The following is a 50,297-nucleotide window of genomic DNA, read 5'->3' on the forward strand; positions in this document are numbered from 1 at the left end:
CTGCTATTGAGAATGATCTCGGATCTATACCTGTTAGGTTTACTTATCCTAATATTGAAGAGTCCTTGAATGGTGACAACTATAAAGCAGCGGTATCTAGCCAGGGTGCGGACGCATTAACAACTCCAGTTTGGTGGGATAATTAATTTTAAAATATAAAAGATGAAAAATATAAAATATTTAACGCTAATTCTTTCTGTTGCTTTTGTGTTACAATCTTGCAACCAGGATCTACCAGAAAACGAAGCTATTTTTATAGAGTCTGTTGGTGGTCTTGTCAATAATGCCACACCTACTATTGCCTATGTTGTAGGTAACGATGGTACATATATCGCAAGTGGCTCTATTTATCAGGGAACAGTAAGTGTCCCTAGCATGGATGTAGTTGTTAGTTTCAGGTCATCAGCTACCGGCGCCGTTAGTAATGAGGCCTTATTGACCACCCTTACAATCCCGCAGGAAAGTTTTGCAACTGTTCCGTTTGAATACTCATTTAAATACGAAGACTTAATTGCAGGTCTTTCTATTGATGGAACTCCCCTTCCTGCCAGTGATTCAGGGTTAAACATTGGAGACTCCTTTACTTTAACGTATCGTCCTTCATTGTCAACCGGGCAAACAGTACAAAGTGCAGCTGCTTCAACAGTGTCTGTTGGCACCCGCTTTGCCGGGACCTACAATATTATTGACCAACTTTATTACAGAATAGGTGTAAATAGGGATGATGTGGGATGGCCAGATCAATTTACAATCCTATCTATAGATGCCACTACGTATCAGATAGTAGATTACTTTGGACCATTTGATGGTAATATATGGTATTTTCAAATAGACGAGAACGATGTAATTAGTTATCCACCGGAAACACCAGAAGGAGATGCACAAACAGGCAATGGACAACCTTTGACTACCTGCCAGTTAAATCCGGGAGATTTGACCAATGTACCCTGCGACCCAAGCTTAACAAATTATGTAGTGCGTGATGACGTTAACGGGGCAGACATTTTATACATGACATACGGCTACTTTACCGCCGGTTCCGGACCGAGAGAATTTTATCAGGTTTTACAAAAAGTTGTTGACTAATCACTAAAAATACCGTAATGAAAAATATATATTTAAAGAACATTTTAGGATTGACGATTGCACTGCTTACCCTGGCAAGCTGCAACGAAGATGATTTACAGAATGCAAGTACCATGGTTCCAACGGAACCAACGGGAAGTGTTTCTCTTGGTTTCAGCAATCCAACTACAATAATTGAAGGGGACGAAACATTTGATTTTACAGTAAGTTTGAGTGAAACTCAAATAGTAGATGTAAAAGTTTTTCTGAGTCAGACAGGTGGTACTGCTACCGAGGGAGAAGATTTTACCATGCCGGGAAGTATCCTTATCCCTGCTAACACATTATCTGCCACGGGCACTATTACCATTTTATCAGATGAGCTTGCTGAAGGCCCGGAAACTGCTATTATAACTATTGGGTCCGGAAATCAAACAGCTAATGCCTCGTTTACCTCAACTACGGTCACTTTTAATATCTTAAATTTGGCAAGTGGAGATTTAGCAACCGGCCTGTCCTGGGAAGCTTCGGAACCTGTTTTTGATGAGTCGGGGAATGAAATCGACCCGACAGACCTTGCAGATTTGCGCTTTTTACTTACAGATGTACCTTATACGACCATTATTGATGGTGCTGATGGAGGCGCATTTGAAACTTTAGTAATAACTGAAGATACACCTGATGGCGAATATTATCTTGTAGCTGATTTCTTTGCTGCAGCTGATTTCTCACGCGATTTGGACCTGACTGTAACTTTAGCTCAGGCTGGTGTTTCCGAAGAGGAAACTTATTTTTTTCCTGCGGCCTTGAATACAGATTTGACATGTGCAGCTAGTAATGTTATTCTAGTTAAGCTTACCAAAACAGGTAGTACATATGATGTAGAGTACGTAGGGGAAAGTAGTGCTTTTACTCAGGATATTTCTGGCACCTATGACGTAGTGAGCAACGGTGTAGCACAAGACTCAGGCCCAGTAAACAACCCCCTGGTAAACTTTGCATCTACGGCAACTATTACCGACAACGGTGATGGCACCTTTACCCTTTCTGATGGGTGGGCTGGTGTTTATATCGACTGGTATTCCATTTACGGCAATACCGAACCTGAACCACAAGTTTTGACGGTCGACGTATGTGCAGGTATATCAGCGAGTTGGACAGATATTTTTGGCGGTGGACAAACGTTGACAGGAACTGTCAATACAGATGGAACTCTTACCATAAGAATTGACAATGTTTATGGCGATTTTGTTGATGCGGTTTACACCCCTCAATAGGAAAAAGTTATTAATAGTTAAAACCACCTGCTATCTTGCGGGTGGTTTTTTATTTTAACTTTGTGCCATGCAAAAATCTTCGCGTATTTACGGTATAAGAACCGTTATTGAAGCTATTAATTCTAATAGCCCCATAGATAAAATATTTATACAAAGAGGCCTGGGGGGTAATCTCTATAAAGAATTGGAATCCTTGATAAGGGAAAATGGAATTAGCTTTTCATATGTTCCGATAGAGAAATTGAACAGACTTTCCAAAAATAACCACCAGGGAGTAATTGCTAATATTTCGCCAATTGAATTTTACAACTTTGAAACCCTGGTTGAAGAGGTACTGCAAAAGAAAGAATCTCCTTTGTTTCTCCTTTTGGACCAACTGTCTGATGTAAGAAACTTTGGCGCAATAATACGTACGGCCGAATGTACCGGTGTTGATGGGATTGTCATTCAAAAAAAAGGAGCGGCACCGGTAACAGAAGACACTATAAAAACTTCGGCGGGAGCTGCTTTTAAGGTTCCAATAGCTAAAATAGGTCATCTAAAAGATGCGGTTTTTTATTTACAGGCGTCAGGAATACAGGTAATTGCTGCTACTGAAAAAACGGAACACAGTATTTACGACATAAATTTTAAAATTCCTTCTGCCATTATTATGGGATCAGAAGATTCCGGAATATCCCCTTCAATTCTTAAAACTGTAGATCATAAGGCAAAACTGCCTCTTATGGGTGAAATTGCCTCTCTGAATGTATCCGTGGCCTGCGGTGTTTTTTTATATGAAGCAGTACGCCAAAGAGTAATTTAATTTACTTTTGATTGCCTTTAGTTTTATTTTCCCTGAAATGGTAGGTTATTTTAAAGGGTTTTTCTTCTGATTCTAAAACCTCATCTTTACTTTCAATAAAATTTCCGTGTTCATCAAATTGTTTTAAAAATTCATCTTCCTCTTCATTGTAATTTTCTAATTCCCAGGCATACTTTTTAACAAGGGGAATTTTAGCCTTTAATAACAGGGCCAGGAGTAAACCGGTAATAAATCCCGACAAATGACCCTCCCAGGAAATATCCTCCTGCAGAGGAAATATAAACCATAATAAACTGCCGTAAATAAATACTACCACTAATGAAAGTGCCACAAGCCTGTAATGTTTGGTAAAGATCCCTTTGAAAAAAATAAAACTGGCCAACACATAAATTAGGCCACTAGCTCCAATATGATAGGATGGTCTGCCAATAATCCATGTTAACAAACCGGAAAGTAGTACTCCCCACAGCAATACTTTTGAGGAGATACTTCTATAAAAATAGACCAAAGAAGCAGTTAGAATTGCTAAGGGTATTGTATTATTGTAGAGGTGTTCTATTGAACCATGCAAAAACGGACTAAAAAGTACGCCTCTTAATCCCTTTAAACTACGTGGAAATATGCCGTACTGATTTAAATTGATCTGAAATCGAATCTCCACCCAAAAAACAGTCCAAATTAATAATACTGCTATCATAGGTACCAGAAGCACTTTATTCGAAAATTTAAAATAGGTTTCCTCCGACATAAGATTAAATTACGTTTTATTTCTTCAAATTATTGGCCATAAATGCAAAACATGATAAATTGTCAGGGCAATCTTTTTGTTTATAGAAGCACCATCTTTATTATAAATTTAGTTAACGTACAAGGTTAAAACGTATTTATTACATTTATCATATGAATGAACCACTTGCAGAACGGGTACGCCCAAAAACTCTTGAGGAATATATAAGTCAGCAGCATTTAGTTGGTGCAGATGGTTCTTTAACAACCCAGATAAAAAAAGGAAATATTCCTTCATTAATTCTTTGGGGACCGCCGGGAACCGGGAAAACCACCTTAGCACATATTATTGCAAATGAAAGCGAACGACCCTTTTATACATTAAGCGCCATAAACAGTGGGGTTAAAGATATCCGGGAAGTAATAGATAAAGCAAAACAAAGTGGTGGTTTATTTACTTCTAAAAATCCAATCTTATTTATTGATGAGATCCATCGATTTAGTAAATCACAGCAGGATTCTTTATTAGGGGCCGTGGAAAAAGGCCTGGTGACACTCATTGGGGCAACTACGGAAAATCCGAGTTTTGAAGTTATACCGGCACTTTTGTCGCGTTGTCAGGTCTACATACTTAATTCATTTGGGAAAAAGGACCTGGAAGTTTTATTACAAAGGGCTATAGCTGAAGATATAATGTTGAAGTCGAAAAATATTAAGCTCGAAGAAACTGAAGCACTTTTGCGGCTTTCCGGGGGAGATGGCAGAAAACTGCTTAATATATTCGAATTGGTAGTCTCCTCTGAAGATAAAAAGGATATTGTTATCACAGATAAACTGGTAATGCATAAGGTCCAGAAAAACACTGTATTATATGATAAAACAGGGGAACAACACTACGATATAGTTTCTGCTTTTATAAAATCTATCCGCGGCAGTGACCCGAATGGTGCCGTCTATTGGCTTGCCAGAATGATTGAAGGTGGAGAAGATGTAAAGTTTATAGCAAGACGTTTATTAATATCCGCCTCTGAAGACATTGGTATGGCCAACCCTACCGCCTTGGTTTTTGCAAATTCAACTTTTCAGGCGGTTAATACAATTGGATATCCCGAGGCCAGAATTCTGCTTAGCCAGTGTGCTGTTTATCTGGCTACTTCACCAAAGAGTAACACGAGTTATATGGCCATTAAAAAGGCTCAGGAATCTGTTAGGGATACGGGAGATTTATCTGTTCCCTTACCATTAAGGAACGCTCCTACCAAGTTAATGAAGGAACTGGGATATGGTGAAAACTATAAATATGCTCATGACTATAAGGATAATTTTAAAGAGCAGGAATTCCTGCCCGACGAATTAAAGGGAACTGCCTTTTATGTGCCTGGTGATAATAAAAGAGAGATAGCGCTCAAAGAATTTCTCAAAAAACGATGGAAGGATAAATATTAGAATTTAATAGTCAGTTCTTCAATTTGTAATTTGTCTGCCTCATAATATTCAAAATACCATTGGGAACCACGTTTATACACAATACCATTTCCTTGTTCATTTATACCAATATAAACCTCCGGGTTGGATGTTTTGTATATTTTTAAACGAATTTTTGGTGAACTATCCACTAACTGATAACCATTGGAAATTTGTTGTGCATACAATACATGTTTCTCTGAAGTTTCGGTAATGGTACTCATTGCCTCTGCTTCGACTGCCTTAGGTTCAACCGTCATTGTTGTAGCATTTTCTGCCACTACTGCCTGCCCTGTATTCTCTTGGGAAGGAATTGGTGTTTGTGTCGCCGTATCTGGTACTAATGTACTTTTTTCGTCTGCCCCGGGATTTGTAGCATTAGCTGTGACACTTTTGCCAGGTACAGGATTATAGCTATAGTCCAGTGCATCAATCGATGTAAAGGCCATCTCAATGGCTTCTTTATAACTCAATGCGAAATCCTTTTCTTTGCTGCTTCCCTGCAGGCTTGTAAAGATCTTTTTGGAATTGCAATCCTCGAGACTAATAGTAGCTTTGGTAATAAACATACCGGATTTATGATTTAATCGCACCAGGAGGCCCAGACATCTGTTTGAATTAAGTTCAGGATCACGATCATCTTCATAATAAGTCTGGAATCCTTTTTTTGTAAAAAGGTGTTTTATAAGAGTACTGGTTTTGTATTGATTCGGATACTTAAAACCCTCAAAACTTTTTGGAACAATTATGTATTTATAATCATTTAATTGGGCTTGTAGCCCATATGAAAAGGCAAAAACTAAAAACAGGCAGTAAAAAATATTCTTCATTTTAATTAAATCTCAATTTACCTCCCAAGATATGATATTTAATCCTAATTGAAAAGAAGCGTAGTTGCCGTCGGCGATATTACCATAGGCCAATAAATTATCTCCCATAATATATAGGTTCACAGGTCCGGCCTGGACGCTTATGCCCAAACCTATATTGGAAGCGGTGAATTTATCAACGGTATAAGTCGCTTTTAGTGCAAGGGCTTTGGCAAATCTTCTTTGATAAAATGCGGTTACCGCAAACTGCGGACCCCGTGGCCTGTTTATAGCATACAATTGCCCTCCTACACTGTTCAGATAATATAAAGATCTGTCACTACTATCAGTTTGATTTTCACAATCGCAAACTTCAGTTGGTTCTCCTTGTTTGCCAAAATTATAGCGAATGGACGAATAGAATTTTATCGGCCTTAAAGTGACATAGTTTTTACTGTTTTCTTCAAAAGGAACTAACTCTTCAATTTCATTCACCAGATCTTCCCAAAAATCGGCATTAGGATCGCCAAGTGCTTCCGGCAAAATAATTTCTACCCCCTCAATTGAGGCACTCCCCTCAAGCGTGTAATTAGTTACATCAGAAATGTGATATAATAATCCGATATCTAAAAGACTTCCGGTGATTACGGTTTGTTTATTGAGATTATAAGTAACTCCGAAGTCAAAACCAAGCCCTGGATCACCACCAAAAAGTCCTCTTTTTGTAAGTAGACTTGCTATGCCTCCACCATTATCATTGGCATCTAAAAGAGCTTCCAGGCCCGAAGTTCTTAATCGCATATCCGAAACCAGGGTATTCCTCAACAAATTATTCTGCCCTGCTGTGGTCTCGAAATAACCACTATTATTTGTTGAATTAATATCTACAATACCAGAATACAATTTGATCCGGGCACCCAAAGTGAGATTGTTTTTTATTTGTCTATTAATTCCGAAATGCAAGACATTTATCAATTGTCCACTGGCATTAAGATCATTTAGATCAAATCTTTGTCCCAATCTGTCCGCATTACCTTCATAAGCTAAAATTGCAAGGTCTTTTGGCCAATAATTCAGGGCGTAGCCTTCAACATACATTCCAAATGAGAAGAAATTCGCCGGGTCCTTTTGTCCACGGAATCCACCATTTAATATATCAACCTGAAAGATTCCATTTACTTCATCACGTTTGCTCAATGAATACAATGCACGATCCCTTACTTTCTGATTAATATCAAGCCCATCGGCAGCAAAAATATCATTCACTGTAAGTCCGCTGGTTGCTCCCTGCACATATATACCAGATATTAATGGGACTCCTGCATACCAATTATAAATGGTATTCATCCCCGGGTTAACCATTAAAGCCTGTGGAATCTCAATGAAATCATATAACACCTCTTTATTCTGGGCGTGGATAGTCATGTACCCCACAATGAGGGTAATAAAAAGGACCAGGCTTCTTATCATTTTAGCTGAATCCTGAATTTAGCGCTCGATCTTAAGAAAACTGTTGGGTTAGGTAAAGCAGATACACTGGTATTATCACCTAAATTTATGGCACTTACCCTAATGGCAGAGGTGTTTCTAATAATATCCAGGCTCCTTCCGGCCGGTCCATAAGCAATTTCGCGTTGTAATATTGCAGTTGGGGCGGCATTAACGGTAAAATTTTCAGAATCCAATGAATTTCCCGTATCATCTAAAAATTCAAAAGTGATATCAAGAGGTTTACTTGTTGTATTTTCCACTTCATACGTTACAACACCATCTAAGACATTATCAGCAAAAAACTCTTCGCTAAAGGCATCAAAATTAAATGTTTGAGAGTAAAAATTTATCCCGCTTACCTGATTAATGATTCGCTCAGGGGTCTCAACATATAGAATACTGGCTTCTGTGGTAGGAGTAACCTCAAGATCATCCAATTGATCAAAATCCTGTTTTTCCGCACAGGAACCTAATATTCCAACACAGAAAATAATGGTAAATAGATATTTTGGGATATACTTCATTGCTATATACCAGTTTTAAAATGGTTAATTATTTATTGAAACCACCTAAATAGGTATTGCCTCCTATGTTATTCTCCCCTATATAACTCTATAAATAGTTTTTTATTTCACGTAAATTATGAATCGTAACGCAATGTTCATGTTTCGGATCATTGTGGGCATTAAAATGTAAAGTATGAAGTCCTACAGCCTTGGCCCCTAGTATGTCCGCCTCAATATTATCACCAACCATTAATGACTTATCCGCTGCAGTATTAGCTTTTTTTAGTGCGAGTTCAAAAATTTCCGGATTGGGTTTTTTTACTCCAGCCATTTCAGAATTAATAACCTGGTCAAAATAGCCAAATATATTTGAGTTTACCAATTTTTTAGTCTGTACTTCTTCAAATCCGTTTGTAATGATATGCAGTTTATATTTTGGTTTTAAATAATCCAGAATTTCAATTGTATGTGGCAAAAGGTTATTGTATGAGGCAAGATTAGTAATATATTCCGCCGATAAAATATCTATAACTTCGTCTTTAATGTCGTATTGAATAGCATCAAAAGTTGTTTTTAGCCTTTGAAAACGCAATTCCGGTTTCTTAATTTTATCTTCGCGATATAATTTCCAAAATGCGAGATTCGCCGGCACGTAGACTTCCAAGAATTTGGAGAGATTAACGTTTATTTCAACTTCAGTAAATATTTTTTGGAATGTCAGGGCAGAATTCCTTTCAAAATCCCAAAGTGTATGGTCCAAATCAAAAAATATATCTGAAATACTTTGGCTATACATGATACTTCTCAATAACTTTATTGTATAAATTTAACCAGTTAATCGCCTGATCTCCACCCAATAATTCGTTAGAAAAAATAGTAATAAAGTGTCCGTTAACCTTTTTTACCTGATCATAATAAATACGGATCTTGTCAAGTGCTTCATCTTCGGAATTGGAATTGAGTAAAGCATAGTCATGAACAGCGAAGGGGTGAATTTTTATTGGTTGTTTTTCTTCCATTGTAATATCATAGAAATAAAAAGGCGTACATGTACCTGCTCTAAAGCCCATTTCATGAGTATATCCCATAGTGTAATCATCAGTAAATTCTGCTTCTACAAGGTTTCTGTAAGTATGAGGAATATCTACCCTGTTATATCTCATCCTTGAATAATTTATTGGCCTGTGTACCACATTGGATAACCTCTTTTTTTCTTCTTTTAATAATTCAATATCCTTAAATGAACTATATGAAGCTGCCAGAGATACCAAGCTATAGTCCGCCACAGATTTAATCAGGTATTTAAAATTATTATTTTCGGGTGATACATTTTTATCATATGTTGAATAATTGGCGAACTGAAAAAAGAATATACTCTTTATTTGATATTTCTTCTGAATCTCTATTAAGCTGGCGTAGTTATTATAAGGATCTTTTTTGATCTTTAGCCATACAGAAGTGCGCTGTACTACACGCTTCAACTTAAAAGTGCCTAAGTCATACAACAAGCCTGCTAAGCCCCTCATAGGCCCTCTATGTGCAAAACAGTGTGAAGAAGTAACATCAATAATAGAAGTATGTTGATACTTGCGTTTTTTACTAACTACATTAGGAAAACGTTCTTTAAGCTTATCAAGAAATTTGTATGCCCAAATATCCACAACAGGTAATTGCATAAAGTTAAAAGTAGAAGCAATACTTTCTAATGGCGGAAACCTGCCATGTGTGTCTTTTAGGTATGGTAAGTACTCTTCATATCTCGTTAAAAGATAAAAGCTTGCCGAAAAAATATCATAGGGAATAGCACTAGGTTCATTTGTCCTGAAAAAACAAGGGGTTCCCTCCCAGTCTTCAACAGCTATTTGTAAATCATTTATCCCATGTACAAATAACAGTTCATTGCTTCTGACAAAAAACTCATTCTGCAAAGGTTGTTTGCTGTAAGTGATCCTGGGTCCGGTATGTTTGATAAAATCCTCAACCTTTGTAGTGAAAATGATATCTATCCCAAGTATCCTTGTGAGAACTTGTTTCATGGTGTAACTGAAACGTGGAGTAATTTTATGGGTATATATCAAAAGCATATTTATATCAAATTATTATCGGCAAAGCTATAGTATTTGTTTTGGGTAATAATTACGTGATCTAGTACCCTGATATCCATGGCTTCGGAAGCTTTCTGAAGTTTATTTGTGATTTTTTTATCGGCCTCACTAGGTTTAAGTGCCCCTGACGGATGATTATGGGCTAATATTAATGACACAGCCCCTAATTCCAGTGCTTGTTTCATTACTAAACGAACGTCGACCAAGGTGCCGGTTATACCTCCCTTACTTAATTGAGCCTTATGTATAACCTTATTTGAGTTATTCAGGTAAACAATCCAAAACTCCTCGTGAGGAAGGTCTGCAACCAAGGGTTGCAGAAGATCAAAAACCGCCTGACTACCGGAGATCTGCACCTTCACCATCGCCTTCTCATTTTGCCTCCTTCTTCCTATCTCTAAAGCCGCTGCAATAGATACGGCCTTCGCCTCGCCAATACCTTTAAATTTCATTAATTGTTTTATGGATACCTTACCCAATTCGTTTAGGTTATTATTGGTGGAGGCCAAAATTCTTTTGGAAAGAGCTACTGCCGTTTCATTTTTGGTCCCTGAACCAATCAATATAGCTAGTAGCTCGGCATTTGAAAGTACTGAACGACCTTTATGCAATAGTTTTTCCCTTGGTTTGTCATCGTCAGACCAATTCTTAATGGAAAAAGAAGAAGGTTTTTGTTGCATGGCCTAAAGATAATCAACAAAAAAAAATATTGTAAATTTCATTCGTAAAATCCAACCTAATATATCATGAAATCAATTTTTGATGAATCTACATATAAAGAAGTTGAAGAACGATTTAAAAAACTAAGTCGGGATTCAGAAGGTTTATGGGGTAAAATGAGCGTTGGCCAAATGCTATGGCATTGTCAGATTTTCGTTAAAGACGCGATAAAGAATAAAAAACATACTAAACGGGGAAATCCAATTATTAGCTGGTTCTTTAAAAAATCCATGTACAGTGATAAGCTCTGGCGAAAAAACTTACCGACCACACCTTTTGCTAAGGCTAAAGAAGAAAAGGAATTTGAGGTTGAACATAAAAAGTTACTGGAACTAATTAAAGAGCTATATAGCTTGCGAGATAGAAAGGACTGGAATGCACATCCATTTTTTGGTGATTTTACCCCAGAGCAATGGGGTAAACTGGAATACAAGCATTTAGATCACCATCTCAGGCAATTTGGGGTCTGACAGGCGTGCTTAAAGTAGGGTAATAATTGATTAAACAGCCTTAGTTAATTTCAATCATGTTTACGATCTCCTTCAAATCCAGGCCACCATAGTTTCCGGAACTCATGAATAATATGATACTATTAGTAACATCCTGTTCAAAAAGAAATTCTTTAAAGGAATCACTATTGGTAAAAATGTTAATGTCTTGCTGTTGAAATGCCTGCCCTATCTGATCTTTTGTTATTTCGGCCAAACCCTTTATTTTAACTGATTCAGGAATATAAAATACCGCAGATACATCTGCTTCTTTTAAAGACCCTCTATATTCCTTTAAAAATTCGGCATTTAGACTGCTATAGGTATGTAGTTCCAGACAAGCAATCAATTTTCGATCCGGGAATTGTTCTTTTACCGCCTTTGTGGTTGCTGCGACTTTACTTGGCGAATGAGCATAATCTTTGAAGATTATCGTATTATCCCTTTCACCAATCTTTTCCAGGCGTTTTGAAGCGCCTTTAAATGAAGTAATTGCCTCATAAAAGTCTTCCTCATCAATCCCCATATTTTGACAAATCCACTTTGCGCCCGCCAGGTTATTCAAATTATGATGTCCGAAGATCTCCAAAGGCATTGGGCCTTCCCCGGTATTTAAAAAAGTCTTCCCGTGTTCAACAAAAAAATCCGGAGTAGAATAAGGAAGTTTCCGTATTGAATTTGCTGAAGCTTCAACGATACTTTTTACATTTACATCCTCCTCATTATACGTAATACTCCCTCCTTTGATTATGCTATCGACAAAAATCCGAAATTGCTCCAGATAATTTTCAAAAGTGGGAAAAACGTTGACATGATCCCAGGCTATTCCACTTAACAAGGCAATATTGGGTCTGTACAGGTGAAACTTTGGCCGCCTGTCTATAGGAGAGGAAAGATACTCATCTCCTTCTAAAACTATAAAATCGTTTTCCTCAGTAAGATGTACCATCCGGTCAAATCCCTCCAATTGAGCACCAACCATATAATCTACCTGCCTTCCATGATAATTCATTACATGAAGAATCATTGATGTAATGGTAGTCTTACCATGACTTCCTCCAATAACAACACGAGTTTTGTGTTTAGATTGTTCGTAGAGGAATTCTGGATAAGAATAGATTTTTAGACCAAGCAGTTTGGCTTTTATCAATTCAGGATTATCGGCCTTGGCATGCATACCAAGGATAACAGCATCTAAAGAAGTATCTATCTTATCCTGAAACCAACCAAACTGTGAAGGGAGGATACCTTGTTTTGCCAATCTGCTTTTAGAGGGTTCAAATATTACATCATCACTCCCGCTAACAACATATCCTTTCTGATGCAGGGCCAGAGCCAGATTATGCATGGCACTACCTCCAATTGCAATAAAATGTAAGCGCATTTACAATAAAATTAGATGCTAAAGATAGGAATTGAAAAGAGCATCTCAAACCTTCTTTAAGCATGTTATTATTTTTATCTTCGTAACGGAACAAAAGCAGATCAACAAGCCAGTTATCGAAAATATTTGTTCTGGATAATTATGACTATAAAACTCTCAGAAGTTACTTCTCAGGAAATTATGCCTGGTTATCATGGGAAAATGATACATACAGAAAATATGACTCTGGCCTATTGGGAGGTAGAAGAGGGTGCCACAGTCCCGGAGCATTCTCATAAAAATGAACAAATAATGCAGGTTTTAGAAGGCACTTTTGAGTTTACTGTCAATGGACTTACCAAACTCTATAAACCGGATGATCTTGTAGTTATTCCGCCCTTTGCCCCGCACAGCGGCAAGGCCTTAACGCCATGTAAGTTAATGGATATTTTTAGCCCGGTTAGGGAAGAATATATAGGCGTTTAAAAACATTCGATTTAAAGATTTTCAAAAAATAGTTTTATGCAGATTTCATTAAAAGGCAAAAGAGCTTTAATTGGTGGCAGCAGCCGTGGCATTGGTAAAGCAATTGCTCAGCAGTTGGCGGTAAGTGGTGCCAGTGTTACGCTTATGGCCCGAAGTGAAGATCAATTAAAATCTATGGTAACGGAGCTGACGTATAATGAAGGACCACCTCATAACTATCTGGTCGTAGATTTTACGGATTTTGATAGTTATCAAAAAAAAATCACCAAATATTTTGAAACTCATAAGGTGGACATCCTGGTAAATAATACGCAGGGACCCTCTTCCGGCAGTGCTTTAGAAAAGGACGTTTCTGATTATCAGGAGGCTTTTGACCTGCTGTTTAAATCTGTTGTATACACTACCCAACTGGCCCTAAACCACATGATGCAAAATAAATGGGGGCGTATAATTAACGTGGCCTCTATATCTGTAAAGGAACCACTGGGTTATTTGGTACTTTCAAATACTATCCGGGCCGCAGTGGTTACATGGGCAAAATCGTTAGCCAATGAGGTTGCTTCTGATAAAATTACGGTAAACAATATTTTAACTGGATATTTTGACACGGAGCGGATCACAGATTTGAATAAAAAGAAATCGGAACAAATGGGTATCCCCGTAGATAAAGTCCGCAAGGCCATGGAAGATCAGGTACCTATGAAACGCATAGGGAATCCTCAAGAATATGGATATTTGGTTGCTTTTCTTGCCTCTGATAAAGCCTCGTATATAACCGGAACCAATATTCCCATAGATGGCGGTTTATTAAAATCACTTTAACAAAACGGATTTAATCATTTAATACGGGCCAAAATTTATCTATTTAGAGCAAGAATTTTTTGTTTTTCTTCCTGTGCCCTTTTAAAACCAGTCCGTTTTTCAAGGGCCTTATTTATCCAAAATAAAGAATTTTGTATGTTCCCTTTTTTCCGGTACAAAAGTGCCATTCGATAATAAGCCCATTCCAGCGGCACACCATCTTTAATAGAATACTTCTCAATATATCTGGTCATATATTCTATTCCCCTATCTAATTGAATACCATAATCGCTGTATACCTTACCCAGCTGATAATTTAAATGATTTCTTGCAAATTCCGTATGGTCCTTCACCAATGCCAATGCCGCTAAATAATTTGTTTTAGCCTTAAGCGGTTCGTCGTCATATTCATATACATAGCCTAAGGCCAAATAGCTGTCAATAGGTGAAATCTTCTTCAGTTCTTTAGCCAATTCATAAGCCTTATTATAGCTTCCGCCAACTATTCCCGGCAATGAAACATAAAGATCTATCAGAGCCCAGTGTGCTCCCGGATGATAAGGGTCAAGAGCCAGGGTTTTATTAAAACTCGATTTTATGCGCCCTAAAAGAGTGAGTCCAACCAAAGGATTACTGTTTTGGGCTTTTTTTGCTAAAACTCCACCATAATTAAAAAAGTAGGAAGGGTTATCTTCATCTAAGATGGTAAGCTTTTTATAAATCTCAATAGCTTTGTCCCATTCTTCTTGATATGCATAAGTTTCACCCAACTTGTCCAATAAAACAGGATTAGAATACAGGTTCGGTTGTTGTAATAATAATTCACTGGCATGCTTGTAATTCCCGGCACCCATTGAATATGCTATATCAGCAGAAACTAATTGTGCTTTCAAGCAAACAGAATCCAGTAAAATTAAAAGTAAAACGAAGTATCTCACACTTAATCTTTTTTCTCATCTATTAAGTCGTAAACGAATTTGATTCCTTAAAAATTATAGGAGATTGAAATTCTTAGACAACTCTTTTGCCCCTGTTGTAGTTTTCTCCAAGCCTTGTACAATCCGGGCACGAAGTAAAATTTCGCGAAAGTTCGAAAATTATATTTAGCTTTAAGACATAACAAAAAAACCAATTATTATGAATTCAAAAGTCTTTATGGTCCTAAGAATACTTCTTGGGCTGTTTGTCCTGGTATTTGGACTCAACAAATTTTTTCATTTTATTCCGATGGAAGCACCAGCGGGTGACGCCGGAGCCTATTTTGGAGCACTAATGAGCTCTAAAACACTCACATTGGTAGCCATTATTGAGGTTGTTGCAGGCATAGCTTTAATTTTCAACAAATATGGAGCTTTGATGGCATTAATTTTAATGAGTGTATCTGTTAATGCTGTTTTATTCCATGCAACTCTGGACCCTGAAAATATTATGGGTGCACTGGTATTGATAATATTAAATGTAGCTGTACTTTTTGGTTATAAGGATAAATATGCTCCATTGCTACAACCATAGAATGTTGTAGTGTACTAGCAAGACGGAAGTTTTTCAAAATGAAAGACTTCCGTTTTTTATATACTCATACGGTCCTTAAAAATATAGGATTGACTGCCTGAATATTTTATTTCAGGGCCATTTATTTGTTCAGGTAAGTTTGGACTATTTATTTTTGCCCTTCTTTATGACAGGTGGATACTTTGAAAATACTTTGGCTACAATTTCATAAAGCTTCTTTTCTCTGGTTCTCGGCGAGCTATTTTCACTTAAATTACTTAGACTTATGGCTTGCCAGAACAAGGCATCCTTTTGGCTGTCTACCAGATCAAAAATTAATTCCCGTTCCAGATTAGAACCACCCACGGGAACTCCAATAGAAACACCTCCTCCTACATTGCCACTTGTGCCACCTATTCCTACACCCACCGTGCTGTTATTTGGAGTTACAAAAGATTTGCTTTGAATATTGATATAAAAATCCGGTTCTTCAGATAATAAAATTCCGCGCATTTGCATAGTTGAATCAATTGCGTTATAAAGGCGTTTGGAATCCAAATCACTCAGTCCGGTTTGCATTTCAGGATAATAATTGTAAGTGCTGTAATTGCTAAAATCTACATTTTTGTCAAAATCGTAGTTTACCCTTACTGTACTGCAGGAAATTACGGATACAAGAACCAATAAGATTATTATATTTCTCATAAACGATTTTATATAAAAATAAATAAAAAATCCAGCGATGCTGAAAATTGTATTATTTAATCGTTCAATAACAGCCAAAGCTTATCTTTTAGGTCGTTAAGACCTAATTCTGATACAGAAGAGATAAATATATAAGGGGTTTGCTTTAGATCCTTATCCAATTCAATTTTCATTTCCCCAATCAGCTCATCATCCAGCATATCGGACTTGGAGATGGCTACTAATCTATTTTTATCCAGAAGTTCAGGATTATACTTTTTTAGTTCATTTAACAGAATTTCATACTCTCTGCTAATGTCATTGCTATCTGCAGGTATTAAAAATAGTAAAATGGAATTTCGTTCAATATGTCTTAGAAAATAATGCCCTAATCCTTTGCCTTCTGCAGCCCCCTCTATTATACCAGGAATATCTGCCATTACGAAACTCCTATAATCGCGGTATTTTACAATTCCCAGGTTTGGTTTAAGTGTAGTAAATTCATAATCTGCTATTTTAGGTTTTGCAGATGTTAATACTGATAGTAATGTAGATTTTCCGGCATTTGGAAATCCAACCAATCCCACATCTGCCAAAACTTTAAGTTCCAGCGTCAATTGTTTTTCCTGCCCTGGAATCCCGGGTTGCGCATACCTGGGGGTTTGGTTCGTAGCTGTCTTAAAGTGCCAATTACCACGCCCGCCTTTACCTCCTTCAGCGGCAATTATCTCTTCTCCGTGTGCTGTAATCTCAAATAGCAATTCATTGGTCTCCGAATCGCGCGCAATTGTTCCCAGGGGTACGTCTAAAAATACATCCGCTCCATCGGCACCCGTACTTCTGTTTTTACTTCCATGCTCGCCGTGTCCGGCCTTAAAATGTCTTTTAAATTTGTACCCAAGAAGTGTCCAAAGGTTTTCATTACCGCGAATGATGATATGACCTCCTCTACCACCATCACCTCCGTCAGGCCCGCCTTTTGTTATAAATTTTTCCCTGTGCAAATGCATGGAACCTTTGCCCCCATTACCAGAGCTAACATACATCTTTACATAGTCCACAAAATTCCCTTCGGTCATCGCTCAATATTCGTTTTAAAAAAATGGTAGTAGTATAATCTGGTCTATGTTCGTATTCAGATCACCCTTCGACCTGTATCTCCTGAATTACGGCGCCAAGGCGCTCCGTAATCTCTTCTATAGCTCCAATACCATTAACGCTATAGAATTTATCCTGAGCTACATAGTACTCTTTAAGAGGAGCTGTTTTTTGATTGTATTCTTCAAAGCGATTTCTGATCTTATCCTCGTCCTGATCATCAGTTCTGCCGCTAATTTTACCTCTTTCCAATAAACGTTGTATAAGCTCTTCATCATTGGCATCTAAGGCAATAGTTGCGTCAATTTGCATTTCCTTTGAATCCATTAAATTATCCAGTGCTTTTGCCTGGGCCACGGTTCTGGGAAAACCGTCAAAAATAAATCCGTTGGCTTCAGGATGTTTTTCAACTTCATCCCTTAGCATCTTAATGGTTACCTCATCAGGAACCAATTCGCCTTTATCCATATAGGTTTGTGCTAATTTCCCAAGTTCGGTATTGTTCTTAATATTATATCTAAAAACATCTCCGGTAGAAATATGCAATAGATTATATTGATCCTTTAAAAAAGCAGCTTGTGTTCCCTTACCTGCTCCTGGTTTTCCAAAAAGTACAAGATTAATCATATGGTTTTGGTTTAGTTGGTATACATCTCTAAAATTTCTTCCCTGTTCTTTATAATCCAACCCATAACCCACGATAAACTTATTTGGAATTTCTATTCCAATGTAGTCAATGGGATATTCCCCGTTGTAAATTTCGTGTTTATAAAACAGGCTTGCTATTTTAAACTCCTTGACATTCGTCTCTGCAAATAAATGGACCAATTCCTGTAAGGTCCTCCCGGTATCAATAATATCTTCTATAATAACCACGCTTCTCCCTTCCAAATTTTCGGGAAGATCTAATAGTGTTTCAACAATCCCGGTAGATATCAGGCCCCTGTATGAAGCTAATTTTACAAATGAAACCTCACATGGATAGGGATAACATTTCAATAAATCGGAAATAAACATAAAGGCCCCGTTAAGAACCCCAACAAATATGGGTACCTCATCTTTATAGTCCTTAGCAATTTCATCGGCAATTCTCTTAATTGCAAGTTGTATTTCTTCTTCCTTCAGAAATGGCTTAAACAATTTGTCGTGCAACTTTATCAATGGTATCGGTTTTATAGGATGGCAAAGATAGTATTTTGCTTTCGCTTTTTTAGGCTTAGGACGACAGATTCTAACATTTAGATGTATTTTTGTAGCCAGTCAAAATAATCTTATTCACCTGAGAAAGTATAAGTTCATGAATTTCTTTTCTTCTGATTTTAAACTAGGCATTCTTGGAGGAGGTCAGTTGGGTAAAATGCTCCTGTACGAAACCAGGAAGTTTGACATTTATACCAAAGTGATGGATCCTTCGTCCGAGGCTCCGTGCAAAATTGCCTGTAACGAATTCGTCCAGGGCAGCTTGATGGATTTTGATGAAGTATACAATTTTGGAAAGGAAGTAGATTTACTTACTATCGAAATTGAAAATGTAAATATAGATGCTCTTGAAAAATTAGAGGGAATAGGCAAAAAGATTTATCCCTCTGCAAGGGTTCTTCGAACTATTCAGAATAAGGCTAAACAGAAGTTATTCTATATTGACAATCAAATTCCTACAGCTCCATTTTCCAGATTTGCATATACGAGTGAAATAAAGGATAGTGTTGCTCATGGAGGTATTGCTTTTCCTTTTGTATGGAAAAGTGCCCAATTTGGATATGACGGGCAAGGGGTAAAAATTGTACGTTCCCTGAATGATCTTGAAAACCTTCCTAATGTAGAGTGTATTACTGAGGATCTTATTCCTTTTAAAAATGAATTGGCCGTTATAGTATCGAGAAATGTTCAGGGTGAAGTAATCGATTATCCGGTAGTGGAAATGGAATTTCATTCGGAAGCCAATCAGGTTGAATATGTCTTATGCCCTGCCAGAATTGAGAATAAAGTTGCTATTAAAGCAAGGAAGATTGCTTTAAAATTGTCTGAAAAATTACAGCATGTAGGCCTGCTGGCAGTTGAAATGTTTCAAACATCAGAGGATGAGATTTTGGTCAATGAGGTAGCACCCAGACCCCATAACAGTGGTCATTACAGTATAGAGGCCAGTTATACAAATCAATTTGAACAACACTTAAGAGCCATCCTTGGATTTCCTCTTGGGTCTTCAGATAGTAAATTGGCAGGGGTGATGGTTAATTTGGTTGGTGAAGAAAACTATACCGGCGAAGTCGTTTATAAAAATATTGAAGAAATTTTTAAACTAAGTGGCGTTACACCTCATATTTATGGTAAAAAGGAAACACGACCATTCAGGAAAATGGGTCATGTAACTATTGTACATGACGATATAGATGAGGCCCGTACTATAGCCGAAAAAGTAAAGAAAACTATAAAAGTAATAAGCAAATAACAAAAAATATGAGCAAAGTAGCAGTAATTATGGGTAGCTTAAGTGACCTCCCCGTTATGCAGGAAGCAGTTGATATTTTAAAGGGATTTGATATTGAAGTAGAAGTTGATATTGTATCTGCCCACAGAACCCCGGATAAATTATATGAATTTAGCAAACAAGCTCATAAAAATGGATTTTCGGTTATTATAGCAGGGGCCGGTGGCGCAGCCCACTTACCTGGAATGGTAGCTTCACTTTCTCCTCTGCCGGTAATAGGTGTGCCGGTTAAAAGCAGTAACTCTATTGATGGATGGGATTCGGTTTTGTCTATTTTACAGATGCCCGGAGGTGTTCCGGTAGCCACCGTTGCTCTTAACGGCGCAAAAAATGCAGGTATACTTGCAGCGCAAATCATAGGTAGCAGTGATAAGTGTGTAATGGATAAAATTCTTTTATACAAAGAAGGACTAAAGGACAAAGTAGTTAAGGGCGCTCAGGAACTGAATAAACCTAAATAGGAAATTTAAACATTGTTATCCTCTGCAGATTAATTCCTCTTCATAAATAAAGTAATAAACATCGGTCTATATATGAATCCTTTATTATCGCCATTTGATACCGCGCCCTTTTCGAGCATTAAAAATGAACATTTTATGCCGGCCTTTCTGCAAGCAATGGAGAATGCTCGTAAAGAAATTGATGACATAACCAATTCCGAAGAAGAACCCACTTTTGAGAATACTATTGAGGCTTTAGAATTTTCGGGACAACATTTGGATCGTATTGCCAGTTTATTTTTTAATTTGAATTCTGCAGAAACCAATGATACCATCCAGAAGATTGCCCAGGAAGTATCGCCATTGCTGTCGGAGTTTAGTAATGATATTACCCTAAATGAAAAATTATTCAGAAGAGTAAAAAAGGTTTTTGATAATAAAGACAAATACCAACTTACCGCAGAACAAGACACCTTACTCGATAAAAAGTATAAAAATTTTAGCAGAAATGGTGCTAACCTTAATAAAGAACAAAAAAAACGCCTGAGGGAGATTGATGCAACACTTGCAACACTAAAATTAAAATTTGGTGAAAACCTGTTAAAGGAGACAAATAAATATGAAATGCACCTCACAAACGAAGACGACCTTGACGGACTTCCACAAAGTGCAAAAGATGCAGCAGCGCAAGTAGCTAAAAGTAAAGGTAAAACAGGATGGCTTATAACTCTGGATTATCCAAGTTATATTCCATTTATGAAATATGCACGCAACAGAGAACTTAGAAAAGAGCTGTCAATGGCATTCGGGAGCAAAGGGTTCCATAATGATGAACTAGACAATCAGGCTAATGTTCTCCAAATTGCCAATCTTCGACATGAAAGAGCTAATTTATTAGGCTATAAAAGCCATGCGAATTTCATTTTAGAAGAACGAATGGCCGAAACTCCGGAAAAAGTATATGACTTTTTAAAGGAATTGTTGATAAAGGCAAAGCCTGCAGCTAAGCGGGAATTTAAAGAACTATCAGAGTTTGCCAAAGAACTGGATGGAATTGAACAACTAGAGTCATGGGACGGATCTTTTTACTCTGAAAAATTAAAGCAAAAACGCTTTAGCCTTGACGATGAAAAGCTTAAACCATACTTTAAGCTGGAAAATGTTATTGAAGGGGTATTTATGATAACCGAAAGACTATACGGATTGTCATTTAAAGAAGTATTTGATGTAGACAAGTATCATCCGGAAGTTAAGACTTATAGAATTTATGATAGTAATAATAAAATTGTTTCCTTATTCTATGCCGATTTTCATCCAAGGGAAGGGAAGCGTGCCGGTGCCTGGATGACTTCATTTAAGCCCCAGTTCATAATGAACGACAAGAATGAAAGACCTCAGATTTCTAACGTTTGCAATTTTACTAAACCTACAGAAAATAAACCATCCCTGTTAACTTTTAATGAAGTTACTACGCTCTTTCATGAATTTGGGCATGCTCTGCACGGTATTTTTGCAAATACCACATATCCAAGCTTATCCGGCACTTCTGTCTATTGGGATTTTGTAGAATTACCCAGCCAGATATTGGAAAACTGGTGTTATGAAAAAGAAGCTCTGGAAGTATTTGCAAGGCATTATGAGACAGAAGAACCTATACCCATGTCATTAGTTGAAAGTATAAAGGAATCTGCAACATTTCAAGAGGGGATGGCCACGATGCGTCAACTGAGTTTTGGTTTCCTGGATATGTCCTGGCATGCATCTGATCCCTCTGTTATTTCAGATGTGAAAAAACACGAAGTTAAAGCTTTCAAAGATACATTACTTTACCCAAATAACCCGGAGACGTGCATGAGTGTATCATTCGCCCACATTTTTCAGGGTGGTTATTCCGCTGGCTATTACAGTTACAAATGGGCTGAAGTATTAGATGCCGACGCCTTTGATTATTTTAAGGAAAAAGGAATTTTTAACAAAGAAATAGCTGAAAAATTTAAAGATCATATTCTTTCCAAAGGAGGAACTGAAAAACCAATGGTCCTTTATAAGCGCTTTAGGGGCAGGGAGCCTAAAATTGAAGCTCTTTTAGAGCGTGCTGGATTAATGAAAAAGACAGCTTAGTTTAATTTTTTTACTTCCAGCGCATCATAACCCCCCAACAGGTCTATAACATTTTTATAACCAGACGAGGTGAGTAACTCAGTCGCACTTGCACTGCGTCCTCCTTTTTTGCAGTAGACATAAATAGTTTTTTCTTTATCTACTTTCTTGAATTGATCAATAAAACCCTCATCATACCAATTAATATTGACTGCATTGTCAAGGTGACCCTCAGCATACTCCTCAGGGGTGCGAACATCGATAAGTACTGCATTTTCCAGATCCTGAGGTTTCAATTCCGTAATTGACATGGATTTAGTTTGAGTACAGCTTATTTGAGTAAATAATAAAAGAATGAGATAACCGATATTTTTCATAATAGAGGGTATTAAGATTAAAATTAATATTTTCACTAAAATTAATTTATTTTTGGTTTCGACAAGTATCAATATGACGGAAAATCAATTAAATCCTGCTTCATGGGTCGACCAATACGCCGACTATCTATTTAACTATGCCGTGGCGCGCGTAAGTGATGCGGAGATTGCTAAAGATTTGGTACAGGAAACTTTCCTGGCCGGTTTAAAATCGGCTAAAAATTATCAGGGAGCTGCAACGGAACGCACCTGGCTCATTGCTATTTTAAAACGAAAAGTCATAGATTATTACAGAAAAATTAATTCAAAGAAAGGGAAGGCTGAAGTACGAATTAATTATAGTAGCCAAAGTGATTCCGCAGGAGATTGGCTGGAAGAAAATGTAGCGGATCCATTTAGCACACTTGAAAATGACCAAATAGAAAATGCAGAATTGGGGCAAGCTATTCAGGAATGTATTTCTAAGCTACCAAAAAAGCAATCTGCGGTATTTGTTATGAAAACTATACGAGGATTAAGTACGGAAGATATATGTAATGAACTTGGAATTAATCCGTCTAACCTCTGGGTAATGGTGCACAGAGCGAGAACGAACCTTATGGGTTGTCTCAATGAAAATTGGTTTAAGTTATGATTAATTGCGAGAAAGCAAGTACAATTTGCAATAAAAAGCAATACAAAGAAGCAACACTTTTTGAACAAATTCAATTAGGTTTTCACCTTTTGTATTGTAAAGCCTGCGCTGCATTTTCTAAGAAGAACAAAAAACTAACTATACTTTGTGAAAGGGCATATTTGCATAACCTTTCAGAGCTGGAAAAGGAAAAAATGAAAGAAAAGATAGAACATAATATCTAAATATAACTTTCCAGGAATATTAGGATTCCAAGCCAGCAAATTGGAATACTTTCTACAAAAAATGAGGCAAAATACTTTGATTGATTTCTGTGCGTCACCAGCAGCATAATTATTAAAATAGAAAAGAGTATTGTTTTTCCAATAATTTCTAACCGACTTAAATCGTCCTTGAGAAAAGTTATTAAAAAAAATATAAGAGACAAGAGTAGTCCAAGATTTTTGGTTTGAGATACTCCGATGCGCTGTGGTATTGTCTTAAGATTCAATTCATCATAATCAAGATCCCTAATCTCAAATGGAATCAACAATATAAGAATCAGAATTAACCGTTGGAGTATTAAAAGGCTAATGTCCCATGAAAATGAAATGGCCGAAGCTACTACAGGAATTATGACAGTAGTTCCAGTCCATACAAGTGCCACCAACATTACTTTTAAGATGCCTGAATTCCTTAAATTCTTATGCTTTGGAGAAACCGGCAATGCATACAACCCTATTAGCACGGCCAATACAAAACAAATGAACCATACCTCATAACTCAGAAAAAAGAAATGATATTTTGGCATCAACCCCGTATTTAACAAAATTATAACTCGGTATGGTTCCAAAAAAAACGAAAAGAATCAGATGCTGATCGGGTAAAATGTTTAAGTGCAGATTGGTGATCAATAATAGGCTAATCACAGCAAATGCCACATGAATGCTGGTATCTAAATAAAAATTAAAAATACGGCTCAACCACCCCATTAAACAAAAATAGCCAAACTGTTCATAACGCATCTTTTTCGTTAAAAACTTTAGGCTACTGCACATAGAAATAGATTATTTTACAAGAATTAATCCCTAATTTTGTTCACTATTATTTTAGCTTTAAAATCGGGAATTATGACCACAGACCTGTTTGCTTCAAGACATATAGGTATACGAAAAGAAGATCTGCCTAAAATGCTTAAAACCATTAACGCAGAAAGTATAGACCAGCTTATATATGAAACTATTCCCAGTGAAATAAGGCTTAAAAAACCTTTAGATCTTAGCAGGGAAATGAGCGAACATGAATTCCTGTCGCACATAAATTCACTTTCATTAAAAAACCAGGTATACAAAACTTATATCGGACTGGGATATAACGAATGTATTACTCCATCTGTCATTAAAAGGAACATTCTTGAAAACCCGGGATGGTATACAGCTTACACGCCATATCAGGCAGAAATTGCACAAGGAAGATTGGAAGCCTTATTAAACTTCCAAACCATGATTTGCGATCTTACTGGGATGGAGCTATCCAATGCTTCGCTTTTAGACGAAAGTACTGCAGCTGCCGAAGCGATGACCATGCTTTTTGACGTCAGAAACAGGGAACAAAAGAATAATGAAGCCGTTAAATTTTTTGTTTCCAATGAAGTAATGCCACAGACCCTATCGCTATTGCAAACCAGATCAAAACCCCTTGGAATTGAATTGATAACCGGAGATCATGAAGCATTCGAGTTTGGTGAAGGTTTTTACGGTGCTCTTTTGCAATACCCCGGTAAATATGGTCAGGTAAATGATTATAAAAGTTTTGTTCGAAAAGCCAGGGATAAAGAGATAAAAGTAGCTGTAGCTGCAGATATACTTAGTTTGGTTTTATTAACCCCGCCTGGTGAAATTGGAGTAGATGTAGTTGTTGGAACCACACAAAGATTTGGAATTCCTTTGGGCTATGGGGGCCCGCATGCTGCTTTTTTTGCCACGAGGGAGGCTTTTAAAAGAAATATTCCCGGAAGAATAATAGGGGTTACGAAAGATACAGATGGTAATCAGGCGTTGCGTATGGCTTTACAAACCAGAGAACAGCATATTAAAAGAGATAAAGCAACATCTAACATTTGTACAGCACAGGTTTTACTTGCAGTGATGGCAGGGGCTTATGCAGTTTATCATGGGCCACAAGGATTAAGGTATATAGCGGGTAAAGTTCACTATAATGCAAAGGTATTAGGTCAGTTGCTTGAAAAACAAGGATTTGAACAATTGAACACTGCTTTTTTCGACACTATTAAGGTGCGGATTCCGGATAGCAAATCCTTAATAACAAAAGCTGAAAAAATTGGTATAAATTTCAATTATATTGATAATAATACCGTTTCTATATCGGTAAATGAGGCAACAAGCAAAGACGATATTAAACAAATTTTGAATTGCTTTAGTGAATTGACTGAATCCAAAGAAATTTATTCTATAGATGAAAAAACAAAGGATGTTATTCCGCATTCGTTAATACGCAATACACCCTTCCTCGAATATGAGGTCTTTAATTCATATCATTCGGAGACGGAATTGATGCGTTATCTTAAAAAATTAGAGCGCAAAGATCTGGCATTAAATCATTCTATGATTTCACTGGGTTCTTGTACTATGAAATTGAATGCTGCAAGTCAAATGTTGCCTTTGAGTATGCCTGCCTGGGGAAACATTCATCCATTTGTGCCCGTTGAACAGGCGGAGGGTTATCAAATAATGCTACGGGAATTAGAAAGAGATTTAACTGAGATAACAGGTTTTGCCGGTACTTCTCTGCAACCCAATTCCGGTGCACAAGGTGAGTACGCCGGATTAATGACCATAAGAGCATATCATGAATCCAGAGGTGAGGATCATCGAAATATTTGTATTATTCCTGCATCCGCACATGGTACTAATCCGGCTTCGGCTGTAATGGCCGGAATGAAGGTTGTTGTAACCAAAACAGATGATCGGGGAAATATAGATATACTGGACCTACAGGAGAAAGTAGAAATGCATTCAGAAAATTTGGCGGCATTGATGATTACATACCCTTCAACACATGGAGTTTTTGAATCCTCCATTAAAAATATAACACAACTTATTCACGATCATGGGGGGCAGGTTTATATGGATGGTGCTAATATGAATGCACAGGTAGGATTAACAAATCCGGCAACCATTGGGGCTGATGTTTGCCATCTTAACCTTCATAAAACATTTGCTATCCCACATGGAGGTGGCGGACCTGGAGTAGGGCCTATTTGTGTTGCGGCGCAATTGGTTCCTTTCCTCCCTGGCAATCCGGTAATAAAAACTGGTGGTGAAAAAGCAATTACGGCAATTTCAGGGGCTCCCTGGGGCAGTTCTTTGGTTTGTTTAATTTCTTACGGCTATATTAAGATGCTGGGAAAAGCCGGCTTAACCGAATCCACAAAAATTGCTATTCTTAATGCTAACTATATTAAGAATAGGTTGAGCGGTAAATTTGATGTTCTTTACACCGGGGAACAAGGGCGTGCAGCGCATGAAATGATCCTGGACTGCAGACCATTTAAACAAAACGGAATAGAGGTTACTGATATCGCCAAACGATTGATGGACTATGGTTTTCATGCTCCAACAGTATCTTTTCCTGTAGCAGGGACCCTTATGATAGAGCCTACAGAAAGTGAAAACCTTGATGAATTAGATCGATTTTGTGATGCTATGATATCAATCCGAAAAGAAATTGATCATTCTTCATCAGAGGATACAAATAATATATTAAAAAATGCCCCCCATACTTTGCATATGGTGACTAATGATTCTTGGGACTTCCCGTATTCAAGGCAAGAGGCTGCATTCCCATTGCCATACGTCTTCGAAAATAAATTTTGGCCCAGTATTAGAAGGGTTGATGAAGCCTATGGAGATCGTAATTTAATATGTACCTGTGCTCCGATTGAAGCATATATCGAAGCATAGTATATAACCTATATACAGTGATATGAAAGGTTTCTTTGAAGCTTAAGAATTAAATTTATGCTGTTTGATTCTTCTGAACATCGTAATTGACTACTATGCCAGCATAGTACGATAGATTTTTTTATTATTTTGCTAAAAACTATGTCAACTCCCTAAAATATGAGTATTGGAATTAGCGGCACAGGGTGTTTTATTCCGTCGATCACTACTCAAAATAAAGATTTTGAGCACCACAATTTTCTTACGAGTGAAGGAACTCCCTTTGCCCATACGAACGAGATTATCATCGAAAAGTTTAAGGCAATAACGGGTATTGCGGAAAGGCGCTATGCCAAAAAAGAACAAAATACTTCAGATATAGGATTCTTTGCAGCCCGGAATGCTATTGAAAATGCCGGAATTGATGCTGAAGAATTGGATTATATCATTTTTGCGCACAATTTTGGAGACGTAGGCCATGGGCAATCCCAGAGCGATACCGTACCCAGTTTAGCAACAAGAGTAAAGCATCTCCTCAAAATTAAAAATCCCAATTGTGTTGCATATGATATGTTGTTTGGATGTCCGGGTTGGATTGAAGGAGTAATTCAGGCAAATGCTTTTATTAAAAGTGGTATAGCAAAAAAATGTCTGGTAATTGGGGCTGAAACACTTTCCAGGGTAATTGATCAGCACGATCGGGATTCCATGATTTATTCAGATGGTGCCGGAGCTTGTATAATTGAAGATTCTGACAATTCCGGTGAGATTCTTGCACATACCTCAGCTACATATACCGATGAAGAAGCATTTTATTTATTTTTCGGCGAATCATTTAATAAGTCCTGTACCAACAAAACTCAATATATTAAAATGTACGGGCGTAAAATTTATGAATTTGCGCTAAATCATGTTCCAAATGCCATGAGGATTTGTTTGGAAAAAAGTGGAATACCAATTGAAAATGTAAAAAAAATATTTATTCATCAGGCAAATCAAAAGATGGACGAGGCTATTGTAAAACGATTATACAAATCTTATAATGTGGAAATCCCTGAAGGAATAATGCCAATGAATATTCGTGAAATGGGAAATAGTTCCGTAGCAACGGTTCCCACCTTATTTCATATGGTTAAAACCGGAAAAATAGAAAATCAGCAAATAGAAAAAGGAGATGTTGTTATCTTTGCCAGTGTTGGCGCAGGTATGAACATCAACGCCATAGTCTATAGATGCTGAAAATATGTATGAAAAAACTTTTCCGGGTAAAAGGTATAAAAATACACTTGCCTTTCTTCAAAAGCATATAACTACTCAGGAAACTATTTTAGATTTGGGAATTACCAACCCATTCTCTGAAATCATGAAGCAACATGGCTTTAAGGTTGAAAATACTGCCGGCGAAGACCTTGATTTAGATTTTAACTTTATACAGAATTCGAATGCCGATGTCGTCACTGCATTTGAAATCTTTGAACACCTGCTGGCACCTTACAATATTTTGAGAGAGATAAAGGCTGATAAAATTGTTACCAGTGTTCCATTGCGACTTTGGTTTGCTTCAGCGTACAGGAGTAAAACTGACCCCTGGGACAGGCATTATCATGAATTTGAGTCCTGGCAATTTAATTGGTTGCTTGAAAAAGCTGGTTGGGAGATAAAAGATACATTTAGCTGGGCTAATCCTGTTAAGAAATTTGGTCTTAGACCTTTATTGCGAACTTTTACTCCCCGTTATTACATTGTTTATGCCGAACGAAAAAGGATTCCCGAAAGCACTAGATTTATTGCACCGGAATAATTATAACTTACTATAGTGAATTATTATATTGTAATCTGTGCACATAATGAAGAATCATACATAGCAGCCACGCTAAATGCTGTTCTATCACAAACCATGCAAGCGAAGAAAGTTTTGGTTGTGAATGACAATTCCACAGATAAAACCGAAACTATTATAGATGAATTTGTCTTAGGAAACAACCATATTTTAAAAGTTAACAGATCTTCATCTACCCTTCATATGCCCGGGGCTAAAGTTGTGGAAGCATTTAATGAAGGGTTTAAACTGTTAGACAACCAATACGATTTTATTGTCAAACTGGATGCCGATATTATACTCCCGGAAAACTACTTTGAAAAAATATCAGAACTAATTAATTCAGATCCCAGGGCCGGCATTTTAGGTGGGTTTGCTTATGAACAAGATACCAAAGGGCAGTGGAAATTAAATCACCCTATGAATAAAGATCATGTTCGTGGTGCTTTTAAAAGTTATACCAAAGAGTGTTTTAATGCTATAGGTGGATTAAAAAATTCCATAGGCTGGGATACCATAGATGAGCTATTGGCTCAGTATCATGATTTTAAGGTTATTACGGATAATTCATTAAAAATAAAGCATTTACGACCTCTGGGGGCATCCTATAACAAACAGGCCCGTTATCTGCAGGGTGAGGCCATGTATCGGATGCGCTATGGTTATTTGATTAGTTTTATTGCCTCAATTAAAATTGCATTTAAAAGAAAAAAAACGAGTTTATTTACAGACACTTTAAAAGGCTATGCAATCGCCAAAAAAAAGAATCTTCCCTTTCTGGTTTCTCAAAAAGAAGGCGAATTTATTCGCAAACTCAGACGGAAAAATATTCTTAATAAATTATTCTAATATCTGAGTGATAGGGCTGCCGGTAGCTCCGTTAGGAAATGCAATCCCTAATAAAATGGCTATGGTAGGTGCAATATCGGGGATTTCTGTTCTAAGAGCTGTTGAGCCCGGTTTTATACCTTTTCCATAAAAAATAAGTGGTGTATGGGTATCATAAATCTGAGCAGATCCGTGTGTGGATCCCGTTTTGCTATAATCAATAATTCCAGGTTTCGGCACCATTAATATATCACCAGAGCGTTTCATGTTATATCCGTTTTGAATAATGTATGGAATTCCGGTCGTGTACTCATTATTTTGCATTTGATATGCGGTGTACACCTTTTCAAAGGGTTTGTAAGACAGCAATTCACTTGCCAAAGCCTCCTGGACTTCCTTTAGTTTTAGATCTAAATTTTGAATAATCTTATGGTCAAGAAAAAGCTGGTTGTTAGAATAATTTTTAATTAAATCTGCGGAACCATACTTATACTTAATAAATTCTCCTAGTTCTGATTGTATTTCAGTTCGATTAATATATCCGGCTGGTATTTTTTGATCTTTCAAATAGGCAGGAACATTAATTGCTCCATGATCTGCAGTAAGAAAAACGGTATATTCTCCAGCTCCCACTTTGGTATCGAGATACTTTAATATTCGTTCCAAATCACGATCCAAACGTATGTATGTATCCTGTATTTCCTTCGAATTTACACCAAACCAATGTCCAACATAATCTGTACTTGAAAAACTAATAGCTAAAAAGTCTGTTATACTGTCCGTACCCAGCTCCTCCTCTTTCATTGCTTCTATAGCAAAATCAGTAGTAATACTATTTCCAAAAGGTGTAACCTTTAGCAAATCATATTTACTATTCTTATCCCATAAACCTGGAAGATCATGCGGAAAAACAGGAATGCTTTCGCCTGTGTACAGCGCTTCATAGGTATTATTATCGGGTCCGCTTTCGTCATAAGAATTAATATCCTCAATAGTGTTCCAGGGCTTCTTGTATTTCTCAACAGCATTAGAAGAATTAAAATCTACGACCCATGCAGGCAAATTCTCCATATAATAGTTACTGCTGATCCATTTGCCTTCACCTCCACCGAGGAACCAATAAGCGGCATTTGCCGAATGACCTCCTGGAAGAACAGCACCCCTATCTTTCAAAGCAATGGCTACAACTTTACCCTTCATTTGTGTGTGTAATCGCAATTGATCGGTAATTGTGGTAACCGTCATTCTATGAGGTGACATCTTTCCTGCATCTGAAATCGCTCCAACTGTGGCCACAGAATCATCGGATGCACAATAGACTAGTTGATCAATTTCCTTATCATACCAGTTATTTCCTATAATTCCATGTATTGCCGGAGTAGTACCTGTGTACACAGATGCGTGTCCCGGGCCTGTGCTGGTAGGTGAATAATTAAAATGGTTATTTTTACAATTAAAGCCCTCATTCACCAGGCGTTTAAAACCACCATCCCCATAATGGTTCCAAAAACGTGTCAGGTAATCATAGCGCATTTGATCAACGACAATACCAACAATCAACTTCGGAGTGGTTTTTAGGGGAGCAGAAACTTGTATTTTAGCAGATTCTTTGGTTCTTCGTTGACATATGACGTCCGAAGAATTTAAAAAGAACCCAATTAATAAAATAGATGTGAAATAGCTTTTGGAAAACATTATATATAAGTTCTGGTTTAAAAATTCCTAAATTAAGTTTTAAAATTTTAAATGAAGGTTAAATGAAGGCTAATATTACTATTTTTACAGCTGGAAGTATCGCATAGTTTTATGAATTATATCTCATCAATTGGCAGCTATTCCATTATGGTTCGCGAGGTTTTTAAAAAACCTACAAAGTGGTCAATAATGAAATCTTTAATTTTAAAGGAAATTGATGAACTAATTTTTGGTTCAATGGGGATTGTGATTTTTATTTCTGTTTTCATTGGAGGTGTTGTGGCCATTCAGACAGCATTAAACCTTACAAATCCATTGATCCCTAAAGACCTGATCGGATTTGCTACCAGGCAATCGGTTATACTCGAGTTTGCCCCTACATTTACGTCAATCATCATGGCTGGTAAAGTGGGGTCTTATATTACCTCCAGCATAGGTACCATGCGGGTAACAGAGCAGATAGATGCATTGGAAGTTATGGGGGTAAATTCCCTTAATTATCTGGTTTTTCCTAAGATAATTGCAATGTTATTTTATCCTTTTGTAATTGCTATATCCATGTACGTCGGAATTTTTGGAGGGTTAATTGCTAATTCTTTAGGGAATTACAGTACATCTTCTGAATTTATTCAAGGCATACAATTAGATTTTATTCCTTTCCATGTAACCTATTCCTTTATTAAATCTATTGTATTTGCATTTATAATTGCTACTGTCCCTTCATTTCATGGCTATTACATGAAAGGTGGTGCCCTTGATGTTGGTAAAGCAAGTACAACCGCTTTTGTTTGGACCAGTGTGGTGATCATTATATCTAACTTTGTTCTTACACAACTTTTGTTAGGCTAATGATAGACGTAGAAAACTTAAATAAATCGTTTGGAGATACCCAGGTATTAAAGGGTATAACCACTTCTTTTGAAAAAGGAAAAACCAATCTGATTATAGGTCAAAGTGGCTCGGGGAAGACGGTATTTATGAAATGTCTTTTGGGTTTAATTGAGCCAGATGAGGGAACAATAAGTTATGACGGCCGAATGTTTTCGAAATTGTCTGGAAGAGAAAAACGAGATTTAAGACAAGATATGGGGATGGTATTCCAGGGTAGCGCATTATTTGATTCCATGACCGTTGAAGAAAACGTCATGTTTCCTATGGATATGTTTACTAATCAATCCCGATCGGAAATGGAAGACCGGGCAAATCTTGTACTAAAAAGGGTTAACCTCATTGATGCACATAAAAAATACCCTGCAGAAATTTCGGGAGGTATGCAGAAAAGAGTTGCTATTGCCAGAGCTATAGTAATGAATCCCAAATATTTATTTTGCGACGAGCCAAACTCAGGCCTTGATCCAAATACAGCGATCTTAATTGACAACCTGATTCAGGAGATCACAAAAGAATTTGACATTATTACAGTAATTAATAGCCATGACATGAATTCTGTGATGGAAATTGGCGAAAAAATAATCTTTCTTAAAAATGGTGTTAAAGAATGGGAAGGCACCAATAAGGAAATCTTTAAAACAGATAATAAAGCAATAACTGATTTTGTGTATTCCTCAGAGTTATTTAAAAAGGTTAGACAAATGTATATTGAAGAGCGAAATTAGTCTGCTTCTACTTTACACGGACTTTATTGTCATTCAATCGCAACTTTAACCATTTACTTAGTTTTTGAGTATCCTCTTTAATATCTTTCTGCTTTGCATCTTTTTTCCAGACTACTTCGAAAATTGGTATTGTATCAATCTTTGTAAAATCAGTTGTTATTCTATAAGCAAACCCTAGGCTGTCGAGATTCTCAAAATTGGTTTTAGCTTCGGCACTGATCTGTTCAAACGGAATTTGTTTTGTGGTAAGTTTACTCATTTTAGCTAATTCAGTTTCCAGAAAGTCTATTCGCTCATCTTTATTTAACAATTCGGCCTTCTTAGATTCATATAATTCATTTATATAATTAAATTTTATTTCAGAATCGTCTCTTCCCCCTTGAACAACCTTTAATTCAGTATCTTTTAGTCTGGAAAATGTGTTTTTTTGTACATTCCAACTGGCGATAACATTATCAGGTATAAGTTCATCTCCCATACAAACTAATTCAATATAAGAACCACTTTTCCTGTTATAGTTAATCTCAGTAAGATTATCCAAATATCTTCCCCTATCCTTAAACCTATATACTTCAATAGTCTGCTTAATTAAATCCTGAGCCTGTCTCATATATCGGGATTCCTGCCAAACATTGTAAAAGGTAATTATAGCGGGAATCATAACCAAGAGGGCAATTAAAGTAGCAATCCTGGCAAAAAGTCGTCTCTTCTTCGAATTTATATATTTGACCATTGGAAAACGGAGGAGCTTAAGAACAATCACAGTGGCAACGGCAATAAAAATGGTGTTGATAATAAAAAGGTACATAGCCCCGGTTGCATATTCCCAATTGCCAATTGCGAGTCCAAAACCTACCGTACATAAAGGCGGCATTAATGCCGTTGCAATAGCCACCCCAAAAATTACAGTGGCCACAGTTCCTTTTTTTGCCCTCGCTATTACCAAAGCGAAACCACCAAAAAATGCGATTAGTACATCTCTGATATCCGGTTCCGTTCTAGCCAATAGCTCAGAGGATTCATCTCTTAACGGAAAAAATTCAAAAAATAAATATGCCGTAAGTATACTAAAGCCGACCATAACAGCAAAATTCTTCAAAGAACGTCTTAGCGTATCAATGTCATTTATTGCAATAGACATGCCCACACCTAAAATTGGACCCATCAGGGGAGAAATAAGCATGGCCCCAATTACAACAGCCGTAGAATTTGCATTTAAACCAATTGAAGCTATGAATATTGAACATATTAGTATCCAAACCGTATGCCCTTTAAAAGATATGTCGGCAATTATAGCTTGTTTTGTAGCTTCCTGATCAGTATCCTTACGTATGTTTAAAAGGCCCGAAAGAAATTTTTTGGTGCTTCCTAAAAATCCCTGAAAATCTTTTTTAGCTTGGTCACCGCTGAGCTTCTCATCAGCATCGGATAATGGGTTTTCATTAAAATCTTCATTCATAATTAAATGTATTGGTCTCCAAATCGCTTTTTAACTTCTGCCAAAACACTTTTAATAGATTGTTCTTTGGATTTGGGGTAAATCATCAGTACTTCTTCTTTGTCAACAATTATATAATCCTTTAATCCATCAATAACAGCAATTTTATCTTTTGGCAATCGAATCATATTTCCCGAAGCATCCTCACTTAAGACTTTGCCGTTAACAATAGCATTGTCATCTTCATCTTTCTCAAGTTTGTGATATAACGAGCCCCAGGTACCCAGGTCATTCCAATCAAAAGTAGCGGGAAGAACAAATATTGCCCTGGCTTTTTCAAGGATGGCATAATCTATTGAGATATTATCCGCTTTTGAATAATTTTTATCGATGAATTCTTTTTCCCCCCCGGTATTAAATATATCAAAACCGGAATTGAACAACTCATATTGCTCCGATTGAAATTCCTTGAACGCTTTTAAAATGGTTTTGATGCTCCAGATAAAAATGCCGGCATTCCAAAGAAAATTTCCTTGTTCTAAAAATCCCTTTGCTGTTTCATAATCCGGTTTCTCTCTAAATTGATTGACTGCAAACAAGCCTGAACTTGTTTTTTGTGATGCTATTTGTTCAAATTCGATATAACCAAATCCGGTATTAGGGAAAGTAGGCTTTATTCCAAGGGTGCATATTACTTCTTCCGCTTCACATTTATCAAAACAACTCTTAACATTGAGTTCAAATGCCTTTTCATCTTCTATCCAATGGTCACTGGGAGCCACAATCATTAATCCCTCGGGATTCATTTTTTTTATTTTCAAAGCCGCATATAAAATACAGGGAGCGGTATTTCGCATTACAGGTTCCAAAATCACCTGATTTGAGCTTATCATAGGAAGCTGTCTCAAAACAAGGTCATTGTACCTTTCATTAGTAAGAATTAGAATGTTTTCTTCAGGTATAAAATTGTTGAGACGACTAAAGGTTTTTTGTAAAAGTGTAGCACCGGCACCCAACATATCATGGAATTGCTTTGGGAATGCAGATGTACTAACCGGCCAAAACCTGGAACCCACTCCCCCAGCCATTAAAACCGCATAATAGTTTTTGTTTTTTTTCATTTATTATTCATTTATTACTACCTCAACTTCCGCATGGGGTTGAAACAGGAATATCCTTCCCGATGAGATTTCAATACACTCGTATCTTTTTACTTTTCTTCGCCCCTTCTTAAATAACTTTCCATTATATAACTTAAAAATACTTCCTGAAGGTAATTCAAAAACTTGAATTTTATCAGTAGGAATATCATAAGCTTTTAGAGCCATAGACAAATCAGAATCTGTAGTGCTACTGGCTTTAGGGTTTCTAAAATGTTTTGCAAGGATTGGTAAAAGAGAAGTTGGAAATATTTCCGGTCTAATAAATGGAAGCATTAGGTACTGAAAAGTCCGCTTCCATTCCATACCATGAGGTTTTATTCTCCTTCCAAATTTTTCAAAAGCTACCAAATGTCCAATTTCGTGAATAAGCGTTATTAAAAAACGATATTTATTTGGCGTGGCATTAACGGTAATTTGATGCGAACCATTAGGCATTAAACGATAATCTCCATGTCGGGTTACCCTCTGCTTCACTATTTTTAGGTTTACACTATTTGCCTTTATGAGTTCAAGGCAAGGTGTGACTGCATTCTCAGGAAGGTATTTTAACAATGTTTCGTTCATTGAAGTAAAAATAGTTTTTATTGTTTTTAGCCTTGCAATAAAGACCCTTTTTTCCATAGAAAAAGGGACAAAATAAATTTAAAAGAACGAAAAAAAAAAAATTAAATCAAGGAGTAGTGCTACTTACCTGTAATAGCTTCCCGTTGTAATAGCGCTGACCATTTAATGCAAAATCCATTATATAATGGGCCATATCCTCTGCAGTTATAGGTGCTTCATAACCGGGAAAAGCCTCTTCTAACATTTCCGTCTGGACTGCTCCAATTGCCAACACATTGAACGAAGGGCCCGTTTCTTTATATTCTTCAGCCCATATTTCGGTTAGTGTAATAACCGCGCCTTTACTTGAACTATAGGCCGAAAGCCCCGGGAATTTGAGGCTACCTTGTACACCTCCCATAGAACTAATGGTTACCACATGCCCCCCAATGGTCATTTTTGGAATAAGCAGTCTGGTAAGTTCTGCAACACCGAATACATTTACCTTATATATTTCTTCAAATTCATTCCTGCTTGTTTGGAGAAAAGGTTTGTTCAATAATTGTCCGGCATTATTAATTAGAATATCTACTGTTTTCCAATTGTCATTTAGGAAATGTTCAACCTTCTCCAAATCTTTATCATCGCAAATATCAAAAGGAAATGCAGTAATATTAGCTTCATTTAATTCCTTAATTGGTTTGTCATTTCTGGAAAGCGCCAAAACCTTATGTCCACTTTGGGCAAAAAGACGGGCCAGTTCGTATCCAATACCCCTGCTACACCCTGTAATTATAACATTAGCCATTTAATAATATTTTATTTCTTTTTCGGGGGAATTTGAAAATCCTTCCAATACAGGAATCATATTATTTATTACCTGAGTCATATGTTCAAAATCCATTCTGTCCACCTCATCACCTACTTTGTGGTAGAAATTAAAATTAGTGAAATCGAAAGTACAATAGGTCTGTGAAGGAATATTAAACTCATTGTGAAAAGGAAAGTTATCCGATCTTTGAAAAAGGCCAAACTCTTTGGCCGTGGGTAAGAAGCCAACCAAATTTTTATTCGCATATTTATTAGTTTGCTCTGCCAGATTGGATTTATCATAACCTGTGAGATACACCATATAGTCCTTATCCACCATAGGAACACCTGTCATCTCAAAATTAAGCATCAGATAAAGATTAAGGTCTTCTTCCTTTAATTTTTTGGCCAGATGATTGGATCCTATTAAACCTTTTTCTTCGGCACTAAAGAGTGCGAAGATGAGACTTCTTTTATTACTTTTAAAAGTTCCAAAATACCTTGCCAGTTCCAGTACTGTGGTTGTCCCGGAAGCATTGTCATTCGCGCCATTAGCAATGGCATCTCCATTTTCTGCTGTTAGTACACCGATATGATCATAGTGCGCTCCAATAATGATATATTCATTTCGGAGTTTCTTATCGGTTCCTTTCAGAACACCAACAATATTGTAAGCCGGCTTTTGAAAATTGGTTAATGTATCCTTAAAAGTCCTGAAATACGGCTTTATTCCATTTTGGACAAAGATGTTTTCTATAAATTCTGCAGCTTTTTCTATCCCTTCACTTCCAGAATCCCTGCCTTTTAAGTCGTCTGATGCCAAAAAGTTCATTATTCCGAGAACTCTGGTGCTATCTGAAAATTTACTATTTCCTGTTTTCTTTACCGTAGTAGTTTCGGTTTCCTTAGCATTGTTCTCCACTAAAGTACCGCCCAAATTTCCTTTAAGCCCGTCAGGGCCGGAAGGGGGATTATTAGATTGGGCTTTTTTTAACGAACCACAAGCCGTTAAAAAAAATAGTACTAGAAGTAAAATTATATGCTTCATTTGTATTCTAAATAATAGAAGGTACCCTAAGTACTCCGGATACCTTATTTTATGTATTAAAAGACTGTACTTCAAGAAATAGATTTTAATTTATCAAGCTAACATAGTAACCGGATTCTCCAGAAAGTCTCTTAGGGTCTGCAAAAACTGAGCCCCTGTAGCACCATCTACTGTTCTATGATCACAGGCCAGGCTAATCTTCATTGTATTTCCAACAACTATTTGTCCGCTTTTTACAACTGGCTTTTCAACGATAGTGCCCACTGAGAGAATGGCAGAATTAGGCTGATTTATTATTGATGTAAATTCAAGAATACCAAACATCCCCAGGTTAGAAACCGTAAAAGTGCTTCCTTCCATTTCGGCAGGAGTTAATTTTTTAACTCTGGCTCTACCTGCCAAATCTTTAACCGAAGTACCAATCTGCGTTAGGCTCATCTGATCAGTGAATTTTAATACGGGTACTACCAAACCGTCATCTACCGCAACAGCTACACCAACGTGAATATGCTGATTATATCTGGTAGTATCCCCATTCCACGAGGTATTCACCTGGGGATGTTTTTTAAGTGCCATAGCACAGGCCTTGACCACCATATCATTAAATGAAACTTTGGTGTCTGGAAGACTATTGATCTTTACTCTTGAAGCCATGGCATTATCCATATCAACCTCAATCATCAAATAATAATGAGGCGCCGTAAATTTAGATTCACTCAAACGTTTGGCTATTACCTTACGCATTTGAGAGTTTTTCACCTCTTCAAAATGTTCTTCCCCAATTGTAAGGACTTGCGGAGCAGTTACCTGGCTCTCTGGAGCTGTTTTGGTTTCAGTGACCGCAGCAGGAGCAATAATCTTCTCAGACGGTACGAAATTTTCCACATCTCGCTTAACAATCCTACCATGATCTCCGCTACCCTTAACAGTCATTAGATCTATTCCCTTTTCCGTAGCAATTTTTCTTGCTAATGGAGAAACAAATACCCGTTGTCCAGAATTTATTGGTTTTACCTCTAGATTATCTTGATTTGTTGCTTCCTGAGGAGCTTTTTTCTCCGTCTCCGCAGTCGAAGCTGTTACGGTTTTTGAAGAAGGTTTGGACTGCAATACTGCCTCAACATTAGTCCCGGCCGGACCAATTACAGCCAATACTTCGTCAACAGCTGCCGTTTCGCCCTCCTTTATCCCTATATAAAGAAGTTGTCCTGAGTAGAAGGATTCAAATTCCATCGTTGCCTTATCAGTTTCAATCTCAGCCAGTATATCGCCCTCTTCCACTTCATCTCCTACTTTTTTTAACCAGGCAGCAACAGTACCTTCTTCCATAGTATCACTTAGGCGCGGCATTTTAATAATCTCGACGCCTTCAGGTATTTCACTTGAAATATTATTTTCCGCGATTACCGTAGATTCTTCTGTTTTCTCTGGAGTATTTGTGTCTTCCGTAGTTTCAACTTTATTATTTAATGTTCCCTGGTTACCGTTTAACAAGGACGAAATATCTTCTCCTTCGTCACCAATTATGGCCAATAATGTATCAACCGGTGCACCATCTCCCTCAGCAATGCCAATATGCAGCAAGGTGCCTTCGTGAAATGATTCAAATTCCATGGTAGCCTTATCTGTTTCTATCTCAGCTAAGATATCTCCCTCTTCAATCTTATCACCAACATTTTTTAACCATTTTGCAACGGTACCTTCTTCCATGGTATCGCTTAATCTGGGCATATTTACTACTTCTGCCATTTACTTATAATTTGTGTTTTACAAAGGGATAGTCTTCTTGTTCATAAACCATATCATAAAGCTGTTCTACTGGAGGATATTCAGACTCTTCCGCAAATTTCTCACATTCTTTCACAAGATTTTTCACACTATCATTAATTGCTTTAATTTCCTCTTCAGTGGCGTATTTTTTCTCCTTAATAACATCAAGAATCTGAGAAATAGGATCTATTTTCTTGTATTCTTCTACCTCATCTTTAGTCCTGTAGTGTTGAGCATCAGACATTGAATGTCCTCTATATCGATATGTTTTCATTTCCAGGAAGGTAGGTCCACCACCGCTTCTTGCTCTTTCTATTGCCTTACTCATTTCCTCCGCAACTGTTAATGGATCCATTCCATCAACGGGAGCACAAGGCATTTCATATCCCAGACCGAGTTTCCAAATATCTGTGGTATAAGCAGTTCTTGCTACGGAAGTTCCCATCGCATAACCATTATTTTCGCAAATGAAAACGACCGGTAATTGCCATAGCATGGCCAAATTAAAGGTCTCGTGCAGAGAGCCTTGTCTTACCGCGCCATCACCCATATAGCAAAGAGTTACTGAATCTCTTTTAAAATATTTGTCGGCAAAAGCCAATCCGGCACCCAAAGGTATTTGCCCTCCAACAATACCATGACCCCCATAAAACCGATATTCTTTTGAAAAAATATGCATGGAACCACCCATTCCCTTAGAAGTACCTGTTACTTTACCAAATAATTCAGCCATAACCCTTCTTGGGTCTACACCCATTCCTATGGGTTGAACATGGTTCCTATAGGCTGTAATCATCCTATCTTTTTTAAGGTCCATTGCATGTAAGGCGCCTGCTAAAACAGCTTCCTGACCATTATAAAGGTGCAAAAATCCGCGAACTTTTTGTTGAATATATAAGGCAGCCAGTTTATCTTCAAACTTTCTCCAGAACAACATTTCCTCGTACCATTTTAGGTATACCTCTTTGGTAACTTTCTTCATCAATTAATTTTATTTATTGTGTACTTGTTTTTTGCTGAAAAATTCAGATGTGAATAGTTCAGGAATATCAAGGAAAAACAAAAATACACATTAAATCAATAGTGAAAAAAAAATGATTAAAAAGGTATAAATCCAATATAAAAAATGAATTTATGCCTAAATCTAAATTCTTAAAGAGGATTAAAAAAGATTATTTTAAGTAGGAACTTCCAAATGCCAAAGGCAGGATATCTTCTAAGGCTCCACATTTAAATATTTTACCTGAAACCCCCATCATTAAAATAGAAATTGGTGAATTTTGTTTTTGTTCATATTCAGCAATGGCCTGCCTGCAATTTCCGCAAGGCGCTGCAGGTCTGTCTACTTTATGGGTTTTAGATGATGCACTAATGGCAATTGTTTTTATTCCAACTTTGGGATATTTTGCACCTGCCTGGAAAAGTGCTACCCGCTCTGCACATAATCCTGAAGGATAAGAGGCATTTTCCTGATTATTACCAATCACGATTTCTTCATTAGCTAAAAGGACTGCTGCCCCGACCATGAATTGCGAATATGGAGCATAGGCATTTTCTCTGGATTCCACCGCAATTTGCATGAGTGCTTTTTCGCTTTCGGAAAGCTCATCCAAACTATCAAAAACCAATAAATCAAAGGAAATCCTGCGTTTTTCCATAAAATGAGATTAATGTCCAGGCTAACCGGAGTTAAAACTAAATGTACTTTATTTTAGATAGTTGTGCAAAACTGCTACTTACCTAAATAAAAAAAACCTGTCCGAGGACAGGTTTTTTTAAATTTATAATCATGTTTAATCATTATAGAATTCTTCCCCTAAATTAAAGGTTAGCGCGAATCGTAACGTATTTTCAAGAGGGTTCTTCACTTTTGAAGTAGAGAAAAGGTAAGAAAGATCTATCTGAACCGATTTGAATTTAAATCCGGCTCCAACCGTGAAGAATTGTCTTGATCCTTTAAATTCACTTTCGTGAAAATATCCTGTTCTAAACATAAAAGCATTTTGATAGGCGTATTCAGCACTGAATGCCCAGGTTACTTCCTGAAGCTCTTCACTAATTCCATCAGGTGCGTCTCCGAATGACTTGAACACACCTTCTAACCAGCCAATCTCCTGATAAATATCATTATCTTCAGAATCTATTACCCCATCCCCATTAAAATCCTGAGGAGTTGGCACCAGGAGTTTGTTGAATTCCAAATTTAAACCCAATACATTATCCTGATCAAATATAAAATCAAAACCTCCGCCTATACCCAGGTTTGAAGGTAAAAAATTGGTTTGGCCACCTTCATCATATTGTATTTTACCTCCAAGATTTGAGATATTAAAGCCAGCTTTCCATCTTCCATCAAAACTATTATAGGCTATTTCTCTGGAGCGAAAATAACCGGCAATATCTACTGCAAATGAACTAGCGGCTTTGGAATCCACGCCTCCAATTTCCTGTAATTTAAGATTTGAATTGATATATCTAGCCGCAATAGCCATTGAGAATTTATCACTAAGCTTCAGTGCATAAGAACCATCTATTGCCAATTCATTGGGTTTGGCTATTGTGCCCGGGTCTCCGGCAAATTGTCTTAATTCAATTTCACCTAACGTAAAATAACGCAAACTGAATGCAAAAGCACTCCTGTCGTTTAGTTTATTATAAAAACTTCCGCTTAACAAGGATACATCTGTAATAATACTTTCCAAATAAGGGGTATAACCTAACCCTATCCCCATCTTTCTTTCCGCAAATGCAAACTTAGCAGGGTTCCACTGCTGCGAAAATGCATCAACCGAAGTGGAAACGCCCATATCTCCTAAGCCACCAGATCTTGCGTCTGCGGCTATAGTTAAAAATGGAACTGCCGTGGTTATTACCCTATCCTGCTCCTGTGCAGAAATTTTGAACACAAAGGCAAATAAGGCCAGAATAACTATTTTTTTCATTTTTCTCATTTAGGTAGTATTAGTGCAAAAATGTGAATAATTATGTAATATCTATCATATTATTCGTTGAATACTTGATTAGTAACGAGCATTTGAAAAATATCTTGTATAAAGAGGTATATAAATTTTGAATTTTAGGTAATAATTCGATGAAAATAGTCAAAATACTTAAATAGTTTAAAATACATTTAGTCAGGAAAGTTAAAGTGCTAAGCTTCTATAATCCCTGTTAATGCAAAAGAATTGTTTCTATCCATACTATATTATGTATTGTGCCGTTATCAAAATGGAGAAGCTCCTAATAAATCTTGCCTGTGTAAATGGGCAAAAATATTTTCGGAACTATAAAATATTATGTAATTATCATCGTTTTATAAGCCGAAAGCGACACAATTTTATTTAAATATTCTATCAAAATGCGAAAAATGCAGTTTGATATTGAACTTAAGTCCTAAATACAGATGAAAAAACAGTTGATCAAAGTTGTACTATCTTGTGCAGTGATAATGGGAAGTTTTACATTTAATAGTTGTAAAAAATCTTCCTCATCATCATCAAAAAATGTTTCAAGAGCAACAGGCTGGAAAATAAACTCCAAAGATGGTGGTTTTCAGTACAATACCGACTTTAAAGAACAAGAAACGGGTCCGGGACTTGTTTTTATTGAAGGAGGTACATTTACTAAAGGAAAGGTCCAGGATGACGTAATGCATGATTGGAATAACACTCCTTCATCACAACATGTACAATCCTTTTATATGGATGAAACTGAAGTAACCAATTTAATGTATGAGGAGTACCTTGATTATCTTAAAGCGGTTTACCCGCCAGAAAACCCAAAATATGCCAATATCTATAAAGGCGCTCTCCCCGATACTTTGGTATGGAGAAACAGATTGGGTTTTAATGAAACCATGACCAATAATTACCTCCGCCACCCTGCATATGCAGAATATCCGGTAGTTGGTGTGAATTGGATACAAGCAGTTCAGTTTGCAGAATGGAGAACGGACAGGGTAAACGAAGCAATGCTGGAAAAAGAAGGTTATTTGGCTCAGAATGCAAAATATGAGGCAATGACCGGTGAGGTGGAAGGAACTTTCAGTACTGAAGCCTATCTAAACCGTCCAGAATCTGTATATAACGGACAAATAGATTCATTACAAGGCAAAATGAAAAAAGATTCTGTTTCCAACTTTGCCACAAGAAGTACTGGTATTATTATGCCTGCATATAGGCTGCCAACGGAAACCGAATGGGAGTATTCAGCAGCTGCATTACAAGGTACAAGAGAATATAATAATTATAGAGGTAGAAAAAAATATCCATGGGAAGGCGATTATACAAGAAATGGCCAACGAGTGGGAAGAGGTGATCAGTTAGCAAACTTTAAGCAAGGAAAAGGTGACTACGGCGGAATTGCTGGTTGGTCCGATGATGGTGCTGATATTACCGCTGAGGTAAAATCATACAAACCCAATGACCTTGGTCTGTACGATATGGCAGGTAATGTTGCAGAATGGGTTGCCGATGTTTATCGACCAATTGTGGATGACCAAATAAGTGATTTCAACTACTATAGAGGTAATATTTACATGAAAACGGCGATAGGTGAAGACGGTAAGGTAAATATTCTGCGAGATAGTATAATTTTTGATACTTTACCTAATGGAAAACTTGTAGCTGTAAATCTACCCGGAGAAATTAAAATGGTAGCTGTTGATGAAGAGGAAACCTATTTAAGAACCAATTTCTCAGAAAGTGATAACAGAGCCTACAGGGATGGTGATGCCGGATCATCCAGATTCTTTGACCGATTTGCGGGGGATGATGATGACGATCCAGCTCGAAAGATGTATGATTCTCCGGAACACAAAGTAGAGCGTGATTCTGCCGGACAAATAATTCGCGAGTATGACAAAAGTAACAATAGGTCGACACTTATAAATGATGAAGTCAGGGTTTATAAGGGCGGTTCTTGGAGAGACCGGGCATACTGGTTAGATCCTGCACAGCGTAGATTTTTACCACAATACATGGCCACAGATTATATCGGATTCCGATGTGCCATGTCCAGAGTTGGATCTAAAGCAAAGACTAAAAATAAAACCGTTAGAGGCAAAAAAGCCAAATAGTTTTATATGCAGAATATGAATTGAGCCCTGATGTTAGCATCGGGGCTTTTTTATATATTTGTTTTATGACAATTGAGAAATTGCACCACCTTTTTTTAAAGTATCCTCAGGTCTCCACAGATACCCGTAACATTCAACCTAATTGTATATTCTTTGCCCTGAAGGGTCAAAATTTCAATGGCAATAAATTTGCATCTGCAGCCATTAGGAATGGTGCGACATATGCTATTGTTGACGAAGCAAAGTATGTCAAGGGTGAAAACATTTTATTAGTAGATGATGTTTTGGAAACCCTTCAACAATTAGCTAGTTATCACAGGAATTATTGTAAAGCAAGGGTTATTGGGCTTACAGGGAGTAACGGAAAAACAACAACAAAAGAATTAATATTCGCTGTCTTATCGAAAAAATATAACACTATTGCCACGAAAGGTAACTTAAACAACCATATCGGGGTACCCCTTACGCTGCTTACCATTAAAGCGGATACAGAATTTGCCATTATTGAAATGGGTGCAAATCACTTAAAAGAGATCGAATTTTTGTGCAATATTGCGCAGCCTGATTGTGGATATATAACTAATTTCGGGAAAGCACATCTGGAAGGCTTTGGAGGTGTAGAAGGAGTTATCAAAGGTAAAAGTGAACTCTATAATCACTTAATTGCTAATAAGAAATTTATTTTTCTTAATGCAGACGATGCTATTCAATTGAAAAAGTTAAGTAATTACCCCAGTAAATTTGGATTCAGCTCTTCTGATCATAACTACTTCAGGATAAATTATTTAGGGGCACATCCTTTTGTAAAGCTGGAATCAGAAAATACTGAAATTAACACTCAACTAATAGGTAGTTATAATTTTACCAACTGTTGTGCAGCATTGTTGATAGGGAAATATTTTAATGTTCCAATGGAGGATATTAAAAATGCAATTGAGGCCTACCTACCACAAAACAATCGTTCACAGATTATAGATAAGAAAGAATATCGCATTGTTCTTGACGCCTATAATGCAAATCCGAATAGCATGGAAGCAGCTTTGGAATATTTTAATACTCTTCCCGGGAAAGGTAAAGTTGTTTTTCTAGGGGATATGTTTGAATTAGGTAAAGACGCAAAGGTGGAACATCAAAAAATTGTTGATCTGGCTTCAGGAATGAATTTTGATAAAGTCTATCTCGTAGGGCAAAATTTCTGTAAAACGCATTCAAAATTCACAAAATATGCAACTTTTGATGACTTAGCTAGCTTCCTTAAAAGTAATAAGTTAAAAAAAGGTAATCTCCTTATTAAGGGATCCCGGGGCATGGCCCTGGAAAGAATTCTGGATTATCTTTAAACATGAGGGTAAAAAATTTGTGTATTCCACCCTCAGATAATTTATTAACTATACATCAGTTCTTTCAATTACTATATGCAAAGAAAAAAGATCAAAAATTGCTAAGCTGGCAATCAATTACCTCTCACTTCCTGAAACCAAAAAAACGTCTAAGAAAGTTTTTATACTAAAAAAGGGCCATCTCTGGCCCTTTAATTGAATTATACTTGACTAAACTATTTGTTAACGTACTGTCTTGTTGCAGACCAGTAAGCACTTCTGGTGTTTTTTGCGTTGGAAAAGAAGGTAACCCTTGTTGACGCAACTGGTGTCTGATTTTTAAAAGTTCTCATAATTTTTTATTTTATTTTTATTACTATTAGCTATGTTGTAAATATTAATGTTATACTATTCATAATTTATTGTCTATAAATAATTTACAGGACAAATGTACTGTCCAATTCGCCCCCTCACTACAACTAGATGTTCTAATATATATGGTATATTAACCGTTTTTTAGCCTTATTATGATATAGGAGTTAATATTACACATATATGGGATAATTCTGTAACTATGGACTGCAATTGGTACTCATCAGATTTTGAAAGAATTTATTGAGCACGGATTCCCGTGCACCTATGTCAGAATTCGTGAAGAAAGTCAGGTCTTTTCTGGTGAAGAACAACCAGTCATATATAAAATGTCAACTATGTTGTAAACTAAATATTTTAACTCCTTTAAATATAAATGTTACGATATCTATTTGTGGAGTGTATTGGATTAGCTAAAAAAACTCGCTGATCCAAATTCAGGCCGCTGCTGCAAATAGGGCCGAGCGCCCGCAAAAGTTCCAGTGGACCTTTTGCAGAGAGGAGCCAGCTGGTGTGATGGCGAGGGAAGGCCTTACAAACTTCGACTCGAAAGAATAGGCTTTCTTTCCGGTAATACAAAAACCTGAACCAAAAGGCGCGGATTTTCTGCTTGATGTGGAGTGTATTGGATTAGCTAAAAAAACTCGCTGATCCAAATTCAGGCCGCTGCTGCAAATAGAAAATCAAAACCGGTTTTTACCGGCATTGATATTTTATACATGCAAAACTCAGGAACAAGTTCCCTGTTTAGCAGGTATAAAAAATCCACGCGAACTTGCGTGGATTTTCTGCTTGATGTGGAGTGTATTGGATTCGAACCAACGACCCCCGCCCTGTCAAGGCGGTGCTCTAAACCAACTGAGCTAACACTCCAAGTTTAATTTTAACGAGCCGTTTCTTAAACCACCTGCTAAAAGAGGCTGCAATATCGTAAAATTATCGGGATCATCCATAAATTATAATGCTGGAACACTAAGAAGAAACATTTAAACGCCATTTTAGTTTCAGGTTTATAAGTGTAACTAATTAATGTTTAAATATGAATAAAGTGTGCTATTTTTATTCATATTAAATTTTTTCAAAATGAAGATCATTTCTTGGAATGTAAATGGTATCCGGGCCATCGTTAAAAAAGAATTTTTTGAAACTGTCAATGTTTTGGATCCTGATATCCTTTGTATTCAGGAAACTAAGGCACAGGATATTGAAGTAGAGAAAGCCTTATTGCCCTTAAAAGGGCATCATCTTTATTGTAATTCCGCAGATAAAAAAGGATATTCGGGGACAGCCATCTTAAGTAAATCTACACCTAGTGCTGTCAGTTTGGATATGGCTATGTCAGAACATGATTCGGAAGGAAGAATAATATGCGTTGAGTATGCCGCTTTTTATTTAATTAATGTTTATGTGCCCAATTCGGGCCAGCAACTAGCCCGATTGCCGTATCGAAGCCAGTGGGATGAAGACTTTCTTAAATATTTAAAAGAAAAAGAGAAAATAAAACCAGTAATTGTATGTGGTGATTTCAACGTTGCTCATCGTGCTATCGACCTTAAAAATGACAAATCAAACTACAACAAAACGGCGGGATATACGCAAATAGAAATCGATGGGATGGACAATATCATTAATTCAGGTTTTGTAGATTCATTCAGACATCTAAACCCGGATAAAATAGCCTACACTTACTGGAGCTATCGTTTTAAAGCCCGTGAGCGAAATACGGGATGGCGAATAGATTATTTTCTTATAAGTGACTCCATAATGCCCAAAGTAAAATCTTCAAAGATTCTACCCGAATTCTTTGGTTCTGACCACTGCCCTATTTTACTGGAAATAGATTTATAATCCCTTAAATTCCGCCATTTTTTTTCCTTAGTAATTTCACCAATTTCCCTACTGTAAGCCCCTGGACTATTATAGAAAATATTACTACAACATAGGTCATAACCAAAAACAATTCCCTGTGCATTTCCTGGGTTAGACCCAGTGCCAGGGCAATAGATATAGCTCCGCGTAATCCTCCCCAGGTCATTATAAGATTGGTATTGGGAACAAAATCAAGACGGGTTTTAAACACATTTACAGGCATAATCAAAGAGGCATACCTGCAAATTAAGACAATGAGTATAGCCATGAGTCCGGCCAGCACAAATTCTGGCTCCAGGTCTAAAACCAATAATTCCATTCCTATTAGGACAAAGAGTATGGTGTTTAAAAGAATATCTATCAGCTCCCAAAACTTGTCCACATAAACTTCTGTAAGTTTAGACATTGCCTCCTGCCTTGCTGTATTTCCACCTACAATCAATCCTGCAACTACCATCGCTAAAGGTGCAGAAATGTGTAAATATTGGGCAATAACCGTACCTATCATTACAGCTGCTAAGGTTATAATGACTTCAATATCGTAATCGTCTATAGACTTCATCAGCTTAAAAGTTATCCAGCCCAATAAAGCCCCGAAAAGTAATCCCCCCCCAACCTCGTGAACAAAAAGAGTAAGAACACTAGTAAGAGAAAAGTCTCCTGCGCTTCCATTAGCCAGTCCGAAAATCGTCAGAAAAATTACGACCCCAACACCATCATTGAAAAGTGATTCCCCCACAATCTTGATTTCCAGCCTTTTAGGCACATTGGCTTTTTTTAAAATCCCCAAAACTGCAATAGGATCTGTCGGGGATATTAGGGCCCCAAAAAGAAGGCAATTAATAAATTGTACATCTAATCCTATTCCCTGTAGCATAAAATACACGGCTATTCCTATGAGAAAAGTAGATACGAGAACGCCAAAAGTAGCAAAAACCAGGATAGGCCATTTAAGTTCTTTTAGCTTTTGCAAATCGGTATGCAGGGCCCCTGCAAAGAGCAAAAAACTAAGCATAATATCAAGTAAAACAGATCTGAAATCTATATGTGTTATGATGTAGCGCTCGGCGTTTAATAAGGTATCATCAAAGTAACTCAGCGCAAATATCCCAAGCGTAAATAATATGGTAATAACTGTAAGCCCTATTGTGTTTGGAAGCTTAATGAACCTTACATTGAGATAACCAAAGGCTGCAGATATAAATACAAGTATACTGGTAATGATAAAGTAATCCATAGGACACGAATATATTCAAATTCCCCATAATTTATAAATCTGTACCCAATTATTAGCTCGTGATAACCTTAAGATAATTTGAGTGCACAAAGAAAAACTTTAAGTTCTCCTAAAATTTCTCTTCAAGGTTCTCCAGGTCTTCGCTGTGGATTTGAACAAATATTGAGTGCGACTGATCAAGATCATTCCGGATAGCAGATGTACTGATTACCTTCGCAACTCAAATAATGTTTAACCTAAAATCTAATATTATGACACTAGTTAAATTTAAAAAAAGGGCAAGACCTTTTGGAAACCTAATTACTTCTGATTTTTTTGATATGGAGAATTT

The 50,297-nt window shown here is 37.0% G+C and carries 46 protein-coding genes and 1 tRNA gene; 21 read left to right on the plus strand and 26 right to left on the minus strand.

Annotated features, from left to right (window positions below):
• Positions 1 to 162: 162 nt before the first annotated feature.
• From Q0X66_RS12250 to rlmB, 3 genes are all read left to right on the plus strand, one after another.
• A complete protein-coding gene (locus Q0X66_RS12250; RefSeq protein WP_297706777.1) occupies positions 163 to 1,086 on the plus strand; it encodes a hypothetical protein in 924 nt (307 codons plus the stop codon).
• Positions 1,087 to 1,103: 17 nt separating this feature from the next.
• Positions 1,104 to 2,342, plus strand: a complete 1,239-nt coding sequence (locus tag Q0X66_RS12255) for a Calx-beta domain-containing protein (protein ID WP_297706779.1) — start codon at positions 1,104 to 1,106, stop codon at positions 2,340 to 2,342.
• 67 nt (positions 2,343 to 2,409) lie between these two features.
• Positions 2,410 to 3,147, plus strand: a complete 738-nt coding sequence (rlmB, locus tag Q0X66_RS12260; RefSeq protein ID WP_297706781.1) for a 23S rRNA (guanosine(2251)-2'-O)-methyltransferase RlmB — start codon at positions 2,410 to 2,412, stop codon at positions 3,145 to 3,147.
• A 1-nt stretch (position 3,148) separates the two neighbouring features.
• Here rlmB and Q0X66_RS12265 read toward each other — a convergent pair whose 3' ends face one another.
• A complete protein-coding gene (locus tag Q0X66_RS12265) occupies positions 3,149 to 3,895 on the minus strand; it encodes a rhomboid family intramembrane serine protease (protein ID WP_297706783.1) in 747 nt (248 codons plus the stop codon).
• A gap of 152 nt (positions 3,896 to 4,047) precedes the next feature.
• On the opposite strand from Q0X66_RS12265, the gene Q0X66_RS12270 reads away from it, so the two are divergent.
• Entirely contained in the window at positions 4,048 to 5,319 is a 1,272-nt protein-coding gene (locus Q0X66_RS12270; protein WP_297706785.1) for a replication-associated recombination protein A, read from the plus strand.
• On the opposite strand, the gene Q0X66_RS12275 is transcribed toward Q0X66_RS12270, so the two are convergent.
• The 6 genes from Q0X66_RS12275 to radC all read right to left on the minus strand — a co-directional run bounded on the left by Q0X66_RS12275 (position 5,316) and on the right by radC (position 10,928).
• Positions 5,316 to 6,167, minus strand: a complete 852-nt coding sequence (locus Q0X66_RS12275) for a hypothetical protein (RefSeq protein ID WP_297706787.1) — start codon at positions 6,165 to 6,167, stop codon at positions 5,316 to 5,318. The genes Q0X66_RS12270 and Q0X66_RS12275 overlap by 4 nt on opposite strands.
• Positions 6,168 to 6,179: 12 nt before the next feature.
• Positions 6,180 to 7,616 (minus strand): DUF5723 family protein, encoded by a 1,437-nt coding sequence (locus tag Q0X66_RS12280; RefSeq protein WP_297706789.1) that lies wholly within the window; start codon positions 7,614 to 7,616, stop codon positions 6,180 to 6,182.
• Positions 7,613 to 8,161 carry a hypothetical protein gene (locus Q0X66_RS12285; protein WP_297706791.1) on the minus strand — a complete coding sequence of 183 codons (549 nt, stop codon included), beginning with the start codon at positions 8,159 to 8,161 and terminating at the stop codon, positions 7,613 to 7,615. Before Q0X66_RS12285 ends, Q0X66_RS12280 begins: the two co-directional genes overlap by 4 nt.
• A gap of 88 nt (positions 8,162 to 8,249) precedes the next feature.
• Entirely contained in the window at positions 8,250 to 8,939 is a 690-nt protein-coding gene (locus tag Q0X66_RS12290; protein WP_297706794.1) for a YjjG family noncanonical pyrimidine nucleotidase, read from the minus strand.
• Positions 8,932 to 10,227, minus strand: coding sequence for a polysaccharide deacetylase family protein (locus tag Q0X66_RS12295; RefSeq protein WP_297706796.1), 1,296 nt, complete (start codon positions 10,225 to 10,227; stop codon positions 8,932 to 8,934). Before Q0X66_RS12295 ends, Q0X66_RS12290 begins: the two co-directional genes overlap by 8 nt.
• Before the next feature lie 2 nt (positions 10,228 to 10,229).
• Entirely contained in the window at positions 10,230 to 10,928 is a 699-nt protein-coding gene (gene radC / locus Q0X66_RS12300) for a DNA repair protein RadC (protein ID WP_297706798.1), read from the minus strand.
• 66 nt (positions 10,929 to 10,994) lie between these two features.
• Here radC and Q0X66_RS12305 point away from each other — a divergent pair, with 66 nt between their 5' ends.
• Entirely contained in the window at positions 10,995 to 11,438 is a 444-nt protein-coding gene (locus Q0X66_RS12305) for a DUF1569 domain-containing protein (protein ID WP_297706800.1), read from the plus strand.
• A gap of 40 nt (positions 11,439 to 11,478) precedes the next feature.
• On the opposite strand, the gene Q0X66_RS12310 is transcribed toward Q0X66_RS12305, so the two are convergent.
• Positions 11,479 to 12,840: a Mur ligase family protein gene (locus tag Q0X66_RS12310; protein WP_297706802.1), complete on the minus strand. Its 1,362-nt coding sequence runs from the start codon at positions 12,838 to 12,840 to the stop codon at positions 11,479 to 11,481.
• A 141-nt stretch (positions 12,841 to 12,981) separates the two neighbouring features.
• Between Q0X66_RS12310 and Q0X66_RS12315 the strand changes: the two genes are divergently transcribed.
• Positions 12,982 to 13,305, plus strand: a complete 324-nt coding sequence (locus Q0X66_RS12315; RefSeq protein ID WP_297706804.1) for a cupin domain-containing protein — start codon at positions 12,982 to 12,984, stop codon at positions 13,303 to 13,305.
• 36 nt (positions 13,306 to 13,341) lie between these two features.
• On the plus strand, positions 13,342 to 14,127 hold the full coding sequence (locus tag Q0X66_RS12320; RefSeq protein WP_297706806.1) for an SDR family oxidoreductase: 786 nt from the start codon (positions 13,342 to 13,344) through the stop codon (positions 14,125 to 14,127).
• A gap of 35 nt (positions 14,128 to 14,162) precedes the next feature.
• Here the strand turns inward: Q0X66_RS12320 and Q0X66_RS12325 are convergent, their stop codons facing one another.
• On the minus strand, positions 14,163 to 15,044 hold the full coding sequence (locus Q0X66_RS12325; protein WP_297706808.1) for a hypothetical protein: 882 nt from the start codon (positions 15,042 to 15,044) through the stop codon (positions 14,163 to 14,165).
• Positions 15,045 to 15,243: 199 nt separating this feature from the next.
• Between Q0X66_RS12325 and Q0X66_RS12330 the strand changes: the two genes are divergently transcribed.
• Positions 15,244 to 15,618, plus strand: coding sequence for a DoxX family membrane protein (locus Q0X66_RS12330; RefSeq protein ID WP_297706811.1), 375 nt, complete (start codon positions 15,244 to 15,246; stop codon positions 15,616 to 15,618).
• A gap of 144 nt (positions 15,619 to 15,762) precedes the next feature.
• Here the strand turns inward: Q0X66_RS12330 and Q0X66_RS12335 are convergent, their stop codons facing one another.
• From Q0X66_RS12335 to Q0X66_RS12345, 3 genes are all read right to left on the minus strand, one after another.
• On the minus strand, positions 15,763 to 16,302 hold the full coding sequence (locus Q0X66_RS12335) for a DUF4136 domain-containing protein (protein WP_297706813.1): 540 nt from the start codon (positions 16,300 to 16,302) through the stop codon (positions 15,763 to 15,765).
• A gap of 56 nt (positions 16,303 to 16,358) precedes the next feature.
• Positions 16,359 to 17,360, minus strand: coding sequence for a GTPase ObgE (gene obgE, locus Q0X66_RS12340; protein ID WP_297706815.1), 1,002 nt, complete (start codon positions 17,358 to 17,360; stop codon positions 16,359 to 16,361).
• A gap of 61 nt (positions 17,361 to 17,421) precedes the next feature.
• Positions 17,422 to 18,540 (minus strand): adenylate kinase, encoded by a 1,119-nt coding sequence (locus tag Q0X66_RS12345; protein ID WP_297706817.1) that lies wholly within the window; start codon positions 18,538 to 18,540, stop codon positions 17,422 to 17,424.
• 136 nt (positions 18,541 to 18,676) lie between these two features.
• Between Q0X66_RS12345 and Q0X66_RS12350 the strand changes: the two genes are divergently transcribed.
• From Q0X66_RS12350 to Q0X66_RS12360, 3 genes are all read left to right on the plus strand, one after another.
• Positions 18,677 to 19,831, plus strand: coding sequence for a 5-(carboxyamino)imidazole ribonucleotide synthase (locus tag Q0X66_RS12350; RefSeq protein WP_297706819.1), 1,155 nt, complete (start codon positions 18,677 to 18,679; stop codon positions 19,829 to 19,831).
• 8 nt (positions 19,832 to 19,839) lie between these two features.
• Positions 19,840 to 20,331 (plus strand): 5-(carboxyamino)imidazole ribonucleotide mutase, encoded by a 492-nt coding sequence (purE, locus tag Q0X66_RS12355; protein ID WP_297706821.1) that lies wholly within the window; start codon positions 19,840 to 19,842, stop codon positions 20,329 to 20,331.
• A gap of 72 nt (positions 20,332 to 20,403) precedes the next feature.
• The gene (locus Q0X66_RS12360; RefSeq protein ID WP_297706823.1) at positions 20,404 to 22,431 is read left to right on the plus strand and encodes a M3 family metallopeptidase; all 2,028 of its coding nucleotides are present in this window, start codon (positions 20,404 to 20,406) and stop codon (positions 22,429 to 22,431) included.
• On the opposite strand, the gene Q0X66_RS12365 is transcribed toward Q0X66_RS12360, so the two are convergent.
• A complete protein-coding gene (locus Q0X66_RS12365; protein WP_297706826.1) occupies positions 22,428 to 22,787 on the minus strand; it encodes a rhodanese-like domain-containing protein in 360 nt (119 codons plus the stop codon). The two genes, Q0X66_RS12360 and Q0X66_RS12365, sit on opposite strands and share 4 nt — an antisense overlap.
• Positions 22,788 to 22,860: 73 nt before the next feature.
• On the opposite strand from Q0X66_RS12365, the gene Q0X66_RS12370 reads away from it, so the two are divergent.
• Positions 22,861 to 23,421, plus strand: coding sequence for a sigma-70 family RNA polymerase sigma factor (locus Q0X66_RS12370; protein ID WP_297706873.1), 561 nt, complete (start codon positions 22,861 to 22,863; stop codon positions 23,419 to 23,421).
• Positions 23,422 to 23,641: 220 nt separating this feature from the next.
• On the opposite strand, the gene Q0X66_RS12380 is transcribed toward Q0X66_RS12370, so the two are convergent.
• A complete protein-coding gene (locus Q0X66_RS12380) occupies positions 23,642 to 24,211 on the minus strand; it encodes a hypothetical protein (protein ID WP_297706830.1) in 570 nt (189 codons plus the stop codon).
• 319 nt (positions 24,212 to 24,530) lie between these two features.
• On the opposite strand from Q0X66_RS12380, the gene gcvP reads away from it, so the two are divergent.
• The 4 genes from gcvP (at position 24,531) to Q0X66_RS12400 (ending at position 30,030) form a co-directional block, all read left to right on the plus strand.
• Complete coding sequence (gene gcvP, locus Q0X66_RS12385; protein WP_297706832.1) at positions 24,531 to 27,383, plus strand: aminomethyl-transferring glycine dehydrogenase; 2,853 nt, start codon at positions 24,531 to 24,533, stop codon at positions 27,381 to 27,383.
• Positions 27,384 to 27,542: 159 nt separating this feature from the next.
• Positions 27,543 to 28,601, plus strand: coding sequence for a 3-oxoacyl-ACP synthase III family protein (locus Q0X66_RS12390; RefSeq protein WP_297706834.1), 1,059 nt, complete (start codon positions 27,543 to 27,545; stop codon positions 28,599 to 28,601).
• Between the two features lie 4 nt (positions 28,602 to 28,605).
• Entirely contained in the window at positions 28,606 to 29,163 is a 558-nt protein-coding gene (locus Q0X66_RS12395) for a methyltransferase (protein ID WP_297706836.1), read from the plus strand.
• 15 nt (positions 29,164 to 29,178) lie between these two features.
• Entirely contained in the window at positions 29,179 to 30,030 is an 852-nt protein-coding gene (locus Q0X66_RS12400; protein WP_297706838.1) for a glycosyltransferase family 2 protein, read from the plus strand.
• On the opposite strand, the gene pafA is transcribed toward Q0X66_RS12400, so the two are convergent.
• Positions 30,022 to 31,704 (minus strand): alkaline phosphatase PafA, encoded by a 1,683-nt coding sequence (pafA, locus tag Q0X66_RS12405; RefSeq protein WP_297706840.1) that lies wholly within the window; start codon positions 31,702 to 31,704, stop codon positions 30,022 to 30,024. The genes Q0X66_RS12400 and pafA overlap by 9 nt on opposite strands.
• 111 nt (positions 31,705 to 31,815) lie before the next feature.
• Here pafA and Q0X66_RS12410 point away from each other — a divergent pair, with 111 nt between their 5' ends.
• A complete protein-coding gene (locus Q0X66_RS12410; protein WP_297706842.1) occupies positions 31,816 to 32,553 on the plus strand; it encodes an ABC transporter permease in 738 nt (245 codons plus the stop codon).
• Entirely contained in the window at positions 32,553 to 33,320 is a 768-nt protein-coding gene (locus Q0X66_RS12415) for an ATP-binding cassette domain-containing protein (protein WP_297706844.1), read from the plus strand. The genes Q0X66_RS12410 and Q0X66_RS12415 overlap by 1 nt, the downstream gene beginning before the upstream one ends.
• A 7-nt stretch (positions 33,321 to 33,327) precedes the next feature.
• Here the strand turns inward: Q0X66_RS12415 and Q0X66_RS12420 are convergent, their stop codons facing one another.
• From Q0X66_RS12420 to porV, 9 genes are all read right to left on the minus strand, one after another.
• Entirely contained in the window at positions 33,328 to 34,779 is a 1,452-nt protein-coding gene (locus tag Q0X66_RS12420; protein WP_297706846.1) for a TIGR00341 family protein, read from the minus strand.
• Between the two features lie 2 nt (positions 34,780 to 34,781).
• Positions 34,782 to 35,879 (minus strand): mannose-1-phosphate guanylyltransferase, encoded by a 1,098-nt coding sequence (locus Q0X66_RS12425; RefSeq protein ID WP_297706848.1) that lies wholly within the window; start codon positions 35,877 to 35,879, stop codon positions 34,782 to 34,784.
• Between the two features lie 3 nt (positions 35,880 to 35,882).
• Positions 35,883 to 36,485 carry a SprT-like domain-containing protein gene (locus Q0X66_RS12430; RefSeq protein ID WP_297706851.1) on the minus strand — a complete coding sequence of 201 codons (603 nt, stop codon included), beginning with the start codon at positions 36,483 to 36,485 and terminating at the stop codon, positions 35,883 to 35,885.
• Between the two features lie 106 nt (positions 36,486 to 36,591).
• On the minus strand, positions 36,592 to 37,272 hold the full coding sequence (locus tag Q0X66_RS12435) for an SDR family oxidoreductase (RefSeq protein WP_297706853.1): 681 nt from the start codon (positions 37,270 to 37,272) through the stop codon (positions 36,592 to 36,594).
• A complete protein-coding gene (locus Q0X66_RS12440) occupies positions 37,273 to 38,322 on the minus strand; it encodes a M28 family peptidase (RefSeq protein WP_297706855.1) in 1,050 nt (349 codons plus the stop codon).
• A 93-nt stretch (positions 38,323 to 38,415) separates the two neighbouring features.
• Complete coding sequence (locus Q0X66_RS12445; protein ID WP_297706857.1) at positions 38,416 to 40,071, minus strand: pyruvate dehydrogenase complex dihydrolipoamide acetyltransferase; 1,656 nt, start codon at positions 40,069 to 40,071, stop codon at positions 38,416 to 38,418.
• A 4-nt stretch (positions 40,072 to 40,075) separates the two neighbouring features.
• Positions 40,076 to 41,074: a pyruvate dehydrogenase (acetyl-transferring) E1 component subunit alpha gene (pdhA, locus tag Q0X66_RS12450; RefSeq protein ID WP_297706859.1), complete on the minus strand. Its 999-nt coding sequence runs from the start codon at positions 41,072 to 41,074 to the stop codon at positions 40,076 to 40,078.
• A gap of 190 nt (positions 41,075 to 41,264) precedes the next feature.
• Entirely contained in the window at positions 41,265 to 41,750 is a 486-nt protein-coding gene (gene cdd, locus Q0X66_RS12455) for a cytidine deaminase (RefSeq protein WP_297706861.1), read from the minus strand.
• A 135-nt stretch (positions 41,751 to 41,885) separates the two neighbouring features.
• A complete protein-coding gene (gene porV, locus Q0X66_RS12460) occupies positions 41,886 to 43,034 on the minus strand; it encodes a type IX secretion system outer membrane channel protein PorV (protein ID WP_297706863.1) in 1,149 nt (382 codons plus the stop codon).
• Positions 43,035 to 43,495: 461 nt separating this feature from the next.
• On the opposite strand from porV, the gene gldJ reads away from it, so the two are divergent.
• Positions 43,496 to 45,169 carry a gliding motility lipoprotein GldJ gene (gldJ, locus tag Q0X66_RS12465; RefSeq protein ID WP_297706865.1) on the plus strand — a complete coding sequence of 558 codons (1,674 nt, stop codon included), beginning with the start codon at positions 43,496 to 43,498 and terminating at the stop codon, positions 45,167 to 45,169.
• A 65-nt stretch (positions 45,170 to 45,234) separates the two neighbouring features.
• Positions 45,235 to 46,509 carry a UDP-N-acetylmuramoyl-tripeptide--D-alanyl-D-alanine ligase gene (gene murF, locus Q0X66_RS12470; protein WP_297706867.1) on the plus strand — a complete coding sequence of 425 codons (1,275 nt, stop codon included), beginning with the start codon at positions 45,235 to 45,237 and terminating at the stop codon, positions 46,507 to 46,509.
• A 1,149-nt stretch (positions 46,510 to 47,658) separates the two neighbouring features.
• Here the strand turns inward: murF and Q0X66_RS12475 are convergent.
• Positions 47,659 to 47,733, minus strand: a tRNA-Val gene (locus Q0X66_RS12475).
• A gap of 210 nt (positions 47,734 to 47,943) precedes the next feature.
• On the opposite strand from Q0X66_RS12475, the gene Q0X66_RS12480 reads away from it, so the two are divergent.
• Complete coding sequence (locus Q0X66_RS12480) at positions 47,944 to 48,708, plus strand: exodeoxyribonuclease III (protein WP_297706869.1); 765 nt, start codon at positions 47,944 to 47,946, stop codon at positions 48,706 to 48,708.
• 4 nt (positions 48,709 to 48,712) lie between these two features.
• Here the strand turns inward: Q0X66_RS12480 and Q0X66_RS12485 are convergent, their stop codons facing one another.
• Complete coding sequence (locus tag Q0X66_RS12485) at positions 48,713 to 49,966, minus strand: sodium:proton antiporter (RefSeq protein WP_297706871.1); 1,254 nt, start codon at positions 49,964 to 49,966, stop codon at positions 48,713 to 48,715.
• Between the last annotated feature and the right edge of the window lie 331 nt (positions 49,967 to 50,297).

The sequence above is a fragment of the uncultured Eudoraea sp. genome, from assembly GCF_947260015.1.
In the GTDB taxonomy this organism is placed as follows: Bacteria; Bacteroidota; Bacteroidia; order Flavobacteriales; family Flavobacteriaceae; genus Eudoraea.

What these genes read in the sequence shown, in the direction of transcription:
- Q0X66_RS12365 (WP_297706826.1), bottom strand. Translation starts at nt 22,787, where the DNA reads ATGAAAAATATCGGTTATCTCATTCTTTTATTATTTACTCAAATAAGC.
- Q0X66_RS12255 (WP_297706779.1), top strand. Translation starts at nt 1,104, where the DNA reads ATGAAAAATATATATTTAAAGAACATTTTAGGATTGACGATTGCACTG.
- Q0X66_RS12380 (WP_297706830.1), bottom strand. Translation starts at nt 24,211, where the DNA reads ATGCCAAAATATCATTTCTTTTTTCTGAGTTATGAGGTATGGTTCATT.
- Q0X66_RS12350 (WP_297706819.1), top strand. Translation starts at nt 18,677, where the DNA reads ATGAATTTCTTTTCTTCTGATTTTAAACTAGGCATTCTTGGAGGAGGT.
- Q0X66_RS12485 (WP_297706871.1), bottom strand. Translation starts at nt 49,966, where the DNA reads ATGGATTACTTTATCATTACCAGTATACTTGTATTTATATCTGCAGCC.
- purE (WP_297706821.1), top strand. Translation starts at nt 19,840, where the DNA reads ATGAGCAAAGTAGCAGTAATTATGGGTAGCTTAAGTGACCTCCCCGTT.
- Q0X66_RS12435 (WP_297706853.1), bottom strand. Translation starts at nt 37,272, where the DNA reads ATGGCTAATGTTATAATTACAGGGTGTAGCAGGGGTATTGGATACGAA.
- Q0X66_RS12420 (WP_297706846.1), bottom strand. Translation starts at nt 34,779, where the DNA reads ATGAATGAAGATTTTAATGAAAACCCATTATCCGATGCTGATGAGAAG.
- obgE (WP_297706815.1), bottom strand. Translation starts at nt 17,360, where the DNA reads ATGACCGAAGGGAATTTTGTGGACTATGTAAAGATGTATGTTAGCTCT.
- rlmB (WP_297706781.1), top strand. Translation starts at nt 2,410, where the DNA reads ATGCAAAAATCTTCGCGTATTTACGGTATAAGAACCGTTATTGAAGCT.
- cdd (WP_297706861.1), bottom strand. Translation starts at nt 41,750, where the DNA reads ATGGAAAAACGCAGGATTTCCTTTGATTTATTGGTTTTTGATAGTTTG.
- Q0X66_RS12335 (WP_297706813.1), bottom strand. Translation starts at nt 16,302, where the DNA reads ATGAGAAATATAATAATCTTATTGGTTCTTGTATCCGTAATTTCCTGC.
- Q0X66_RS12280 (WP_297706789.1), bottom strand. Translation starts at nt 7,616, where the DNA reads ATGATAAGAAGCCTGGTCCTTTTTATTACCCTCATTGTGGGGTACATG.
- Q0X66_RS12275 (WP_297706787.1), bottom strand. Translation starts at nt 6,167, where the DNA reads ATGAAGAATATTTTTTACTGCCTGTTTTTAGTTTTTGCCTTTTCATAT.
- Q0X66_RS12290 (WP_297706794.1), bottom strand. Translation starts at nt 8,939, where the DNA reads ATGTATAGCCAAAGTATTTCAGATATATTTTTTGATTTGGACCATACA.
- Q0X66_RS12285 (WP_297706791.1), bottom strand. Translation starts at nt 8,161, where the DNA reads ATGAAGTATATCCCAAAATATCTATTTACCATTATTTTCTGTGTTGGA.
- gldJ (WP_297706865.1), top strand. Translation starts at nt 43,496, where the DNA reads ATGAAAAAACAGTTGATCAAAGTTGTACTATCTTGTGCAGTGATAATG.
- Q0X66_RS12480 (WP_297706869.1), top strand. Translation starts at nt 47,944, where the DNA reads ATGAAGATCATTTCTTGGAATGTAAATGGTATCCGGGCCATCGTTAAA.
- Q0X66_RS12395 (WP_297706836.1), top strand. Translation starts at nt 28,606, where the DNA reads ATGTATGAAAAAACTTTTCCGGGTAAAAGGTATAAAAATACACTTGCC.
- gcvP (WP_297706832.1), top strand. Translation starts at nt 24,531, where the DNA reads ATGACCACAGACCTGTTTGCTTCAAGACATATAGGTATACGAAAAGAA.
- Q0X66_RS12315 (WP_297706804.1), top strand. Translation starts at nt 12,982, where the DNA reads ATGACTATAAAACTCTCAGAAGTTACTTCTCAGGAAATTATGCCTGGT.
- Q0X66_RS12265 (WP_297706783.1), bottom strand. Translation starts at nt 3,895, where the DNA reads ATGTCGGAGGAAACCTATTTTAAATTTTCGAATAAAGTGCTTCTGGTA.
- Q0X66_RS12390 (WP_297706834.1), top strand. Translation starts at nt 27,543, where the DNA reads ATGAGTATTGGAATTAGCGGCACAGGGTGTTTTATTCCGTCGATCACT.
- Q0X66_RS12250 (WP_297706777.1), top strand. Translation starts at nt 163, where the DNA reads ATGAAAAATATAAAATATTTAACGCTAATTCTTTCTGTTGCTTTTGTG.
- Q0X66_RS12370 (WP_297706873.1), top strand. Translation starts at nt 22,861, where the DNA reads ATGACGGAAAATCAATTAAATCCTGCTTCATGGGTCGACCAATACGCC.
- porV (WP_297706863.1), bottom strand. Translation starts at nt 43,034, where the DNA reads ATGAAAAAAATAGTTATTCTGGCCTTATTTGCCTTTGTGTTCAAAATT.
- Q0X66_RS12310 (WP_297706802.1), bottom strand. Translation starts at nt 12,840, where the DNA reads ATGCGCTTACATTTTATTGCAATTGGAGGTAGTGCCATGCATAATCTG.
- murF (WP_297706867.1), top strand. Translation starts at nt 45,235, where the DNA reads ATGACAATTGAGAAATTGCACCACCTTTTTTTAAAGTATCCTCAGGTC.
- Q0X66_RS12330 (WP_297706811.1), top strand. Translation starts at nt 15,244, where the DNA reads ATGAATTCAAAAGTCTTTATGGTCCTAAGAATACTTCTTGGGCTGTTT.
- Q0X66_RS12270 (WP_297706785.1), top strand. Translation starts at nt 4,048, where the DNA reads ATGAATGAACCACTTGCAGAACGGGTACGCCCAAAAACTCTTGAGGAA.
- Q0X66_RS12445 (WP_297706857.1), bottom strand. Translation starts at nt 40,071, where the DNA reads ATGGCAGAAGTAGTAAATATGCCCAGATTAAGCGATACCATGGAAGAA.
- Q0X66_RS12295 (WP_297706796.1), bottom strand. Translation starts at nt 10,227, where the DNA reads ATGCTTTTGATATATACCCATAAAATTACTCCACGTTTCAGTTACACC.
- Q0X66_RS12425 (WP_297706848.1), bottom strand. Translation starts at nt 35,879, where the DNA reads ATGAAAAAAAACAAAAACTATTATGCGGTTTTAATGGCTGGGGGAGTG.
- pafA (WP_297706840.1), bottom strand. Translation starts at nt 31,704, where the DNA reads ATGTTTTCCAAAAGCTATTTCACATCTATTTTATTAATTGGGTTCTTT.
- pdhA (WP_297706859.1), bottom strand. Translation starts at nt 41,074, where the DNA reads ATGAAGAAAGTTACCAAAGAGGTATACCTAAAATGGTACGAGGAAATG.
- Q0X66_RS12305 (WP_297706800.1), top strand. Translation starts at nt 10,995, where the DNA reads ATGAAATCAATTTTTGATGAATCTACATATAAAGAAGTTGAAGAACGA.
- Q0X66_RS12440 (WP_297706855.1), bottom strand. Translation starts at nt 38,322, where the DNA reads ATGAAGCATATAATTTTACTTCTAGTACTATTTTTTTTAACGGCTTGT.
- Q0X66_RS12410 (WP_297706842.1), top strand. Translation starts at nt 31,816, where the DNA reads ATGAATTATATCTCATCAATTGGCAGCTATTCCATTATGGTTCGCGAG.
- Q0X66_RS12430 (WP_297706851.1), bottom strand. Translation starts at nt 36,485, where the DNA reads ATGAACGAAACATTGTTAAAATACCTTCCTGAGAATGCAGTCACACCT.
- Q0X66_RS12415 (WP_297706844.1), top strand. Translation starts at nt 32,553, where the DNA reads ATGATAGACGTAGAAAACTTAAATAAATCGTTTGGAGATACCCAGGTA.
- radC (WP_297706798.1), bottom strand. Translation starts at nt 10,928, where the DNA reads ATGCAACAAAAACCTTCTTCTTTTTCCATTAAGAATTGGTCTGACGAT.
- Q0X66_RS12320 (WP_297706806.1), top strand. Translation starts at nt 13,342, where the DNA reads ATGCAGATTTCATTAAAAGGCAAAAGAGCTTTAATTGGTGGCAGCAGC.
- Q0X66_RS12360 (WP_297706823.1), top strand. Translation starts at nt 20,404, where the DNA reads ATGAATCCTTTATTATCGCCATTTGATACCGCGCCCTTTTCGAGCATT.